Annotated in this window: 29 protein-coding genes and 1 pseudogene (2 of these 30 cut by a window edge); 13 read left to right on the forward strand and 17 right to left on the reverse strand. The window is 73.1% G+C overall.

Annotated features, from left to right (window positions below; genetic code table 11):
- The 4 genes from ACZ4D5_RS22445 to ACZ4D5_RS22460 all read left to right on the forward strand — a co-directional run.
- Positions 1-175 carry the 3' portion of a PHP domain-containing protein gene (locus ACZ4D5_RS22445; protein ID WP_467774149.1) on the forward strand. 854 nt of this gene lie to the left of the window's left edge, so the window shows 175 of its 1,029 coding nt (coding positions 855-1,029); its start codon lies beyond the left edge, outside the window; the stop codon is at positions 173-175.
- Positions 176-298: 123 nt separating this feature from the next.
- Positions 299-1,801 carry a hypothetical protein gene (locus ACZ4D5_RS22450; protein WP_467774150.1) on the forward strand — a complete coding sequence of 501 codons (1,503 nt, stop codon included), beginning with the start codon at positions 299-301 and terminating at the stop codon, positions 1,799-1,801.
- A 15-nt stretch (positions 1,802-1,816) separates the two neighbouring features.
- Positions 1,817-2,845 (forward strand): caspase family protein, encoded by a 1,029-nt coding sequence (locus tag ACZ4D5_RS22455; protein WP_467774151.1) that lies wholly within the window; start codon positions 1,817-1,819, stop codon positions 2,843-2,845.
- A 1,090-nt stretch (positions 2,846-3,935) separates the two neighbouring features.
- Entirely contained in the window at positions 3,936-4,985 is a 1,050-nt protein-coding gene (locus ACZ4D5_RS22460) for a M4 family metallopeptidase (RefSeq protein WP_467774471.1), read from the forward strand.
- A gap of 27 nt (positions 4,986-5,012) precedes the next feature.
- Here ACZ4D5_RS22460 and ACZ4D5_RS22465 read toward each other — a convergent pair whose 3' ends face one another.
- The 4 genes from ACZ4D5_RS22465 to ACZ4D5_RS22480 all read right to left on the reverse strand — a co-directional run bounded on the left by ACZ4D5_RS22465 (position 5,013) and on the right by ACZ4D5_RS22480 (position 9,348).
- The gene (locus ACZ4D5_RS22465; RefSeq protein ID WP_467774152.1) at positions 5,013-6,059 is read right to left on the reverse strand and encodes a methyltransferase; all 1,047 of its coding nucleotides are present in this window, start codon (positions 6,057-6,059) and stop codon (positions 5,013-5,015) included.
- Positions 6,060-6,407: 348 nt separating this feature from the next.
- Complete coding sequence (locus ACZ4D5_RS22470) at positions 6,408-6,542, reverse strand: hypothetical protein (protein ID WP_467774153.1); 135 nt, start codon at positions 6,540-6,542, stop codon at positions 6,408-6,410.
- Positions 6,543-6,875: 333 nt separating this feature from the next.
- Positions 6,876-8,105: a DegT/DnrJ/EryC1/StrS family aminotransferase gene (locus ACZ4D5_RS22475; protein ID WP_467774154.1), complete on the reverse strand. Its 1,230-nt coding sequence runs from the start codon at positions 8,103-8,105 to the stop codon at positions 6,876-6,878.
- Between the two features lie 142 nt (positions 8,106-8,247).
- Positions 8,248-9,348, reverse strand: coding sequence for a GNAT family N-acetyltransferase (locus tag ACZ4D5_RS22480; RefSeq protein WP_467774155.1), 1,101 nt, complete (start codon positions 9,346-9,348; stop codon positions 8,248-8,250).
- A gap of 941 nt (positions 9,349-10,289) precedes the next feature.
- Here ACZ4D5_RS22480 and ACZ4D5_RS22485 point away from each other — a divergent pair.
- From ACZ4D5_RS22485 to ACZ4D5_RS22495, 3 genes are read left to right on the forward strand one after another with little or no spacing between them, the layout of a single operon-like run.
- A complete protein-coding gene (locus ACZ4D5_RS22485; protein WP_467774156.1) occupies positions 10,290-11,060 on the forward strand; it encodes a HalD/BesD family halogenase in 771 nt (256 codons plus the stop codon).
- Positions 11,057-12,388: an APC family permease gene (locus ACZ4D5_RS22490; RefSeq protein WP_467774157.1), complete on the forward strand. Its 1,332-nt coding sequence runs from the start codon at positions 11,057-11,059 to the stop codon at positions 12,386-12,388. Before ACZ4D5_RS22485 ends, ACZ4D5_RS22490 begins: the two co-directional genes overlap by 4 nt.
- A gap of 2 nt (positions 12,389-12,390) precedes the next feature.
- A complete protein-coding gene (locus ACZ4D5_RS22495; RefSeq protein WP_467774158.1) occupies positions 12,391-13,371 on the forward strand; it encodes an ornithine carbamoyltransferase in 981 nt (326 codons plus the stop codon).
- Here the strand turns inward: ACZ4D5_RS22495 and ACZ4D5_RS22500 are convergent.
- From ACZ4D5_RS22500 to ACZ4D5_RS22510, 3 genes are all read right to left on the reverse strand, one after another.
- A complete protein-coding gene (locus tag ACZ4D5_RS22500; RefSeq protein WP_467774159.1) occupies positions 13,328-14,128 on the reverse strand; it encodes a 2-phosphosulfolactate phosphatase in 801 nt (266 codons plus the stop codon). The two genes, ACZ4D5_RS22495 and ACZ4D5_RS22500, sit on opposite strands and share 44 nt — an antisense overlap.
- 48 nt (positions 14,129-14,176) lie before the next feature.
- Positions 14,177-15,334, reverse strand: a complete 1,158-nt coding sequence (locus tag ACZ4D5_RS22505; RefSeq protein WP_467774160.1) for a serine hydrolase domain-containing protein — start codon at positions 15,332-15,334, stop codon at positions 14,177-14,179.
- A gap of 159 nt (positions 15,335-15,493) precedes the next feature.
- Complete coding sequence (locus ACZ4D5_RS22510) at positions 15,494-16,360, reverse strand: class I SAM-dependent methyltransferase (protein ID WP_467774161.1); 867 nt, start codon at positions 16,358-16,360, stop codon at positions 15,494-15,496.
- 132 nt (positions 16,361-16,492) lie between these two features.
- Here ACZ4D5_RS22510 and ACZ4D5_RS22515 point away from each other — a divergent pair, with 132 nt between their 5' ends.
- Positions 16,493-19,369: an AfsR/SARP family transcriptional regulator gene (locus tag ACZ4D5_RS22515; protein WP_467774162.1), complete on the forward strand. Its 2,877-nt coding sequence runs from the start codon at positions 16,493-16,495 to the stop codon at positions 19,367-19,369.
- Positions 19,370-19,551: 182 nt separating this feature from the next.
- Here the strand turns inward: ACZ4D5_RS22515 and ACZ4D5_RS22520 are convergent, their stop codons facing one another.
- From ACZ4D5_RS22520 to ACZ4D5_RS22530, 3 genes are all read right to left on the reverse strand, one after another.
- Positions 19,552-19,839 carry a hypothetical protein gene (locus tag ACZ4D5_RS22520; RefSeq protein WP_467774163.1) on the reverse strand — a complete coding sequence of 96 codons (288 nt, stop codon included), beginning with the start codon at positions 19,837-19,839 and terminating at the stop codon, positions 19,552-19,554.
- Between the two features lie 337 nt (positions 19,840-20,176).
- Complete coding sequence (locus tag ACZ4D5_RS22525) at positions 20,177-20,350, reverse strand: hypothetical protein (protein ID WP_362324575.1); 174 nt, start codon at positions 20,348-20,350, stop codon at positions 20,177-20,179.
- A gap of 379 nt (positions 20,351-20,729) precedes the next feature.
- On the reverse strand, positions 20,730-21,476 hold the full coding sequence (locus ACZ4D5_RS22530) for an FG-GAP repeat domain-containing protein (RefSeq protein WP_467774164.1): 747 nt from the start codon (positions 21,474-21,476) through the stop codon (positions 20,730-20,732).
- A gap of 350 nt (positions 21,477-21,826) precedes the next feature.
- On the opposite strand from ACZ4D5_RS22530, the gene ACZ4D5_RS22535 reads away from it, so the two are divergent.
- Together ACZ4D5_RS22535 and thrS are read left to right on the forward strand one after the other, a co-directional pair.
- On the forward strand, positions 21,827-22,033 hold the full coding sequence (locus ACZ4D5_RS22535; RefSeq protein ID WP_467774165.1) for a DUF4236 domain-containing protein: 207 nt from the start codon (positions 21,827-21,829) through the stop codon (positions 22,031-22,033).
- A gap of 231 nt (positions 22,034-22,264) precedes the next feature.
- Positions 22,265-23,557: pseudogene (gene thrS, locus ACZ4D5_RS22540) on the forward strand (threonine--tRNA ligase); the annotation flags it as partial.
- A 9-nt stretch (positions 23,558-23,566) separates the two neighbouring features.
- Here the strand turns inward: thrS and ACZ4D5_RS22545 are convergent.
- The gene (locus tag ACZ4D5_RS22545; protein ID WP_467774166.1) at positions 23,567-24,181 is read right to left on the reverse strand and encodes a LysE/ArgO family amino acid transporter; all 615 of its coding nucleotides are present in this window, start codon (positions 24,179-24,181) and stop codon (positions 23,567-23,569) included.
- A 108-nt stretch (positions 24,182-24,289) separates the two neighbouring features.
- Here ACZ4D5_RS22545 and ACZ4D5_RS22550 point away from each other — a divergent pair, with 108 nt between their 5' ends.
- From ACZ4D5_RS22550 to ACZ4D5_RS22560, 3 genes are all read left to right on the forward strand, one after another.
- Positions 24,290-25,213 (forward strand): LysR family transcriptional regulator ArgP, encoded by a 924-nt coding sequence (locus tag ACZ4D5_RS22550; protein ID WP_467774167.1) that lies wholly within the window; start codon positions 24,290-24,292, stop codon positions 25,211-25,213.
- 221 nt (positions 25,214-25,434) lie between these two features.
- Positions 25,435-26,334, forward strand: a complete 900-nt coding sequence (locus tag ACZ4D5_RS22555) for a 4Fe-4S domain-containing protein (RefSeq protein WP_467774168.1) — start codon at positions 25,435-25,437, stop codon at positions 26,332-26,334.
- A 128-nt stretch (positions 26,335-26,462) separates the two neighbouring features.
- Positions 26,463-26,732, forward strand: coding sequence for a hypothetical protein (locus tag ACZ4D5_RS22560; protein WP_467774169.1), 270 nt, complete (start codon positions 26,463-26,465; stop codon positions 26,730-26,732).
- A 64-nt stretch (positions 26,733-26,796) separates the two neighbouring features.
- On the opposite strand, the gene ACZ4D5_RS22565 is transcribed toward ACZ4D5_RS22560, so the two are convergent.
- The 6 genes in view from ACZ4D5_RS22565 to ACZ4D5_RS22590 are tightly spaced (at most 44 nt apart) and all read right to left on the reverse strand, a layout consistent with a single transcriptional unit that may run on beyond the window.
- Complete coding sequence (locus tag ACZ4D5_RS22565) at positions 26,797-29,364, reverse strand: type I polyketide synthase (protein WP_467774170.1); 2,568 nt, start codon at positions 29,362-29,364, stop codon at positions 26,797-26,799.
- Positions 29,365-29,373: 9 nt separating this feature from the next.
- Positions 29,374-30,522, reverse strand: a complete 1,149-nt coding sequence (locus tag ACZ4D5_RS22570; protein WP_467774171.1) for an adenine nucleotide alpha hydrolase family protein — start codon at positions 30,520-30,522, stop codon at positions 29,374-29,376.
- A 44-nt stretch (positions 30,523-30,566) separates the two neighbouring features.
- A complete protein-coding gene (locus tag ACZ4D5_RS22575; RefSeq protein ID WP_467774172.1) occupies positions 30,567-34,142 on the reverse strand; it encodes an amino acid adenylation domain-containing protein in 3,576 nt (1,191 codons plus the stop codon).
- A complete protein-coding gene (locus ACZ4D5_RS22580; protein WP_467774173.1) occupies positions 34,139-49,228 on the reverse strand; it encodes an SDR family NAD(P)-dependent oxidoreductase in 15,090 nt (5,029 codons plus the stop codon). Before ACZ4D5_RS22580 ends, ACZ4D5_RS22575 begins: the two co-directional genes overlap by 4 nt.
- Positions 49,229-49,257: 29 nt before the next feature.
- The gene (gene fabD, locus ACZ4D5_RS22585; protein ID WP_467774174.1) at positions 49,258-52,881 is read right to left on the reverse strand and encodes an ACP S-malonyltransferase; all 3,624 of its coding nucleotides are present in this window, start codon (positions 52,879-52,881) and stop codon (positions 49,258-49,260) included.
- Positions 52,878-57,671, reverse strand: partial view of a non-ribosomal peptide synthetase gene (locus ACZ4D5_RS22590; protein WP_467774175.1) — the 3' portion only. 1,200 nt of this gene lie beyond the right edge of the window; 4,794 of the gene's 5,994 nt are visible here — the last part of the coding sequence; its start codon lies beyond the right edge, outside the window; its stop codon occupies positions 52,878-52,880. Before ACZ4D5_RS22590 ends, fabD begins: the two co-directional genes overlap by 4 nt.

The following is a 57,671-nucleotide window of genomic DNA, read 5'->3' on the forward strand; positions in this document are numbered from 1 at the left end:
CGTGCTGTTCTCGGTCGACACCGACGCCCACGCGCCGGGCCAACTGGACTGGCAGGTGATCGGCTGCGCGCGGGCCGAGGAGTGCGGGGTTCCCGCCGAGCGCGTGGTGACGACCTGGACGGCCGAGCAGGTGCTGACCTGGACCCGGGAGAGCCGGGCGAGGACCGCTTCGTGACCTTCGGCGGCCGTGCCGGGCCGCCCGTGCGGAGAGCCACGGCAGCCTGGACGGGCCGCTCCCCCGGTGAGACACTCCCCGCCACGGAAGTGCCCTGGTGCCCGATGGGGGTGGTCACGGGACATGCCATCCTTCCCGCAGTTCCCGCACCTCTCCCTCACGGCATCGGGCGCGGCCGCTCCCTCGCCCGCCGTCGACCCGGTCGTCGAGGCGCTCCACCCGCACCAGCGCGTGGTGCTGCACTTCCACTGCGGGCTGCCCGACGGCGTCGCCGGCACCGAGACACTCGGCGATCTGGCCCGGGCCTACGGCGAGGCGGGCGCCCGCGCCGTCTTCCTCACACAGGGCGGCAGCCTCGGCCGGACGCTCGCACGGAAGCTGCCGCTCGTCCTCCGGGAGGCGGCCTTCGGGGTGGTGCTGCAGCGCGTGGTGCGACTGACGCTCGGCACGCGGGTCGCGTCGGGGCCGGGGGCCCGCGCCGCCGCAGGCGGGCGGCCGGCGCCGGGGCCGGCCGAGACCGACGTCGAGCTGGGGCGCAGGTTCGACGAAGACCGTCCCCGTGAACCCTTTGCGGAGCTCAACACCTCTTTGGTGCTGCGTCCGTTGACGGACGGCGAGGAAGCGGGGCTCGCGAGGCGCCTCACGGCCGACGACGAAGTGCGGTCCCTGGGCGATCGGTTCCGGCGCGAGCTGGACGGCGGCCGTCCGTCGCCGATGGCCTCCGCCGTCCTGGCCGAGGCCCCGGACGCCGCGAGGCGAGCAGGGCCGGACGACCGGGCGGCCCGCGGCCTCCTGACGACGGCCCTCACCCTCGCGCTGGCCCGCAAGGTGCTGCGGGTCGTCCACGCGGTCATCGAGCGCTTCAGGGCGGGCAGCCACCACGGGTTCTACCCCACCGCAGTCGAGGAGGTCCTCCGGGAGTTCTACCTCGCCGAGCTCGGGGCATCGGTCTGGGCGGACCTCAAGGAGGAGGCGGCCACCGCGTTCCTGCTCGGCGACCGGGCGAACGGGCACGCGGGCGTCGGGCACCGCTTCCTCGACCGGTTCGCCGCGCGGCTCCACGACGGCGGGCCCCGGGACGTCACCCTGGTCGCCCACGGCGCCGGGGTGCGGCTCCTCACCTGCTTCCTGGCCGGTCTGGACGCCCGGCGCTCCGTGACCGAGCGCCCTGTTCCGCCGGACTTCCGCTTCCGCAACGTCGTCCTGCTCGCGCCTGCCTGTACGTTCGCCGAGCTGGCGCCGACGCTGCACCGGCAGGGAGCGGTGTTCGACCGGTTCCGGATGTTCGCGCTGAGCGACGCGGCCGAGACGGCGGATCATCTGGCGGGCTTCGCTTATCCGCGCTCGTCCCTGTACTTCACCTCGGGTGTCCTGGAGCGGAACCCGCAGGGCAGGAGCGCCGCGGTCCCCCTCGTGGGACTGGCCCGCTGGCACTCAGGTGGGCGCGCTCCCGGCGGGCCGGAGGCCGACGACGTACGCGCGTTCCTCGGGGCCGAGGCCGCGCGGACCGTCTGGGCGCCCTCGTCGGGAGCGCCCGGACTCGCCTGCGGCGCACGCACGCAGTCCGCCTTCGTGTCGGACCCGGAGCTGCTCGTCAGCCTGCGGGAGGTGATCGCCCGTGGGTGACGGGGGCGGCCGCCGATGAACGAGCTGCATTTCGCGGTGATATCAGGGATCAACCGCTATCTGGAACTCGCGGACCTGCGCGGCCCGCGCAACGACGCCGAGGCGTTCCACCGGTGGCTGGTGGACCCGGACGGCGGCGGCGTGCCGCCGGAGAACGTCGTGGTCGTGCGGAGTTCCTCGGACGACGAGGAGGTCGACTGGGACACGGTGCGCCCCGGCACCGATCACTTCAACAGGGCCTTCTCCGAGGTCAATCAGCGTGTGCGCAGCGCGGTCAGGGCCGCGCCCGAGGCCCGTCGGGACACCCGCCTCTACGTGTTCCTGGCGGGACACGGCATGGCGCCGGTCGACGAGGGCTGCGCGGTGCTGATGCCCATCGCCGCCCCGGGCCGGGCCATGAGCCATGTGGAGATCTATCTGCTGGCCGGCTGGTACCACCGCAACAGGCCGTTCCGCGAGGTCGTCCTGCTGGCGGACTGCTGCCGGGAGTCGGTCGCGGTCAGGCCCTCGCCCCCGGCGTTGGAGGACGAGCCCTTTCCCGGCGACGCGGTGAGCGTGGCGATCGGCACGGCGACCGAGGTCCACGAACTCGCCTGGGAACCCGTGCAGAGCACGGACGAGCCGGTGCTCGGCCACTTCACCCGCGCCCTCATCGACGGCCTGCGGCACGCGGTCGACCCCAGCGGCCGCATCACCACCGCGCGCCTGGACGAGCACGTGGGGCGCCTCGTGCGCGCGTCGTCGAACGGGAGCCAGCACGCCTCCGTGCGCATGTACGAAGGGCGTCCGATCGTCCTGCGGAGTACGCCTCTCGGCAAGACGTACACGGTGCGCCTGCATTTTCCCGAAGGAGCCAAGGGCGTGGTGGCGTTGGAGGACATGCACGACACCGTCCTGGACCGGTTCGACGTCGACGACGACACCGTGCTGGAGCTGCGTCTGCCCAGCGGGGTGTACCGGGTGGCGCCCGAGGGGTTCCGCCTGCCGTGCGAACCCGACTGCCTCTTCCGTGTGGAAGCCAGGGACCGCGATGTCCACTGCTGACCCGGGCACGCTGCGCATCGACACGTCCGCCGTCGTGCAGACCACCGTGAAGGACGCCTACGGCGAGGTCGTGGCCCACGGCATGGGCGCCTTCGCCGTGCCGCTGCGCCCCGGCATCTACAGCCTCGAGGAACGTACGGCGAGCGTCTTCTCCGACCGTCTCATCCATGTGCCGGCCGGGGGCCGCGTGGAGCGGATCCCTCCCCGGCCGTTTCCCTGCGCCGCTCCTTTGGCGGGCACGCTGCCCGCCCACCCGGAGCATCAGGCCGCGGCGGCGCTCTGGAGCAGGCAGCAGACCTCCTCCCCCCGCAGCGGAACGGCTCCGAGCCTGGTGGTGCTGGTCCTCAGGCCGCAGCACCTCCCCGGTGGAGAGGGCGTGCCCACGGTCTTCTCCGACACCGCCGAGCTGTCACCGCGCCGGACGTGGCGGTCGGGCGGTGAGAGCGACGGAGCGTGGACGGCGTGGAGCCGGAACGTGCCGGCCGAGAGCTATCGGCTCCAGTGGCGCACCGCCGAGTCGGTCCTGTCCCTCGCGCTCTGGGTGGAGCCGGGGTGGACGACCGTCGTCTTCGTTCCGGCCGGGCCGCGAGGCCCTCAGGCCGCGTACACGTCCGTCCACATGATCCCGCGCGGCACCGGGTGGGATCCCGGCAGCCGGACGGGACTTGCCCTGGAGGTCGCTCTCTCGGGGCTGCGCCAGGGCCGCTGCCTGGTCGGCGCGGACGTGGTCCCCTCCCTGCTGGATCGCTCGCCGTTCGACCCGATGCTCGCCGTCGCCGTCGCGCACGCCCTGTCGATGCCGCCGCAGGCCCATGGCCCGGCGCGCGAGGGTGACCAATACGCCCTGCTCGTCGACGGGTTGGCCCACCGGATGCCCGGCCATCCGGACGTCGGGGCCCTGCTGGCCGGCTCGGGGAACACCTCCGTCTCGGTGGACGCTCCGCCCCTGCTCGCCGCCTCCTGCCGCCGACTCCTCGCAGCCGATGCCGTCGTGCGCGCGGGAACGGGCCCCGTACCCCCCGGCTCGCGCACCGAGGAAGCCCTGGCCCGCCTGGTCGACACCGGGGTCTGGACCACCTGGCTCGACGGCGTGCGGCGGGACCCGAAGCAGGGGCTGCGCAGGCCCGTCGAGGAGGTCCTCGACTTCCTGCGGGCCTCGGCGGACGTCAACGGAGTCTCCGTACAGGACATGGCCGACCGGATGGGCGAGACCGAGCTGTGCCGGCGGTCCCGCGCACCGCACCGGGTCGTCGCCCTGGCGCTCCACCGGCTGCGTGCGCCGCGGCGCTCCGTGCGCAGTGCCGCGCCGCCCTCGGCGCTCCCGGGCACCAAGGTCCGGGGCGAGAACGACCGGCCCGTCAAGGACGCGGCCGTGAACCGCGCCTATGCGGCGCTGGGTGCCACGTACGAGTTCTTCCTGCGCACATACGGCCGCGACTCCCTCGACGACAACGGCCTGCCGCTGGAGGCCAGCGTCCACTACGGCGAGGCGTACAACAACGCCTTCTGGGACGGCGAGCGGATGATCTACGGTGACGGCGACGGCGAGGTCTTCCTCGACTTCACCCTCCCCCTGGACATCACCGGCCACGAACTCACCCACGGAGTGGTCCAGTTCACCGCCGATCTGTCGCGCCACGGACAGACGGGCGCGCTGCACGAGTCCCTGTGCGACGTCTTCGGCTCCCTCGTCAAGCAGTACGCATTCGGGCAGACCGCCCAGGAAGCCGACTGGCTCATCGGCGAGGGCCTGTTCGGGCCGCGCGTGAACGGTGTGGCGCTGCGCTCCCTCAAGGCGCCCGGCACCGCGTACGACGACGAGCTCATCGGCAGGGACCCGCAGCCGGCGGCCATGGACGACTACGTGCACACGGGCCGCGACGACGGCGGCATCCACATCAACTCCGGCATCCCCAACCACGCCTTCTACCTGTACGCCGTCATGCTCGGCGGCCATGCGTGGGAGATCGCGGGCCAGGTCTGGTACGACACCCTCACCGGCGGCGCGCTCGCGCGGGACGCCTCCTTCCACGACTTCGCCCGTCTCACCCTCGCAGCGGCCCGCGAGCGCTACGGCGCAGGAGCGGAGGGCGAGGCGCTCCACAAGGCGTGGAGCCAGGTCGGCGTCCTGGCCCGCTAGCGGTGCGCCCCGCGGTCCGCGCCCGGGTCAGGCGTCCGTTCTGGTCGCCTCGATGACGCACATCGGGCCCGTCGTCTCCACGACACGGTCGAGGCGGAAGCCGGCTGCGGACAGCAGGGTCCGCCAGTCCTCGCGGCCGCGTTCGCGGCCGTCCAGCATGCCCATCATCGTCAGGTCCATCAGGGTCGCGACCTCGGGGGCCGTGCCCTCGCCGAGCACGGTCTCGACGAGGAGGAGACGGGCTCCCGGGGCGGCGGCGCGGTGGATGCGGTCCAGGATCGTGGCGCACTGCTCGTCGTTCCAGTCGTGGAGGATGAAGCAGGCCAGGTAGGCGTCGGCGCCGCCCGGCACGCTCTCGAAGAAGCTCCCGCCGCGCGTGCCGATCCGGTCGGCGACCCCGGCCTTGCGCAGCACCGGGTCGGCGCCCTCGACGACGTGCGGCAGGTCGAAGACGGTGCCGTGCAGATGCTCGTGGCGCCGGGCCAGGTCCGCCAGTGCGGTGCCGTCGGCGCCGCCGATGTCGACCAGGTGCCGCACCCCGCTCAGGTCCAGGCTGTCCAGGGCGTCCTGGCGCAGCGCGGTCATGAGGTCGCCCATCGCCGCGCTGAAGCCGGCGACCCGGTCCGGCTCCTCGGCGATCCAGTCGAAGAACGGCTTGCCCAACTCCCGCTCGGCGGCGGGCACTCCGTCGTGCAGGGTGGACCAGAGTCCGGCAAAGGGCCGGTAGTGGGTGTCCATCCACATCAGGGCCACATCGCGCAGCGAGTCCGCCGAGTCGCTGCGCAGGGTGTGCCCCAGGGGGCCGAGTCCGACGGTGTCGCGGTCCGCGTCGAAGTCGAAGACCCGCTCGGTGGCGAGGCTGCGCACCAGGCGCCGCAGCAAGTCGGTGCGCACGCCCGCGGCCTCCGCGGCCTCGGCCACCGGCCTGGGTCCGTCGGCCAGGTGGTCGGCCACGCCCGCGCGGGCGACGACGTACAGGGCCTGGGAGATCTGGAAGCCACCGAGCAGGCGCAGCATGGCGACGGCCGGAGCGCGCGTACCGGAGGCGGAAGAGGAGAGTCCGTTCTGCAGCATGATCGGAGACCTACCCGATTCATGATCGAGTGCACCGTCCCTCCCGCCTGTGGCCGAAAGATCCCCGCGGCCGGGTAGCGATCCGGACGCCGCCCGCTGGCCGATCAGGCCCGGGTCTCCGGCACCTCACAGGCGGCCCCGGCACCGGGGCTCCGGCCGGTTCGCGCTGCACGGCCGGGCGGACGGAGAAGGCGAGGCAAGGGCCGCGGCCACCGGGCCCATGCCACAGCCGATCCCCATGGCGACGCGGAAGGCGTTGTCGGAGGGCAGAGCGCAGCCGCCGCAGTCGGGGGTCATCTGAGCCAGCACCATGCCGATCACCGCGACCGATACCGAGCTGCCGATCGATCACATCAGGGTGTTGAAGCCGTTGGCCGACGCGGTCTCCGAGGGCGGGACCTCATGAGGGCGGGGCTCGCCCGTGACGAGGGCGGGCGTCACGCCGCAGGCGATGCCGACTCCCGTGGTGCAGACGATCGTCACGACCGGCAGGCGCCGCGGGGAGCCGAGCTGATCGGGGGTATCGGGGGTATCGGGGTAGGGCGAGGCGGTGGCCCGCGGCGATCACCGGACTGCCCACGGCGGGCGTGACCTCGGGACCGCGGGCGGCGGAGAGCCTGGCGCCCAGGGGCGACTGGCCGAGACGGCCGTACCCAGTGGATTCGGGAAGCTGCGGCAGCTGCGGGACGACCAGGAAGTGGGCGTACCCAGGACGACCAGCGGGTCGTTCCCGCGCAGTTCCCACCAGGCCCGGCGTGGCGGCGCTTCCCCTCTGACCTTCCGGGCCTTCAAGCCCTCTGTCGGTCCGCTGGGCCCCTACTGGGCCAGAGGGGTGGGCGGCGTGGATTCCGGGACCGGGGTGGCGAGCGGTGGATGGGCCGGGCCCGCCTTCTCCTTCGTCAGCGCCTTGGTGATCCTGCGCGCCAGCAGCGGATCGGCCGGAAGCACATGGGAGGCGAACCAGCGGGCGGCCGTCGGATCCGGCGAGGGTTCGACGAACTCCGCGCCCGCGTAGTCGTCGAGCGGCGGATCGTAGACGTACCCGGCGACCACGCCGTGCCGCACCAGGCGGTCCAGCAGGACGTCCCGGTCGTGGACCAGAAGCGGAACCCGAAACAGAGGGTGCGGGACGCCGCCCGTCGGCCGGTCGCGGAGCGCCGGGGACGCCCATGCGGTACCCGACAGCATCGTGACGCCGACCCTGCGCCGGGCCAGGTCCGCGTCGAGCCGGTCCGTGCGCAGCTTCAACTGGCCGCGCACCAGGGAACCGTGGCGGGAGCGGAAGCCGTGCAGGTCGACGCGGATCCATGGTTCGTACGCCGTCAGGCTCGGCGCCTGGGCGGCGCGGTCGGCGAGGCGGGGCGCGTGCAGGTCCATGCGGAACCCGTCGCGCTCCAGCAGGCCGAGGCGCTGCATCGTGCGCCACACCGGCCGCACCAGGTGCAGGGTGCGGACGCCCGAGCGTGCCAGCGGGCGCAGCGTGGTGGTTAGGTCGGCGCGCAGGCTGCGAGGGACCAGGAGTTCGTCGCGTGCCCGCTCCAGCTCGCGCCGGGTGCGGGCGTCCTCGACGGCGAGGAAGCCTCCGGCCATCGCCGCCACGTGCTTGGAGAGGCTGAAGGCGGCCGCCCTGCCGAAGGTGCCGACCGGCTGTCCGTCCACCCGGGTGCCGATCGCGTGGGCCGCGTCCTCGAACAGGGGGATTCCCAACTGGTCGCAGCGGCGGCGCAGTTCCACCACCCGGTCGGGCATCCCGTACAGATTGGTGGTCAGGACGGCGTCCACGTCGCGCCAGGTCGACTCCGGTACGGCGGCCGGGTCGATGTTGCCGTCCGTCGGGGACACCGGGGCCTGGACCGGGCGCAGTCCGGCCGCGAGGACCACGAAGAGGATCACGTCGTCGTTCACCGGTGACATCAGCACGCGTGCGCCCGGTCTGCACCAGTGCCGCAGGGCCAGGTACAGGGCGAGCCGCGCCGAGGGGGTGTAGACGCATTCGCGTCCCAGTCGCTCTGTCATCACCGCGGCGAGCCGCGATCCGTACGACATCCTCACCTCTTTCACCGAAGGGTCGTTGAGCCGAAGGGTCGTTGAGCCGAAGGGGTTTTGATGGGGTCGCCGAAGCCACGGCGGGATCACCTCAGGAGCAAGTGGCCTGTGCGGCCGAGGCGTTGAGGTGGAGAAGGCTCGCTCAGCGCTCCCCGGAGGTCGTCCGGCCGGACGTCCGCATCCCGCCGACCGCCTTCAGGATCTTGTCCGCGGGCTCCCGGAGGCGAGGATGGGCCAGCACCGTGTTGCGCAGGCCCCGCACGGGTCTGCGCCACAGCCGGTGCGCCGCGGCCACCGGGTGCGGGCGGCTCGCGAAGCCCTCGCCCACGCGCAGTTCACGGGTCTTGAGCCAGTCCTTGTACTCCTTCTCGCCCCGCCCCATGTCCATGATCCGCACACCCTCCCTGCCCGCGGACTCGGCCATCCGCAGGTGCATGAGCAGCCCGGGCGAGTAGTAGCGGAACTCGGGGTCGTACGCGGTGAACCAGGCCGCGAAGACCGTGCCGGAGGACGGCCCGAAGTGGGCGGCCACCGGCCGGTCTCCCGCGTACACGACGGACAGCACTCCGGTGAAGTGGCCCTCGCGGACCTGGAAGAGGTGCTCCACGAGGTGGACGATCCACGGCCGCGCGAACCGGTCCATGCGCCCCGTCCTGCGGTACTGGGCGGACTTCCAGCGCATGAGTGTGCGCAGGATCTCCGGGTCGCGCTCGTCGTAGACGAACCGCATCTCGCCTACGTCGCGGCTCAGCCGGCGCTCCTTCTTCAGCGTCGTCTTGGCCAGGCCCGGGTAGGCGCCGCGCAGCCACTCCGCGTAGCTCTCCTCCCCGACCTTCAGGTCAAGCACGGGGGAGGCGAAGGTGCCGGTGACATGGCTGCCGAAGGGACGCTGCTCCTCGACGAGGTGGTCGAACTCGAAGACCGAGAGGCCGCAGGCGCGCAGCAGTTCGCGGGTGTCCCAGGTGACCCCGGGGCGGTGCACGAGGGCCTGGCAGTCGGAGAGGCCGAGGCCGATGGCCCTGCCCACCCCGAAGGGGTTGCGCTCGTACGGGAAGAAGCCGACGGGCTCGCCGTTCTCACGCAGGACCGCGAGCCGCGCGCCGCCCCGGTGCCGGGCGATGCCGACCGCGAACTCCGGGGCCAGGAAGGGGTTGGCGTACTGGGGCGACTCGTCCATCGTGCGGTGCCAGGCCGCGCGCAGCGGGTCGCTCAGGTCGTCGAGTCCGTGGGTCGTGATGTCCATCTCAGGCCGACCGCCCTTCCGCGGCCGCCCGGAGCGACGTGCCTGCCGCGGCACCGGCCGACGAAGCGCGCGGTTCACTGCTCATGGATGTCGCGGAACTCCCGGATCTGACGGATCTGACGGATCTGGATCTAACGGACCTCATGGACGACCGCTCCCCCCGTTCCCCAGTCCTGCGAGGCTTAAAGGTCGCGAAACCGCACGCATGTGTCAAGGGTGCACACCGCAGCGGAACACCGCGTTTCGGACGCCCCGCCACCCCCTCGCCACCGGGCTCTTCACGCCGACATCACCTCGGCCAACATGGCCGCGGGGGCATTCTCCGTCGTACGAGATCATCGGGTCGGCCACCGGTCCCGCGCCGCCCACCTCGGCATCGGCCTCGCCCTCGCCCTCGCCCTCGGGACCGGGAAAGGCGATGATCCGGCACATCATCAACTCGCGTTCCCCCTCGGCAAGATGAGCGCCGGAGACATTCCGCCTCCCCCTTTTTCGTCGGGGAGTGTGGCCGGTGCCCGGCGGGGCCGTCTTGCAAGAAAGCGAAGCCGTGGCATGACTGGCTCAATGCGAAGCCGGTCCCCGCGGTCCGCGGCGCGTGTCCCTGTACCGCTCACGGGGGACCTTCGGCCCACGTGGCCGTTCACGGGCGGGAGTTCGACGGTCCGACGTTGTGGCCGGAACGCGCCGCTCCCCCGACAGCGTCCCACACCGCTGGACGAAAGGCGGGGGCACGCCCATTAGCGGAACATCGACGTCGGCGAATCATGTAAAACGGAGCACATTCTTCTGCACACAATGCCCATGACACGCAATCCGACTGGCTTGAACCATTCCCTGCCGAAACCCTCTCCCTTGGGCCCGCTCATCGCACCTTGTAGGGTTTCGTTCTCGAAAAGCGCGACAGTCCACCATTCCCCTGCACACGATGTTGGGAGTCGGCCATGCGACCGGACGAGCGGATCGGGGGCCTCGTTCAGTCCCTGTCGAAACACCTGATCCACGGGGTCGAAGAGAAGCAATGGGAGCGGGCGCGGCGGGACTTTCTCGATCTCGGGTTCGTCAAAGTCCCTTTCCTCGCCCCGGAGAGCGCCAAGACCGCACTCGCGGACGAAATCGAGATGCTCGTCGCGGAGCACGGCGTGCGCCGCGAAATGAGCTTCAAGGAGACGGGCCACACACCACGGCTGATGCGGAACGTCCGCCACCACGAAATTAGCCGACACGGTTCCTTCATCCCGGAGGTGTACGCGTCAGAGGAATTCCGCGAGGCGTTGGGGAAAGTGGCGGGCGAGCCCGTTCTCGAGTGCCCTTACGAACCGGAGCGCTATGTCATCACCGAGCTGGAACAGTCCGGTGACACCCACGGATGGCACTGGGACGACTACAGCTTCGCGCTCGTCTGGGTCGTCGCCTGCCCTCCCGTCGAGCACGGCGGATTCGTGCAGTGCGTGCCCCGCACCCGGTGGAACAAGGAGGACCCGCAGCTCCACCGGCAGTTCATCACCCGGCCCATCCACTCCTTCGAACTGCACCCGGGAGACCTGTACTTCCTGCGCACGGACACCACCTTGCACCGCGTCTATCCGCTGAGCGGCGGCCGTCGGCTGATCATCAACATGGGGTACGCGTCCCGGGCCGACCTGGACAAGAGGATCAGCCACGAGACCATGGACAGCCTCTGGAACGGATCGCGCGAAGGCCAGAACGCGTGACAGCGGTCGAGGGGGCTCCACCGGACTCGTCCAGACCTCCTCAACTGCGGCGCCAGCTGGGCACGTCGGGGCTCGTCATCCACTACGTCACCTCCGTGATGGGCGCGGGCGTCCTGCTCATCCCCGCCCTCGCCTGGCGCGTCGCGGGCCCGCTGTCCCTGCTCGCCTGGGGGCTGCTGATCCTCTACAGCTTCCCCTTCGCGCTGGTCTTCGCGAAGCTGTCCACGCTGCACCCCACGAGCAAGGGCGTCGCCCGGTTCGTGGAAGCGGCGTTCGGCCCGCGCGCGGGCCGGATCGCCGCCGTCTTCCTGCTCATCACGCTGCTCGCGGGCAACCCCGTCCTCGGGCTCGCGGCGGGACGCTATCTGCTGGCGGCGGTCGATCCCGCGGCGTCCAACCGGGCGGCCCTGCTCGCGGGGGCGGCGGTCATCGTGCTCTGCGTCCTGGTCAACCTCTTCGGGATCAAGGTGAGCACGGGCGCCCAGATGCTGGTCCTCGGCACCGTCGTGGCCCTCCTGGCCGTGGTGATCTGCCTGGCCCTGCCGAAGGGGGACTACGCGCGCCTCACGCCGCTCGCGCCGCACGGCTGGGGCGCGCTCGGCACCGCCCTGCTCATCTGCTTCTTCGGCTTCATCGGGTGGGAGAACGCCGCGCCCGTGGCCGAGGAGGTCCGCGATCCCGAACGCACCTTTCCCCGCGGCATCTTCTATGCCGTCAGCTGCGTCGGCCTGCTCTACTTCGCCATGGCGTTCACCGTCGCCGTGGCGCTCCCCGACACCGCCAAGGGCGAGTCGGACCTGACCGCCTTCGTGCGGCTCCTCCATGCGGCCACCGGGGCCGGTCTGGAGAGCGGCGGATACCTCGTGGCCGGCGTTCTGCTGCTCCTCACCACGAACGCCTGGTGTCTCGGCACATCCCGCGTCGTCTTCGCCCTCGCCCGGGACGGCATCCTGCCGACCCGGCTCAGCCGGCTCTCCCCGCACCGGCACATCCCCGTGCGCGCCGTCCTCGCACTGCTGCCCGGCTACGCCGTGTCGGTCGTCGCCCTCCTCGCCACCGACTCCAGCGAGGCGACCCTGATCAAGGCCTCGTCCGCCACCTACGTACTCATCTTCCTGATGGCGTTCGTCTCCGGCACCCGGCTGCTGCCCCGGGGGACGGTCGCCTGCCTGAACCTGGCGGTCATCGCGGCCACACTCGCGATGCTGCCGTTCTTCGGCCTCAGCGTCGTCATCGCCCTCGCGATGCTCCTCGTCTCCGTCGCCGCCGAACGGTGGCCGCGCCGACGCGCCACACCACCGAACCAGAAGAGAGGCACACTCACGTGACCGTGCGACACCTCCTCCGGATCCAGGACCTCTCCGCCAAGGAGCTGAGCTCGCTGCTCGACCTCGCCGAGGCGATGAAGCGGGGCGACGACCGCGGCCCTCATCTCGCCGGACGCTGTCTCGGCCTGCTCTTCGACGTCCCCTCGACCCGGACCAGGGTCTCCTTCCAGGTCGCCGCGTCCCAGCTCGGCGCCGACAGTTTCCCCTACGGAGTGGACGAACTCCGCCTGGCCAACCGGGAGTCGATCGAGGACACCATCGGCGTACTCAACCGCTACCTCGACGCGCTCGTCGTGCGCTGGTACGACATGCGGGACCCCGGCGCGGGACACCGCCGGCTGCGCACGATGGCCGACCTCGCGACCATTCCCGTCATCAACGCCCTGGACGACGAGGAGCACCCCTGCCAGGTCCTTGCCGACCTCCTCACGCTGCGCGAGCTGTACGGCGGTGACGTCCCCGCCCGGCGGATCGTGTACGCGTGGTCCTACTCGCCGCGGCAGAAGACGCCCGGCGTGCTGCACTCCTCCATGATGGCCGCGGCCCTGCTCGGCCACCGCGTCACCGTCGCGCACCCGCCCGGCTTCGCCCCGGAGGCGCGGGTGACCCGGGCCGCCCGTGACGTCGCGGCGCGCACCGGGGCGAGCGTCGAGCTCACCGAGGACCTGGAGGAGGCGGTCCGCGACTGCGCGGCCGTGTACACCCTGAGCTGGAAGTCCCCGACGCTCGCCGGGCAGGAGGAGATCCAGGCCAGGACGCGCCTCGCGGACCGCTGGCGGATCACCGAGCCGCTGATGCGGCTGGCCGGTGACGACGCGGTGTTCCTCGACTGCATGCCCACCAACCGGGGCGAGGAGGTCGACGCCGAGGTCAAGGACGGCCCCCGGTCGAGGATCTTCCAGCAGGCCGAGAACCGCCTGCACGTCCAGAAGGCCCTGCTCACCCAGCTGTTCGACGGAACGCTCGCGGGAGTGCCTCGCTGAGCCGCGGCGCGGCGGTGAACGCGCCGTCCACGAGGACGGGCACCGCGGCGCACGCGTCCTGTTCGACGGCGATGGCCACGTCATCGGCGAAGCCGCCGTCGATCAGCTCCCGCCCTGAGGACCCTGCGGTCACCGCCGCACGCACGTCCGCCGTCGCCCCGAACCCGGCCTCCGCCACGGCGGCTTCGGGCGACAGCGTGTCACCGAGCCGTTCGCGCAGGACGCGGAGGACGGCCCCCGCGCCGAGCAGGTCCTCCACGGCGGGCCGCAGGCTTCCGTCGGGCCACCGCTCCCCCGCGGCGATCAGCGCCACGGGGTGCTCAGCGGTCCCGTAGCCCTGCCGGACGAGCCAGTGCCCCACGGCCGTCGCGTTGCGCAGCGCCCCGGCCACCACCAGGGAGGCACCGGCCGACGCGGCGATGGCCGAGCCGTTGGGCGAGGGGAGCACCAGGCGCGGGACGACGGGGGCGGCGCGCAGGGCCGCGGGCGACAGCGACCAGGGCGACGACGGCGTGGCCATCCGCCGCCCGACCGCGAGCCGGGCGTCCTTCTCGGCGGCGTACGCGGATGCGGTCCCGTCGCGCCACCGGTAGGGGAAGACGCGCGTCCCCGCCTCCACCGCGACCGTCACCGAGGTCGTGAACGACAGCACGTCGACGATGACGACGCACTCCACGTCCGCCGCCAGCCGCTCGGCTCCCGTCGGCCCCCACTCGAAGCGGACGCCGTGCCCTGCCTGCCGATACCGGTCACCCATGGCGAGAGCATGCCGGAAGAGGCAGGGCCGTGTCCTGACGCCTCGGGATCAGGACCCGCAGTACTCGGCTTCCTTGATGGTGGCCATGGTCTGCGGGGTCCAGTCCCCGTTGTAGTTGTAGGCGAGTTGGTGGCGGCCGTCGCCGGTCGTGACGGCCATGGAGAGCCAGCCCACCATTCCTCCGCCGTGGCCCCAGAGCTCGGTGCCGCAGCTCGTCGTGTAGCGGGTGAGCCCCAGGCCGTACGCCATGCCCGGTGCGTCGGGGACCGCGACGGTGGTCTTCATCGCCTTCAGCTGCTTCTTCGGCAGCAACGTGCCGCGCATCAGGGCCTTGTAGAAGCGGTTCAGGTCGCCCGCGGTGGAGATGATGTCGCCGTCGCCCCAGCCCTGCGAGCCGTTCATCTCCGTGATGTCGTCGATCCGGCCGGGCTCGGACGGGAACAACTTGGCGTAGCCGCGGCTGCTCGGCTTCGGCAGGTGGATGCCGTTGCCGGGCTGGGACGTGGACTTCAGCCCCAGCGGCTTGATGATGCGGTCGCGGACCTCGGCCTCGTACGTCCGTCCGCCCACTTTCTCGATGATCAGGCCGGCCAGGATGTAGTTGGTGTTGGAGTAGGAGAAGCTCTCGCCGGGCTCGAACAGCGGCTTGTGCGCGAGCGCCACCTTCACGTGCTTCTCGGGCGGCAGGGTGTCGTAGCGGTTCTTGAGGTAGCCGTCGCCCCGCATGTACGTCTTCGCGTACTCCTCGTCGGCCAGGTAGTTGAACAGGCCGCTCGTGTGGTTGAGGAGCTGGCGCACGGTGATCCTGCCGCCGTCGTTGCCGTTGCCCCGCACCAGGCCGGGAAGGTGATCATCGACGGTGTCGCCGAGGCTGAGTCTTCCTTCCGCCTCCATCTGCAGCAGGACGGTCGCCACGAACGTCTTGGTGATGCTGCCGACGCGGAACCGGTCGTTCTTGCCGCGCGGTTCACCCGTCTTCAGATTGCCGACGCCCGACGCCGCCGACCACACGCCCTTCCTGTCCCGCGCCTGGGCCGTGACACCGGGGGTACCGGCCTTCACGGCGGCTTCCATCGCGCGCTGCGTGGCCCGGTGGTCCCGCGCCGAGCGATCCGCACCGGACGCGGGGCCCGCGAAAGCCGTGGCCGCGAGCGCCGCCGCCACGACGCCCACCACACCGGCCGTCGTCCTCTTCCGTAACGCCATACCGCTTCTCCTCGGTGTCGCCCGTCACTTCATGTGCCACCTCACGTGCCACTCGAGCAGCAAGACCGCGAACAGGGGCGTAGGGGTTGAGCGGGATGTTCGACGACAGGGCGCGCGCCGTGACCTTCTTCCGGCTCGTCACAGCCCGCTTCAGGCGCGTCACGGCCCATGAGCACCTGCGGGAGCGGCGGCCCCGTTCCGCCAGACGAAGACCTCCGTGCTCGGGCAGCGTTCCGAGAAAAGGCCCGACGGGGACGCCTCCCGCAGCAACGCGCGCAGGTCCCTCTCGAAGTCGGGGCGACGGGCGCCGAACAGGTGCGGGGCCGAGAACGACATCGAGAAGACTCCGGCCACGACGTCGTCGACGGTGCGTTCCAGGGGCTGTCCGCCGGGGACCACATGGCGCTGCGGGCCCGCGTATCCCGCCCTGGCCAGCACCTCCGCCTCGCCGCCTGGCGTGCCCTGCGGGAGGGCGCCGCGGCCCGCTCGCCGGACCGGGCCCAGGTAGTGCTTCACCAGGTCGTCCATCGCGGCGTAGGGCGCCGGCGGGTGCGGGAGGCCGTCCACGGACCGTGTCTCCGTCTTCAGGTCCGAGACGTGCACCCATGCCCCGCCGGGCACCAGCATGTCCTTCATGGCCGCCGCCACCAGGTCGCGGTCCATCCAGTGGAAGGACTGGGCGAAGGTCGCGACCGTGAACGTGCCGAGGCCCGCGGGCAGGTCCTCCGCCCTGCTCTGCACCCAGTGCGTCGTGTCGGTCAGGCCCTGACCGGCGGCCTCGCGGCGCGCTTCGGCGATCATTCCGGCGTCCGGGTCCACCCCCACGGCCTCCTCGAACAGGTGGGCCAGCGTCAGAGTGAGGACTCCCGGTCCGCACCCCACGTCGAGGAGGCGTCCTCGGCTGTCGAGTGCCAGGGCGTCGGCGAGCACGTCCGCGAGTCCCGGTGCGTACGGCAGCCGGCCGCGCCGGTAGTGGGCGGCGGTGCCCGCGAACAGCGTGTCGTCCCACTCCCAGCCGGCCACCATGCCCGCTCACCGCCCTCACCCGGTTCCGCTTCCGGCTCTCCGCACGGCCGCCGGTTTCTGTACGACCGCCGGTGATTTCACCACTTTCCGCTCCGGTAATGTGGCTCTTTTCCCGCAGGAGGAGTTGCATCAGTGGAGTTCCGGCTGCTCGGAGCGGTTTCCGTGGCCACTGAGGTCGGCGTGCTGCCCCTCGGTCCCGCCAAGCGGCGCAGCCTGCTCGCCGCGCTGTTGCTGAGGCCCAACCATCCCGTTCCGGTCGACCAGTTGACGGACGCTCTGTGGGACCACGAGCCGCCGCCGCGGGCCCGCGGTGTCATCCAGGGCCATGTGTCGCGCCTGCGGGTGCTGCTCACGGGCGCGGACGCCGAGATGTTCGGCGTCGAACTGGTCACCCAGGGCACGGCGTACGTCCTGCGGATGCCGGAGTCGCTCCTCGACGCCCACCGCTTCGAGGAGTTGGTGACGCTGGCCCGCAGTCAGCGTGCGCCCGCCGATGCCGTGGCCATGTACCAGGAGGCGCTGTCGCTGTGGCAGGGGCCCGCGCTGACCGGTGCGTCGCCGAGCCAGCCCCTGCAGGCCGCGGCCCAGGCGCTGGAGGAACTCCGTCTCGCCTCCGTGGAGTCGCTGGCCGACGCCTACGCGCGCATGGGCGAGCACCCGCGGGCGGCCGCCGTGCTGCGCGCGGAGGCCAGTGTCCATCCGCTGCGCGAATCTCTGTCCGCCGCGCTCGTGCGGTCGCTTCAGCGGGCGGGGCGGCGCTCGGAGGCGCTCGACTGGTTCCACCGGACGCGGCGGCTGCTCGCCGACGAGCTGGGCGTCGACCCGGGCCGGGAGCTGGCCGACGCGTACGCGCTCGTGCTGCGCGGCGAGGACGAGGCGGACGTCGCGCTGCGGGTGGCCGCCGCCGGTCCCCCGGCCGTGGCGCCGCGTCAGGAGCGGGCGCCGGTCACGGCATCCTCGGACACGTCGGTCACGGCATCCCCCGACGCCTCGGTCGCGGCTTCGCCGTCCGCTCCGGTTCCCGCTTCCCCGTCCGCTCCGGTCGCCGTGCCCCCGCCCGTACAGGTACCGGGGGCTCCCGCTGCCCCGCTCCCCGGCACCATCGACCTCCTGCCCCGCATGCCGCGCGGTTTCCACGGGCGCGCCGGTGAACTCACCGCGCTGTCCCGGGCCGCCGCGGGCGAGGCGCCGGTCTGCCTGGTGACGGGGCCCGCGGGCGTGGGCAAGACCGCGCTCGTGACGCACTGGGCGCACCGCAGCCGCGACCAGTTCCCCGGCGGGCTCCTCTACGCCGACCTGCGCGGGTTCAGCGACACCGGCGAGCCGTCCCTTCTGGAGGTGCTGCGCGAGTTCCTGCTGGCCCTGGGGGTCGCGCCGCGCCGGATACCGGAGTCGGACAGCGCCGCGGCCGCGCTGTTCAGGTCCCTGAGCGCCCAGCGTCAACTCCTCGTCGTACTCGACAACGCGCGCGCCTCCGAACAGGTCAGGGACCTGCTGCCGGGCGGCGCCCGGTGCGTCACCGTGGTCACCAGCCGGTACCGGCTGCGCGGTCTCATCGCCTCCGACGCCGCCCGGCCCGTCCCCGTCGACGTACTCGAACCGGAGGACAGCACCGCCCTGCTCGCCGCGGTGCTCGGCCAGGAGCGGGTGCTCGCGGAGGAGGTGGCCGCGCGGCGCCTCGCCGAGCTGTGCGGCGGGCTGCCGCTCGCGCTGCGGGTGGCGGCGGCCAGGCTGGCCGACCAGCCGGACTGGTCGCTGGGCGCGATGGCCGCCGAACTGTCCGACGAATCCCGCCGGTTGAGCCTCCTGGACGTGGAGGACACGGGCGTACGGGCGGCGCTTCGGCTCACCGCGGGGCGGCTGCCCGCGAGCGCCGCGCACCACTTCGCCCACCTCGGGCGCCATCCCGGCACGCACGTCGACCGGTACACGGCGGCGGCCCTCGCCGGCTCGGATCCGGTCACGGCCGAGGCCGCGCTGGACACGCTCACCGCGGCTCATCTCGTCGTGCGGACCGGTCCCGACCGCTGGACGCTGCACGATCTCGTCCGGCTGTACGCGCGCGACCTGGGCGCCGGGCCGGAGGCGCTGGTGCGGGTGCTCGACCACGGCATGGCCACCGCGCTGGCCGCGGCGGACGCGGCCGAGCCGGGCGACGAGTCGTGCTTCACGCTGCCCGTCGACTTCCGTCCGCCGCCGGCGACGAGGGAGTTCACCGGCCGCGAGCAGGCCATGGAGTGGTACGCGGCCGAGCGCGACGACCTGGCGCTGGCGGCGGCGGCCGCACACGCGGCAGGGCTGCACGGCAGGACGTGGCGGATCGTGCTCGCGCTGTGGCCGCAGATCGTGTGGCGGGTGCGGGACGGGTGGACTCCCCTGCTGCACACGGCACTTGAGGCGGCGCGGGCCGACGGTGACGTGCGGGCCGAGTCGCGGGTGCTCGCGCTGCTCGGGTGGGTCCTCACGGAGGAGGGCCGCACCGCGGAGGCGCTGGTCCATCTGGAGGCCGCGCCCGCGCTCGCATCGCGCTCCGGCGACACGCGCGGCGAGGCGACCGCGCTGATCAACCTGTCGCTGGCGCAGGCCGAGCTCGGCAGCCCCGAGGAGGCCGCCGAGGGGTGCGCGCTCGCGGCGGAGCTGGCGCACAGCGTCGGTGACCGGCACACCGAGCGCCTCGCCCTCTACCACCTCGCCCGGCACCGCCTCGACGCAAGGGAGTGGCAGGCGGCCTTCGAGACGGCCGTCGCCGCGCTGGACCTGGACGCCCCCTCGGAGTCCTCGACGGCGGCCCGCGTACTGCTGCGCACCGTGCTCGGAGAGGCGCTCCTGGGAATGGGCGACGAGAGCGAGGGCATCCGCCGCCTGGAGGCCGCGGCGCACGAGGCGGAGTCGTGCGGCTTCGACGACGGCGCGGTGCGCGCCCTCGGGGCGCTCCTGCGGGTGTCGCCGGACGCGGGGCTGCAGGCGCGGTACGAGACGGCGACGGTGCGGCTGATGGCACGGTCGTGAGGGGGCGGTTGTGTGTGGAGGGGGGCGGTCATGGGGAGCGGTCGTGTGTGGGAGGAGCGGTCGTGAGTCGTGTGTGGGAGGAGCGGTCGTGAGAGGGCGGTCCTCTACGTGGCTCCCTCGCCCGGCATGACCTCGCCCCGCGCCGTCTCGCCCCGCCTGGTCTCGCTCCGCCTGGCCTCACCTCACGTGGCGGAGCCCTCCGGTGCCGCTTCGCCTGTCGTTCGTGTGGCGTGGTCCGTGAGCTGTCGGTTCACCTCGCGGGCCTGTTCGGCCAGTTCGCGGGCGCGGGTCTCGGCCTGGTCGGCGCGGGCGTTGATGCGGGCGATGTCCTCCTCGATGACCTGCAGGGCCAGCTCGGTCGCGGCGCCCGCGGCCTCCGGGGACAGGTCCTCGGGGAGGGCTTCGAGGGCGCTCTTGACCGCCGGGATGCCGCCGCGTTCGTGGGTTTCTTTCCAGAACTCGTAGTCCATCGCGCCATCTTGACCGATCGGCCGCCTCAGGCGCGAGGCGGGGCAGCCGGGGCCGGTCACGGGCCCCACGGGGTGTCCAAGGCGTCCAACAGAGCCTGCGCGCACGCCCTTGACAGGGGCGGCGACGGCTCCACCGTCGCCTTCTCAAGGCACGCGCCGCCCGACCTGTCGTGGGAGAGCGGCTCACCCTTCGCGGAAGTCACGGCGACGTCCTGGTCGGGGTCGCGGAACGCCCGGCCGACCCCCGGTCCAGGGCGGCCACGACGCCCTCGGCCCAGGCCCCTCACGGCCCGCGCCCTCCCGCCCTCCATGCCGCGCCGCTCCCGCAGGGAACCCGCTAGGAGGCGGGTCCGGCAGGCGTGCCCACCCGGGTGGGGGTGCTGAAGTCAAGCACGTCCTCTGCCGTCTGCCGGGTCTCCTCGGCGGCCTTGCGGGCCGTGGCGAGGACGTCGCCCTGCTCCTGGACGAGGGTGTGGTAGATCGGCGCCTGGGTGGCGTCATTGGCCGGCATGACCTGCGGCTCCTTGTTCGGTGACTGCATGACTCGGGTCGGCCGTCCGTATGCGGCCGACCCGCGACCTTACGCGAATTCGGTGCCATGGTGGCACCCGATTCCGATCATGAGACCACCGCTTGTGACGACCTTCACACGTAAGAGGTCCCTCACGGACAGAAGGTGTCCTTGTTCGGCCGCTCCACCGCGGCCGGACCGTGGGAGACCCTGCGGTCCCCGCATTCGTTCCCGTGCGCGAGGCGGGCATCGTGACCGGTTGCGTTGACGCTCACCACGACGGCCCGGCGGCGCGGCGGCCGAGGGCCTCCCGCGCCTTCAGGGCGCCGCCGGTCTCCCCTCCCATGGACCGGCGACGCCCCGCACTGCCCGGTACAGGTCAGGAGCAGGCCTTGTAGAAGTGCTTCCAGCCGTCGACCGGCATGGACGGCGGCTCGGCCGGGGTGCCCCAGTCGCCGTACTTCTGCTCGTCGTCCTGGTTGTAGTCGCCCGGCCCCTTGCCCGGCTTCGACAGGCGCACGCCGCGCTCCCACACGCCGTCCCCGGCGTTGCTGAGCATCGCGAGGTCGGGGTGGGCGTCGCCGCCGTAGTTGGCGACGCGGAGCTCCTTGACCTCGCTGGCCCTGCCGATGTCGAGGCGACGGGGGTGCGCGGAGGTGAGGTCGGCGCGCTTGAGCGGTCCGGGGCGGAAGTCCGCGACACGGGCCGTGTTGGGGTCGTCCACGCCGGACGGCTCGACGATGTTGACGACCAGGTCCAGGGTGCCGTCGTTCTGGAAGTCGGCGACCGCGGCGGTGCCGACCTCGCCCCGCTTGGTGCCGATCAGCTTGCTGACGGTCTGCTTCGCGCCGAAGGAGCCGTCCGCGGCGCCCCACTGAACCGTCATCCTGGTGCCGGTGTACCCGGGGTTGATGATCTTGTCCGCGACGCCGTCGCCGTCGAGGTCGCCGAGCAGCGTCGTGGCGCCGGCCAGACACGGGCCCGCCGCCCGGGCGGCCTTGTCCGGCTGTCCCGCGCCGCCCGAGGCCGCCGAACCGGCCGCGTTGGCCTGGTGGCCGGCGACCGTCAGGGTCAGGGCGACGGCCGCGACGGGTGCGGCGATCAGACGTGAACGCTTACGAACCATCTGTGCGAACTCCTCATGTCGTTCCTGCTGAGCCGTGCGTCGGAACCGGGCCTGCCGCCCTGCCCGACGAGCACGTGTCGAGCCTGTGGGGTGATCGGTCGCACAGGCAACGAAATCCGGGCAGTTGGGGACGCTGGAACGCGAAAGCGCGTCCTGAGCAGGCCGGACGTGGCCGGCCTGGAACGCGGGAATGGGACGCGGAATCGTTCACGGCCCGTTCATTGCCCCCTCGGGACTCATCCGTGGACACCTTCGCCGCGGCGGCGGAAGCAGCACCAAGGCCCCTCCGGCGGGTACTCGCGGACGTACGCGAGCAGGCGGCCCGCACGGCCGCACGCAAGGAGGAGTCGATGCCACTCACATTCCGCAAGAGCATCCGGATACTTCCCGGGGTGCGTCTGAACATCAACAAGCGCTCCTGGTCGATCACCACCGGCGGCCCGCACGGCCCCCGGCGCACGCGCAGCAGCACCGGTCGGCGCACCACGTCGATGGATCTGCCCGGCCCCTTCGGATGGCGGCGCACGACGCGGGCGCGCCGCGGTCGGCGGCGGTGAGGCGGTCCGCGTCCGACAGCCCGCGCTCGACGATCCGCGTCCGACAGCCCGCACGCGACGGCCGGATTCAATTCGGTCGCCCGGTCGGCAGCGAACTTGCTACGGTCACCCGCATGAAGCGCGCTGCGATGAACACGACGACGCCGGAGAGTGTCCCGGCGCGCTGACCGATGTTCGAGTCCGAAGCCCCGGGGCGAGTGCCCCGGGGCTTCGGCTTGTGGTCACTCGCCCTCTGTCCGCGAGGAGACCGCCATGCACCAGCACAAGACCCGCCAGGACCAACGGCAGGACGTCCGGCACGACCACCGCAGACTCGGCCGCGAGCTGGGCCTGTTCGGCACCGACCCGCTGATCGGCGCGGGACTGCCGTACTGGCTGCCGGACGGCGCGGCCGTGCGGCACGCCCTTGAGGAGTACGTCCGCGACGCCGAACGCCGCGCGGGCTACCGCCACGTGTACTCGCCGGTGCTCGGCAAGCGGGAGCTGTACGAGATCTCCGGGCACTGGTCGCACTACAGCGAGGACATGTTCCCGCCGATGGACCTGGGCGGAGAGCAGGTCGTGCTGCGCCCGAGCCTGTGTCCGCACCACGCGGTGATCTACCGTTCGCGTTCCCGCAGTTACCGCGAGCTCCCGCTACGCCTGGCCGAACTCGGCGGCATGTACCGCGCCGAACTCTCCGGCGTCCTGGGCGGGTTGAGCAGGGTGCGGGCCATCCACCTCAACGACGCCCACATCTTCTGCACCCTGGATCAGGTCGCCGACGAGGCGCGGGACGCGCTGGAGATGATCCGACGCGCGTACGAGGCGCTGGGCATCCGCCCGGCCCGCTACCGCCTTTCGCTTCCCGGCGCCGGCGGCAAGTACGTCGCCGATCCCGCGAAGTGGCGGCGTTCCACCGCTCTGCTGACCGAGGTCCTCGACCGGTCGGGGATCGCGTACGAGGCGGAGGAGGGCGAGGCCGCGTTCTACGGGCCCAAGATCGACGTGCAGGTCGCCGACGGGGCGGGCCGCGAGTCCACCCTCTCCACCGTGCAGGTCGACTTCCACCAGCCCGAGCGGTTCGACCTGCACTACATCGGGCCGGACGGCGCCAGGCACCGTCCGGTGATGGTGCACCGCAGCATCATCGGCAGCGTGGAGCGGGCCGTCGCACACCTCGTCGAGCGGCATGGCGGCGCCTTTCCCGCCTGGCTCTCCCCCACCCAGGTCGCGGTCCTCCCGGTCTCGGAGGCCCAACTGCCCGGTGCCGAGCGCCTCTTGCGGCGGTGCGCCGAGCGGGGGCTGCGGGCCGAACTCGCCGGTCCCGGGCTCGGGAGTCTGGGCGCCCGCGTCCGGGCCGCGCGCCTGGTGCCGTATCAGGCGGTCGTCGGAGCCGAGGAGGACGCCGACGGCCTCGTGGCGCTGCGGCTCCGCGACGGGCGGCGCATCGCCCCGCTGCCCGCCGACGAGGCCCTGGCCCGCATCGGCGCGCTGGTCGACGCGCACCGCACCGAACTGTGGGACTCCGGGCCCCGCGGGTAGCCGCGGGGCTCAGAAGGCGCCGACGAGCAGGGTCACGCCCATGACCCCCATCGTCGCGGCGATCAGCCCGTCGAGGGCCCGCCAGGACCCGGGGCGCGCGAAGAAGCCGCTGAGGAGGCGGGCGCCGTAGCCGAGCGCGGTGAACCAGCACACGCTGCCGAGCACGGCACCGATCCCGAAGGCCCAGCGCTGCCCGTCGTGACCGGCGGCGACGGAGCCGAGGAGGAGCACCGTGTCGAGGTAGACGTGCGGGTTGAGCCAGGTCATGGCCAGACAGGCGAGGAGGGCGCCGCGGCGTGACCCGGCCGTCGCGCCGGTGGCCGTCATCGCGCTCGGACGCAGGGCCCTGCGCGCGGCGAGCACGGCGTACGAGAGCAGGAATCCGCCGCCTATGAGGCCGACGAGGGTCAGCGCCGGGGGCCACGCGGTCACCACGGCGCCGACCCCGGCGACACCCGCCGCGATGAGCACGGCGTCGGACAGGGCGCAGACGGCCACCACGGTGAACACCGCCTGCCGGCGGATGCCCTGGCGCAGGACGAAGGCGTTCTGCGCCCCGATGGCGACGATGAGTGAGAGTCCGGTGCCGAATCCGGCGGCTGCGGTGGTCAGTGCTGTTCCCATGGCCCCGACGTTAAGGATCATTGACGCCATGAGTACAGGTAAAGATTCTCAGGTAGCTTAAGCAATTGTGATGACAGGGGCCGCTACGGCAGGAACCGGGGAGCCGGGATGACAGGGACCGGGTCGATGGCCGAGCTGCCGCTCGACCATGTGCGCACGCTCCTCGCCGTCGTCGACGAGGGCACCTTCGACGCCGCCGCGGCCGCCCTCCACGTGACGCCGTCCGCGGTCAGCCAGCGCGTCAAGGCACTGGAGCGCAGGACCGGGCGCGTACTCCTGCTGCGTACGAAGCCGGTGCGGCCCACCGAGTCGGGGCAGGTCGTCGTGCGGTTCGCGCGCCAGATGGCGCGCCTGGAGCGGGACGCCCGCGCCGATCTCGGCATCAGCGAGTCGGGCGAGCCCGCCGTGCTGCCGGTCGCGGTGAACGCCGACTCGCTGGCGACCTGGTTCCTCTCCGCGCTGGCCCGGGTCCCCGACGAGCTGCGGATCTGCTTCGAGCTGCGCCGCGAGGACGAGTTCCACACCACGTCGCTGCTGCGGGAGGGCGCGGTGATGGCGGCGGTCACGTCGTCACCGGACGCGGTGGCGGGCTGTACGGTGCGCCGCCTGGGGCGGATGCGGTATCTGCCGGTCGCGGCGCCGGGGTTCGCGGGGCGTTGGCTCGGCGACTGGCCGCGGGCACCGCTGGGTCCCGGCCTCGCCCAGGCGCCCGTGATCTGTTTCGACCGCCGCGACACCCTGCAGGACCAGTTCGCGCGGGAGGTGACGGGCGGGCGCGGGGCGAGCAGGCTGCGGCACCACATCCCTTCGTCGCGGGGTTTCGTCGAGGCGATCGAGGCGGGGCTCGGGTGGGGCGTGGTGCCGCGCGCGCAGGCGAGGCCGCTGCTGCGCTCCGGCGCGCTGGTCCTGCTCGATCCCGAACGCGTCGTGGACGTACCGCTGTTCTGGCAGCAGTGGAAGCTCGACTCGCCCGCGCTCGCGGCGCTGGCGGACGCGGTGGCGGCCGCGGCGGCGGAGGCGCTGGACCGGTGACGGGGGCCGCCCCGGCGGGTGCGGCGCGGCGCGGAAACGAAGGGACCGAGGGGCCCGAACGCCCTCTTTGATTTGACATGCCCGCTACATATCTGGGGACCTGCTGAGATGCGCCACGCCCCGCAGAAACAAGAGCCGGACCCCCTTCCGATCTTCTCCTCCGCCGGGAAACCCTGGTGGCACAAGAGATCGCCCCCTGTTCTCAGGAAGTGAGTCCCCTCGTGAACGACGCCCCCACCGTCCACCCCGTGGAGACCGGTTGGTCCGTGGACGAACGCTGCACCAACTGCGACGTGGCACGGCAGCTCGCCCCTGACCTGATCGGCGAGGTCGACGGCCGCTCCGAGATCACGCGCCAGCCGCGCGACGCGGCCGAGGAACGGCTCCTGTACGCCGCCGCGTTCGCCTGCCCCACCCGCTCCATCCGCCCCGCTTCCGGCCGGTTGGACGCCGGGCGCGACGTCTACCCCCTGCCCCTCGACGACGCCGTCCTGTTCTGCGGGCACAACTCCCAGCAGACCGCGGGCGCCAACTCCTATCTCCTGCGCCGCCCTTCGGGAAACCTGATGATGGTGGACACCCCGCGCTGGAGCGAGGTGCTCGCCACGCGCTTCGAGACGATCGGGCCGGTCACCGACGTCCTGCTCACCCACCGGGACCACGCGGCGCACGGCCGCAGGTACGCCGACCGGTTCAAGGCCCGGCTCTGGATCCACGAGGGCGACCTGGACTCGTCGCCCGAGGCCGACTGCGTCCTGCGCGGCACCGGGAGCGTCGAGATCGCCGACGGCGTCGTCGCCCAGCCCCTGCCCGGCCACACCCTGGGCAGCGTGCTCTACCTCGCCGACGAGCGGTACTGCTTCAGCGGGGACAGCTTCTACTGGTCGCGCTCGACGGGCGACATCGAGGTGGCCGAGAGCGTCACCTGGTACTCCATCGAGGAACTGGCGGCCTCCCTTGCCCGCACGGCCGAACGGCTCCGCTTCGAGTGGCTGCTGCCGGGGCACGGCGACCGCATGCGCCTGCCCGCCGCCGAAATGGCCGACCGCATGCGGGCGTTGACCGAGAGGACGCGGGCGCTGCGGCCGCGCCCCATCGACTTCGCCGCCGTGCGCTGGTGAGCGCGGCGGCGGCGAAGCACCGTACGACAGCCCATGCCGTGGAAGCACCGTACGAAAGCTCATGCCGTGACGGTGAGAACCGCGGTGAGAACATGCGGGGCGCGCCACTCCTGTCTAGCGTCGCTCGCATGAAGAATCATCCGCAGAGGTACGAGATCCTGCTGGTGCCCCAGTTCTCCGAGAGCGGTGCGGGCACGACCGACACCCGCGGCGCCCTGCGCTCCGCCGTGGTGGTCGCCACCGGGGAGACCGGCGCCTCCGGCTACCCCCGGTACGCCGGGGACGGCATGGAGGCCGACATCGACCCCGAGACGCGTTCCGTCGAGGCGCTGCTCGTCGACGGGGCCGAGCTGGACTACGGCCTTTCGGTGCGGGTCGCCGATCACGAGGGCGGCTGAGCCCCCGCGCGGCCGGGCGTCCTGCCGTCCACGCGGGGACCCGTTCACCGGGTGACGCCGCCCCTCACGACCCCGAGGGGCGGCGGGCCGCGGCCCGCTGGGCGCGGCGCGACATGCGCCCTTCGGAGCCCGCGGCGGGAGCGGAGGGCGCGGAAGGCGCGCTGGTGTCCGGGGCGATGCCCAGCTCGCCGCTCAGGTCCTCCACGAACGAGCGGACCGTGGGGTACTCCACGAACGCCGACGAACGCACCGAGTGCGCGAGTTCGTCGCTGAGCTTGGCGATGACCTCGATGAGGATCAGCGAGTCCAGGCCCATGTCGAAGAGGTTGGTGTCCAGGTCCACGGTGCGCGGGTCCGGTGCGCCGAGGACCGCGGCGATCTCCTGCCGGATGAAGTCCGTGAGCAGGGTGACCTTCTCGGTGTCCGACACGCCGTCGAAGCGGTCCCGCAGCGTCTCGCTCGCGGCCGCACCCGCCGGTGCGGCGGCGCCGTGCGGCTCGATCCAGTGCCGCTTCCGGTCGAAGGGGTAGCTGGGCAGCGGCACCCGGCGCACGCTCTCGCCCTCGTGGTACGCGGCCCAGTCGACCTCCTCCCCCGCGGTCCACAGCCTGCCGAGCAGGTCCAGGAGGAAGGCCGCGCCGACCGTGTCCGGGGTCCCCGGCAGCAGGCCGAGAGCCGGGCGCCCGGACGCGGCGGCGTGCTGGGCGCCGATCCGCTCCAGGAGGCGCAGGGCCGCGTCCGGCAGGTCCGTGCGGTCCGCCGCGACGGCCGGCGCCCGCACGCCCCAGCCGGTCAGCGTGCGCAGCGTGGCGTACTGGACGGCGAAGGCCGCCAAGGAGCCCTCCGCGCGCAGGAGTTCGGCGGCGCCGCCCGGGGGGCCGAGCTCGGTGGCGCACTGGTCGAAGTGCTCGCGGAAGGCCGGGATCTCCTCGTACAGCGCTGCGGCGTGTCCGGCGGGAACGGCCGTCGCGTCACCGACGAGTTCGATGACCGGCTTCTCGGCGGTGGGGTCGCCGTTCAGGACGCGGTTCTCGTCGCCGAGCGCCAGGGCCAGCGCCGCGTCCCGCACGTCGGTGGCGACGAGCGCGCGCCGGTAGGTGTGGACGCGCCGCCCCACCGCCAGGGTGTGGGAGACCGCCGCCAGGTCGAGGCCGCGTTCCTTGCGCAGATGGCGGGCGAGGTCGGCGGTCGTCGTGTCGAGCGCTTCGGGGGTGCGGGCGGAGAACACGAGCAGGCGGGGCCCGCTCGCGCCGGTGGCGGGCTCGGCCGCGGGGGCCTCCTCCACGATCACGTGGGCGTTGGTGCCACCGATGCCGAAGGAGCTCACGCCGGCCCGGCGCGGGGTCGTGCCCGCGGGCCACTCCTTGGTCTCGGTGCCGACGTAGAACGGCCCGGCCGCGAAGTCGATCTCGGGGTTGGGCGCGTCGAAGTAGAGGCTCGGGACCAGGGTGCGGTGGCGCAGCATCAGGACGGTCTTGATCAGGCCCGCCATGCCCGCGGCGGTGTCCAGGTGCCCGACGTTGGTCTTGACCGAGCCGATCGCGCAGGACTCCGGGGCGAGTTCGGTGCCGTCGCGGCCGAACGCCTGGTTGAGCGCGGCGATCTCGATGGGGTCGCCCAGCGGCGTCGCGGTGCCGTGCGCCTCCACGTACGAGATGGTCTCCGGGCCGCAGTCGGCGAGTTGCTGCGCCTCCGCGACCACGGCGGCCTGCCCCTGGACGCCGGGGGCGGTGTAACCGGTCTTGTCCGAGCCGTCGTTGTTCACGGCGGTGCCCTTGATGACGGCGTGGACGGTGTCGCCGTCGGCCAGGGCGTCGCTCAGCCGCTTGAGGGCGATCACGCCGACGCCGTTGCCGATGACGGTGCCCTGTGCCTTGGCGTCGAAGGCCCGGCAGTGGCCGTCGGGCGAGAAGATCATGCCGTCGTGGTGGAGGTAGCCCTCCCACTGGTCGGCCTGGATGTGGGCGGCGCCCGCGAGCGCCATCGAGCAGTCGCCGGAGAGCAGGCTGAGGCAGGCCAGGTGCACGGCGACCAGGGAGGTGGAACAGGCCGTGTTGGTGCTGATGCTCGGCCCCTGCAGGTTCAGCTTGTAGGAGGTGCGGGTGGCCGCGAAGTCCTTGTCGTTCGTGATCATCATGCGGTAGCGGTCCACGGACGACGCGGTGCGGTAGCGCTCGCCGAGGTTGTGCAGGAGGTAGGTGTTCATGCCGACACCGGCGAACACCCCGATCCGCTGCTCGCCGCGCTGCGGGTCGTACCCGGCCCCTTCCAGGGCCTCCAGCGCGCACTCCAGGAGCTGGCGCTGCTGCGGGTCGATGAGCTCCGCCTCGTCCTGGGTGATGCCGAAGAACGCGGCGTCGAACGTGTCGGCGCCCTCGACGATCTGACCGGCCTTCACATAGCGCTCGTCGGCGATGAGCTGCTCGCTCACCCCGGCCGCGCGCAGCTGGTCGTCGGAGAAGTAGGTGAGGGTCTCACGGCCCTCGGTCAGCACACGCCAGAACTTGTCGGGGGTGTCGGCGCCGGGGAAGCGGCAGGCGAGGCCGACGATCGCGATGTCCGAGTCCCTGACCTCCGCGCCGCCGTCCGGCTGCTCCTGGCGGGCGTCCTGCTGTATTCGCTGGTCGTTCATGTCTTCTCCTCAACCCACCTTGATACCGAGGTCCGCTGCGACGGCGCGCATGTCCAGGAACGTCTCCGCGATGAACCTGGCGCCGTCGTCGGTGGTGTCCATCTGCTTGAACAGCTCCACCAGCGCCTCCCGGTGCCGGTCGCGCTCGCCTTCACCCGCGGCGATCTCCAGCACCACGGCCTTGAGGCGCTCCTCGACCTCGGGCAGGTCGAGGGAGCGCGGGAACTTGATGCTGAACGTGGAGCGGTCGTAGTCCTTGTTGCGGCGCACCGCCCGGGTGTAGCTCGACGCGTTCAGCTTGTAGAACATGCAGTCCCAGTTCTTGAACGAGTAGTAATTCAGGAGCGGGAACAGCGTGCAGTGCGTCTCCATCGGCGAAGAGGCGTACAGGCCCTTCTCCTTGAGCTCGGCGACCATGCGGTCGGGGTCGTAGTCGTGCCGCATCGCGATGAACGGGAAGACGATTTTGGGGAGTTCGTCGTCCTCGGCGAACAGGACCTCCTCGATCTCGCCGTCGAAGAGCTCGCTCGCGAGCTCGGGACCAAAGGACTTGTAGAAGCCGCGCACGACCTCGCGGACGTTCGACTCCATCGTGAGGATCTGCTGCGGGTCGGCGCACAGGGCGATGTAGGGGATGCGCTCGCGGTACGCGTGCAGGATGGCCCGGATCACGAAGAAGGTGCGGCACGAGACGCAGGGCAGCTTCTCGTCGAGGTACTGTCCCGGCTTCTTGGGGCGGGGCCGGTTGAAGACGTCCCGCATCATCTTCTTGATGTTGTCGTCGTCCGAGTCCACCACGAACGTGGCGGGCAGCTTCTCCTGCGCCAGCTTGATGTTCTGAGCCGCGTGCGTGCTCTCGAACGGCACGTCGAAGGTGTACGCGAGCGTCCGCTTGCCGTAGTCGTTGACGAACTTGTCCAGCATGTACGTGCTGTCCTTGCCGCCGCTGTACATGAAGAGGCAGTCGAAGTCCCCGCGCGGATTGGGCGGCGCCGCCTGGAACTCGGCGAACACCTCATTGGTGTACTTGTAGTTGACGATCAGGTCGCCCGCGAAGTCCAGGTTGCACAGATTGCAGACCTGCTCGTCGTCGAGAACGATCCCCGGGTGCCCGTCCTTGAGCGAACAGATCTTGCAGCGAACGGTGGTCGGTTCCACGATGCCTCCTTGAAAGGGTGTCGACTGCCCGGTCGGCGGCGGTCTCAGCGTTGCGTCCCGGACCTTCGACGGCGTGCTCCGAGCAGGGAGCGGCCGCGGGCGGGGGCCTGCCTCCCGCGCGGCGGTGACGCCGCCGCAGCAGCGTCGTCGGCGAGATGACGGGCCATGGACCCGACCGTCGGGTGGCGGAACATGTCGAGCCGGCTCAGCGAGGGGCTCAGCTCCGCCCGCAGCCGCGCCACGACCTGGGTCAGCCGCAGCGAATCCCCGCCGGCGTCGAAGAAGTTGACGTCGACGGCGACCGCGTCGAGGCCGAGCGCGCTCTGCCAGATCCCGGCGATCCGCCGCTCGAGGGCGCTCTCGGGCGCCGCGTCGCCGCTCTGTCCGGCGAGGGCGGCGCGGGCGGCGGGGGCGGGCAGGGCCTTGCGGTCGAGCTTGCCGTTCGGCGTCAGCGGAAGGTCGGGCAGGACGACGACCGCGCCGGGGACCATGTACGCGGGCAGCCGCACCCGCACGTGGTCCCGCAGCCCCTCGACCGGGAGCGGCTCGCTCCCCGCGGCGACGACGTAGGCCACCAGACGGCCGGCGCCCCGCTCGTCCTCGCGCACGACCACGGCCGCCGCCGCGACGGCCGGGTGGTCGCGCAGCACCGTCTCCACCTCGCCGGGCTCGATGCGGTAGCCGTGCAGTTTGACCTGGTTGTCGGCCCTGCGCAGATACTCGATGCGCCCGTCGGGCAGATGCCGCACCAGGTCGCCGGTGCGGTAGACGCGGCCGGGGGCGAAGGGGTCGTCGAGGAACTTCTCCGCGGTGAGTTCGGGACGCCGGTGGTAGCCGTCGGCCACCCCGTCGCCGCCGATGTACAGCTCTCCCGGGGTGCCGGGCGGGACGGGCCGCTGCCGCGCGTCGAGGACGTACATCCGCGTGTTGGCCAAGGGGCGCCCGATGGTGACCGGCCGCCCGGCCTCGACCCGGTCCACGGAGGACCAGATGGTGGTCTCGGTCGGTCCGTACATGTTCCAGACCCGGCCCGCGCGCCGCACGAGAGCGTCGGCCAGGTCGGCGGGCAGCGCCTCGCCGCCGCACAGGACGGTCAGTCCTTCGTCGCCCCGCCAGCCCGCTTCGATCAGCATGCGCCAGGTGACGGGGGTCGCCTGGACGACGGTCGGGCCGCACTTCTCCATCAGTTCGCGCAGTGCGAATCCGTCGGCGGCGGCATGCGCCGGGGCGACCCGCACCTGGCCGCCGGTCATCAGCGGCAGATAGAGCTCAAGGCCCGCGATGTCGAAGCAGGCGGTGGTCACGGCGAGCAGGGTGTCCGTGCGGTCGAAGCCGGGCTCCTCGGCCATGGAGCACAGGAAGTTGGTCAGCGCCCGATGGCCCACGCGCACGCCCTTGGGCAGGCCGGTGGAGCCGGAGGTGTAGATGACGTACGCGGGGTCCTTGGCCGAAGCCCGGTCCTCGAAGGGACCCGTGAACTCGTGGTCCCGTGCGTCGAGTTCGACCACGCGTGACGGGCAGTCCGGGGGCAGGGACGGGGTCAGCGCGGTCTGGGTGAGGACGAGGAGAGCGCCGGAGTCGTCGAGCATGTGCCGGAGCCGCTCGGGCGGATAGACCGGGTCCAGCGGTACGTACGCCGCTCCCGTCTTCAGCACCGCGAGCAGCCCGGTGAGCAGGTCGGCGGAGCGGTGCAGGAACACCCCGACCAGGGTGCCGGGGCCCGCGCCGAGCCGGGCGAGGCGGTGCGCGAGCCGGTCGGAGCGGCGCGCCAGTTCGCCGTACGTCACGACCTCGTCCCCGAACCGGACGGCGGGCGCGTCCGGTTGACGGCGGCTCCAGTCCGTGAAGAGCTGGTGCACGCAGCGGTCGCTCGGGTAGTCGGCCGCCGTGTCGTTCCAGGTGTCGAGCACGCGACGGCTCTCGTCCGCGGTGAGCAGCGGGATCAGGCCCGCGTCCGCGTCGGGCAGCGCGGCCGCGGTGCGCAGGAACCGGGTGAACCGGTCGGCGAGTTGGCGCGCGGGACCGGTCGTCCCGGGGGCGGCGGGATCGAAGGCGACGCCGCCGGAGGGGCCGATGCGGACGGTGAGGGCGGGGCCGCCCGGCTTGGGCTCGCCGCCTGCGGTGGCGCCGCCCGTCAGCTCCACCGCGATCGGCAGGGCGGTGCCCGACAGGGCCGACCGCTCGCGCAGCCGGGGGTCGCGCAGCCGCACGTCACGCAGCGGGGCGCCGCGCCGTGACACGTCGGCGAGCTGCCGGGCGACCGCGTCCTTGAGCTCGGTGAGCGATCGGCCCTCTGTCATCTCCGGGGCGCGGAAGGGGACTTCGGGCAGGAGCGGGGCGGGGGCCCCGTCGGCTCGCGGTCCGCCGGGCAGGCGCAGGCCCACGTCGAAGCCGCCTGTGTGCTCTCCGGCCATGCGGCCGAGGAACAGCAGCAGGGCGGCGAGCAGCCAGGCCTCCCGGTCCGTGCCGTCCGTGCCGAGGAGGTGGTCGGGGACCTCGGCGTGCGCCGCCGTCCCGGTCGCGGGGGCGGCGGTGTGCGCCGGCTCCCGTGCGGGCCAGGGCACTTCGAGGGGTTCCTGCCCGGTGAGCCGCTTGAGCCAGTACCCCTCGTGGCGACGCGCGGCGCGCGCCGCGGACTCCCACCGCTCGGCCGCGGCGTCGTCGAGCTCGGTGAAGCGGTCACCGGGGCGGAGCCCGAGCGGGCCGCCGTCCAGATCGACGAGGTCGGTGAGCCGCACGTCGAGGTCGGCCGTGGCCACGACGACCGCGGTGTCCTCGACGGCCAGCACGGTCCCGGCGGGACGCGTCGACGCCTGGGCCGTGACGTCCGCGCCGCGCACCGCGAACAGCCGCTCGCCCAGGGCGAGGAGGGCGAGGCCGAACGTGTTGCGGTGCGGTCCGAGCGTGGCGGCCCGCACCAGCGCGTCCAGCTCCCGCGCCGGCCGCCGCCAGGAGAAGAGCCCGGCGCGCGGTGGCCCGTCGTGCGCCCCGTGGTAGGTGCGCAGGGCCAGGTCCTGCGGGGTGCGCGTCTCGGTTCCCGCGGCCAGTTCGTCGACCAGCTCGCCGAAGGCGGCGGCCGCGGCCTCGTAGCAGGCGAGGTTGAGCGTGTACGCGGTGTCGTCGGGGGCGACCGGCACCGCCCGCTGCTTGAGCAGATCGCCGGTGTCCGCCTCGCGCTCCATCACGTGCCAGCTCACGCCGTGCTCGGTGGCGCCCTCCAGGACGGCCCAGCTCGTCGCGTGCAGACCGGCGTGCCGGGGCAGCGGCCCGTCGTGGAAGTTGACGGGCATGCGCTCGGGCAGCGCAAGCACATCGTCGGACAGCATCCGCAGGTTGGTGATGCTGAAGAGGTACGCGAACCGCAGCGGGCGCAGCCGTTCCGCGAGGCCCCGGCCCGGCTCGACCACGGTGAGGCCGTGCCCGGCCGCCCAGCGGCGCAGACCGGGATCGGCGGCGACCACGGCGGTCACCCGGTGGCCGCGCGTCAGGAGGTGTTCGCCGCATTCGGCGAGGAGCGGCTCCTCGCCGATCAGGACGGCGCTGAAGGGGCTCGCAGGCATGAGGGAGCCGGAGGGGTTGGAGGGGCCGGAGGGACTGGAGGGGCCGGAAGGTGGGGTCATCGCTGCTTCTCCTGGTCCTGCAGAACGGTGCTGAGCTGGTGGAGCAGGTCGTCCACCTCCGTGTCGGAGAGGCCGTCGACGAGCTGTTCGAGGCCGGGCTCCGCCGAGGGCTCCGGGACCGTGGCGGTTCCGGTCGTCGCGGGAGCCGCCCCGTCGACGTGCCGTCCCGCGAGGTGGCGCGCGAGGCGCTCGATGGTGATGTGCTCGAAGAGCAGGGTCGACGGCAGGGGCCCGTACTCCCGCTCCAGTTCCTTGGTGAGGCTCAGGACGACGAGCGAGTCGATGCCGTAGTTCTCGAAGGTGGCCTTGGGGTCGAGGAGGTTCTCGGGCATCTCCAGGACGCGGGCGAAGACCGCCGTGACCTTGTCCTCCGTGGCGCGCACCTGGTCGCCTCCGGTGGCCCGCGCGGGGGCCTCGGGCCGCACCTCGCCGAGCGGCTCGGGCCGCACGAGCGGCGCGGGGGCCTGCCCTGCCGCGGGCACCAGCCCGTCGCTCTCGGCCACCAGCACGCACTGGTAGGTGCCGCCGCCCGGCCGTGCGTGGGCCGCGGCCTTGCGGAAGCCGTTCTGGGCCAGGACGTCGCGCCAGGCGGTCAGGCCGAGCAGCGGGGAGTTGGGCAGCCGGTACTCCGCGTCCTCGAAGAGCCACCAGCCGGTGGCCAGACCGAAGATCAGGGACATCTGGTCGCGCAGCTCGACGCCTTCGTTGACGACCAACACGCCGTTCGTGCGCAGCAGTTGTTTGGTGTGCGCCAGCGTGCGGTCGATCCTGCGGGTCGCGTGGAACACGTTGGTGCCGAGCACCAGGTCGTAACCTCCGCTCTCGAAGTCCTGCTCGCGCGGGTCGCGTTCGATGTCCAGGGCGCGGAACTCGGCGAACGGGTGGTCGGCGCCGAAGCGCTTGCGTCCGTGCCGCACGAATCCTTCGGAGACGTCGGTGTACACGTACTCGACCCGGTCGCCGTGGCCCGCGGCGGAGATGCCGCGCAACACGCGCTCGCTGGTCCCGCCGGTGCCCGCGCCCACTTCGAGGATCCTGATCCGGTCGCCGGGCCGGCTGCGCAGGCGTTCCTCCACGTAGCGGAGCACGGTGTCGGCGACCTGGTCGTTGCACCGGTCAGTGACCGGGTCCCCGGCGTAGACCGCCTCCACGAGCGCGAAGGAGCCGCCCGGGAAGAGGACGTCCATGTGGCCGCGCCGTCCGGTCAGGACGTCGGGCAGCGCCTCGACGCAGCGCCGCAGCAAGGTGGTCACCGCACCGGTCTCGGGGTGACGCCGGGCCAGTTCCCGTACGGCGTCCCCGGGTCGGGCGACGCAGCGGCGCAGCTCCTCGTCCTCGATCCGGTCGGTGGTGACCAGCCGCCCGTGCCCTTCTCCGTACGCCCCTTCGCCCTCGGCCCGCAGGTAGCCGCCGCGCAGCAGGACGTCGACGAGCAGGTCGAGCAGCCGTTCCTGCCCGGCGGCGACGCCGAGGCGGGAGCGGAGCCCCTCGCGGGTGTGCCGCTCGCCGGGGCTCCGCAGGACTCCCATGGTCCGCAGGGCGCCGACCAGCAGGCCGCGGGCGAGCCGTTCGGTCTCGGCCGACGCGTCCCCCGCGTCCCCCGCGTCCCCCGCTCCCGCCGGACGGGCGGTGAGCGCGGCCCGTGCGGGCTCCTGGTACGGCTGCGGCCTCAGCACGGTGTCGGGGGCGACGCCGAGACCGGCGAGGATGCCCGGCTCGGCCTTGACCACCAGGGCCTGCGGCAGGTCGCCCGCCAGGATGCGTTCGACGGCGGCCAGGCCCTCGTCGGCGCCGATCGGCTGGATGCCGGCGGCGGCGAAGCGGCGCAGGACGCGTTCGCGGTGGGCGTCGCCCGCGGCGTGCCAGTAGCCCCAGTTGACGGTCCGGACGGGGTAGGACGCGGTGCGCGCCGCGGCCTGCGCCCAGGCGTCGGCGACGTGGCAGCCCGCGGCGTACCCGGCCTGCCCGTGGTTGCCCTCCAGCGTGACCGCGGAGGAGTAGAGCAGCGCGAAGTCGAGGTCCTCTCCGCGCAGTGCGTGGAACATGCTCCACACCGTGTCCGCCTTGGCGTCCAGGGCGCTGCGCAGCTCGGCCTCGCCGAGGTCCCTGATCGGCTTGTCCACCAGGACCATCGCGGAGTGGATCACGCCGTGCAGCGCGCCGAAGCGGTCCTTGGCCTCGTCGACCACCCTGCGCAGCGCCACCGGGTCGGCGGCGTCGCACGGGGCGTACAGCACCTCGGCGCCCAGGCCTTCGAGGGCCGCGATGTCGGTGCGGCGCCGTTCGTCCGGCGCGCCGCGCCCGACCAGGACGAGGCGGGCCCGGTAGGTGCGGGCCAGGTGGCGGGCGGTGTCGCGGCCGAGCACGCCCAGGCCCCCGATGACGAGGTACACCCCGCCCTCGCGGAAGCGTGTCGGGGCGGCGGGCAGGTCGACCCGCTCCAGGGTGCGCACCCGTCGCACGCCGCCGCGCAGGGAGACCGGGGTGACCTTGCCCTGGACGGGCTCGCGCACCAACTGGCGTACGCCGTCGGCGACTTCGCCGCCGCGCACGTCGAGGCACGCCGCGCTCAGGCGCGGGTACTCCTTGGCCGCGACCTCGCAGAAGCCGACGAGTCCGGCGGCGGCGGGACGTACGGGGTCGCCCTCGCCGAGCGGCAGGGCGTCGGCGGTGAGCACCTTCAGGCCCAGGGGCCGGTCCAGTGTTCCCGCGCGGTCCAGGGCCCGCGTCAGGCGGTACAGCGAGACGGTGTTCCGGTCCTGCTCCTCGCGCAACGCCCCGCTGGTGTCGGGGAGTTCGCCGGGTCCGCCGGTGCCGAGGAAGTACACCAGGTCGGTCCGCGGGGCGCGGGCGAGGAGCTGGTCCGCCTCCCGCTCGTCGAGGCCGCCCGTTCCGATGGTCAGCCGTACGTGCTCCGCGTCCGGGTGGGCCTTCTCCAGCGTCGCCGCCAGGTGCGCGGCGTCCGCCGACGCGACGGTCAGGACCGTCCTGGGGGCGGGAGCGTCGTCGTGGTCGCGGGCGGGCGGAGCCACCGACCAGCGGGGGCGGTGGTCGATGCCGGGTGCCGCCGCCTTCAGTTCGCGCAGGGCCAGACCGACGACGCGTACGCAGACACGGCCCGCCTCGTCGGCGATGGTCACGTCGTAGCGGTGCGAGCCCAGGTCACGGATGTGGGACCAGCCGTCGCCGGGCACCGGGGCGTGGAGTTCGACCTGGTCGGCGGCGAAGGGCAGCAGCGGCCGGGCGTCCGCGTCTGCACGGTCGGCGAGCAGCAGGGCCAGCGGGTGCAGGGCCGCGTCGAGCGTGCCCGGGTCGAGGGGGCCGGAGCGGGCTCCTCCCCGGTGCCGCTCCTCCGGTCGGCTCAGTCGGGCGAGTGCGGTCCCCTCTCCGGTCCACGCCTCCTGGACGCGCCGGAAGTAGGGGCCGTAGGGCAGCCCGCGTCGCCGCAGCGCCGCGTAGAGCTCTTCGTGTGTCACCCGGGCGGGGCACGCCGCCTTCAGCCGGTCGAGGTCCAGGGCCTCGGGGAGGTCGGGGGCCGCGGCGAGCACCTGGCCGAGCGAGTGCACGGTCTCGGCTCCGCCTGCGGCGGTCAGCCGGTAGTCGTGACCGTCCGAGGCCTGTGCGGGGGTGAGCGCGAGGGTCAGGCCGAGGTCGTCGCCGTCCGGCACCTGGACCGGGGAGAGCCAGCGGACGTCTTGGAACACACGCGCCGCCCCCTCCCCCAGGGCGCGGGCGATCAGGTCGAGGTGGCCCACGCCGGGCAGCACCCTTAGGCCGCCGACGACGTGGTCGCGTACGACGGGATCGGCGGGGGCCAGAGCGAGGGGAACGCGCCGCTCCCGCTGGGCCTGTGGTGCCTGCCGGGCCTCAGGGCGGGACGCGTTACCGGCCGGTCCTGCGACCGGCAGCCAGTGGCGGGCACGCTCGAACGGGTAGCCCGGCAGCGGCACGGTCCGGCACTCCCCCGGGGCCGCCGGATCCAGCTCCGCCCAGTCGGCGAAGGCACCGCAGACCCAGAGCCTGGCGAGCCGGGCGCGGTCGCCGGTGGCGGAGAGGGTCCGCAGGAAGCCGGGGCCCGCGCCCTCGGTGAACACGTCGGCGAGCGCGCTGTGCTGTTCGGCGTTGCCGAGGATCGCCCAGGGTCCCGCGTCGCCCTCGGCGAAGGCCGCGAACTTGTCGGCGGCGTCGGCGGGGTCGGATGCCAGAAACGCGAGCCGCTCGGGCAGCGCCTCCCTGCCGGCCCTCAAGGTGTGTGCGACATCGGCGAGTTCGGGCCGCTCGCGGCGCAGATGGGCGGCGAGTCCCGCGGCGTACTCCCGCAGCCGCTCGGGATCGCGGGCGGAGAGAACCAGCAGTTCGGGGCCGCCCGCAGGGGTGGCGCGACGCCGGGGCGCCGGGGCCAGGTACTCCTCGAGCACCACGTGCGCGTTGGTGCCGCCCGCGCCGAACGAACTGACGCTCGCCCGCCGCGGCAGCTCCACCCGCAGGCCGTCCCGCTCCTCCACGGGGCGCTGCCAGTGGGCCAGTTCGCGCTGCACCCGGAACGGGGACCGGGTGAAGTCGATGATCGGGTTGGTCTCGTCGCAGTGCAGCGACGGCACCAACTCGCCGTGGGCGAGCTGCAGTACGGCCTTGGTGACGCCCGCGATGCCCGCGGCGCCCTCCAGGTGGCCGATGTTCGACTTCACCGAGCCGAGCGCGATGCTTCCCGTCGGGAGACCGGCTCCGGCGAAGGCCTGCTCCAGGGCGGTGTGCTCGATCGGGTCACCCAGGGACGTGCCCGTACCGTGCGCCTCGACGTAGCCGATGGTGGCCGGGTCGACGCCCGCCTTCTCCAGGGCCTCCTCGACGAGCGCCTGCTGCGCCTGCGGGTTGGGCACGGTGAAGCCGCCGGTGCGGCCGCCGTGGTTCACCGCGGTCGCCTTGATCACGGCATGGATGTGGTCGCCGTCGGCCACCGCCTCCGAGAGCCGCTTGAGCAGTACCGCGCCGACGCCCTCGCCCGGCACGTAGCCGCTGCCGCCCGCGCCGAAGGACCGGCAGCGCCCGTCGGTGGAGAGCATGCGCATGCGGCTGAGGTGCTCGTACTTCAGGGGGTGCGCGCAGACGTTGACGCCGCCCGCCAGGGCGTAGCGGCACTCGCCCCTGCGGATGCTCTCGCAGGCCTGGTGGAGGGCGACGAGGGATGCCGAGCAGGCCGTGTCCACGACGACGCTCGGACCGCGGAAGTCGCCGAAGTACGAGACCTGGTTGGCGATCGCGGAGCGGTTGGCGAGGACGGTGTGGTGGTTGCCCCTGGCCGCCTCGTCGGCGGCGAGCTGGGCGTAGTCGCCCCACATGACGCCGGCGAAGACCCCGACGTCGTGCCCCTGGCCGCCGTGGCGCGGGCGCGGGAGGCGGGACGGCGGGTAGCCGGCGTTCTCCAGCGCCGCCCAGGTGGCCTCCAGGAACAGCCGCTCCTGAGGGTCCATCAACTTGGCCTGGGAGGGCGGGATCCGGAAGAACAGCGAGTCGAAGGCGGCCACGTCCGAGAGGAAGCCGCCCCACTTGCCGTAGCTGGTGCCGGGGTTCGACCGGTCGCTGTCGAAGTGGGCGTCGGCGTCCCAGCGTTCACGGGGCACCTCGGTGACGGCGTCGCGGCCTTGGCGGAGGTTCTCCCAGAACTCCGTGAGGTCACGGGCCTGCGGGTAGCGGCCGCTGATGCCGATGACGGCGATGTCGTCGTCGGCGTTGCTGCCGCCGACGCCGTTGCCGCGGTCGCCGAGCGCCGCGTTTCCGTGCGCGGGCGCGGTGGCCGCGGCGGCCCGCCCCCCGCGCTCCTCGACGGCAGGGGGCACCGATGCCGCCGACGACTCCTCGGGGAACAGCTTCCTTGCCGCATCGGGGTGTTCGGCCAGCAGGTGCTCCGCGAGGTCGTGCACGGTGCGGTACTCGAACAGCAGGGTGCCGCGGGCGCCGGGGAAGTCCCGGTCGAGGTGCTCGTTCGTCTCCATGACCAGCACGGAGTCCAGGCCGTAGGTCTCCAGCGTGGTGTGGTCGTCGATCCGCCCCTGGGCGAGGCCGAGCACTTCGGAGAGCAGGGTTCGCACGTGGTCCTTCATGCGGGCCAGCAGGGCCGGGGAAGGCCCGGCCTGAGAGGCCCGAGCGGACGTGACGGGTGCCGTGCCGCCGGTGCGCGGCGCCAGGGCCAGGTCCACGGCCCCGCGGTCGCCGATCGCCGGGACCAGCCGGACTCCTCCGGCACGCCACGCGAGGTCGAGCGCCCGCATGCCCTCGGCCCCGGTGAACTCCCGCATCGCGGTGCGGCGTTGGTATCCGGCGCGCTCCTCCTCGCTCATCAGGGCGTCCACGCCGCCGACCCGCCACAGCGGCCAGGCGAGCGACAGGGTGCGGCCGTGGGCACGCCCCGCCCGCACCCGGGCGTCGCGCCCTTCCGCGTACGCGTCGAGGAACCGGTTGGCCGCGGCATAGGCGCAGGCCCCGAAGTCTCCGACGACCGAGGCGATGGAGGAGAACACCACGAACAGGTCCAGCGGTTCGTCGGCGGTGAGCGCGTCCAGGAGCCGGACGCCGTGCGCCTTCGCCGCGAGGAGCCCGGTGAAGCGGGCGAGGTCCGATGCGAGCAGAGTGCCCTGGTCGGCGGCGCCCGCCAGGTGGAAGACGCCGTCGAGGTGGCCGAAACGGTCCTTGGCCCGGGTCACGGCGGTACGCAGGGCCGCCGGGTCCGCGATGTCGGCGGCCACGAGCAGCACCTCGCCGCCCAGCGCGGTGAGTTCGTCCGCCGCCGCGCGTGCCTGGGGCCGCTCGGCCGAGCGGCTCACCAGCACGAGCCGGGCCCGGTACGCCGACGCCAGGTGGCGGGCCAGCTCCAGGCCGATGCCGCCCGTGCCGCCGGTGACGAGGTAAGTGCCGTGCCGCTTCAGGGGGTTGCCTGCATCGGAGGCCGGGGCGGCCGTCTCCGCCCGGCGCAGGGAGCGGACCTGGCGGCCCGCCGCCGAGTGGCGGATCTCGGTCCCGGCGAGGCGGCCGTCCCCCGCCAGTTCGGCGGCCAGCAGGCCCGGCAGTTCCTTCTCGTCGGCCAGTCCGTCCGCGCAGGTCACGGTGAACAGTTCGAAGCGCGGCAGCACGCCGCTGGTGGAGAGCGCGAAGCCGGCCGCGGCCTCCTGGTCGGGGCGCGGTCCGGACTCCGTCTCGGCCAGGACGTAGGCGCAGCGCACACGCCCCGCCGGACGGACCGCGTCGACGGCGTGCACCAGCGAGCGCAGGGAGCCGAGGCCGTGCGCGAAGGCCGTGTCGAGCGCCTCCCCGGCCTCGTCGGTCGCGCCTTCGGCCCCTTGAGGGACGGGCGCGGCGCTCAGGCCCCACAGGTGGACGACGTCCAGGGAGCGGACGCCGTCGCCCTCCAGGTCCCGCAGGATCCTTTCGAAGTCCGCGGGCCGGGTGGGCTCGACCGTGTACTGGTCGACTCCCGTCCTCGCGAAGGCCGTTCCCTTGCGTACGTCGATGACGCGACGCCCGCCGGGCAGCGCGGCCAGGCTGCGGGCGGTGGCGTCGTTGTCCGCGAGGACGAGGACGACGTCGGCCCGTGCGCCCGCGCCGTCGCCCGTCGCGCCGTCCTGCGCGAGGGGGCGCCCCTCCCATTCCTGTCGGTAGAAGAACGGATCGTCCGTCGGTGCGGGGTCCTGCGGCTGTGCCGGCGCGGCGTCGAGGCGACGGCCGCCGAAGTTCTCGATGCGGACCAGTTCGGCCCCCGACTCGTCGAGGATCCGTACGTCGAAGCTGCGCAAGCCGGACACCGTGTCGGCGGTGCGGGCGGGCAGGGCGTGGGCGTAGCACGTGCGGGGCAGTCGCACGCCGGGGGTACGCATCTCCAGCATGCCGAGGTTGAACGGCACGGCGAGGTGCTCGCTCCGCTCGGGTGAGGCGTGGTCCGCCCAGTGACAGGCGCGCAGGGCTCCGTCGAGCAGCGCAGGGGGCAGCAGCTCCTGCCCACCGGCGCCGTTCGGCCGCGGTGAGGCGCCCGTCTCCGTCTCCGGCAGGGCGAGGCCGACGAGTGCGCTGCCGTCCCCGAAGTGGACCTCTTCGATGACGTCGAAGGCCGGGCCGTAAGCGAAGTGGGCGGTGCGGTAGGCGCGTTGGACATCCGCTCCGTCCCGGTGCCGTGGGTGGCTCGCACGAAGGGCGTCGAGGTCGACGGCTTCGACAGCGGGCAGACGCCGTCCCGCGGGCGGTGCGGACACCGTGCCCCGCACGTGGACGGTGCGTTCCGCACCGCTCGACGTCCAGACGGTGAAGGACAGTTCGGCGGCCTCGCCGGTGCGGACGAGGCTGACGTGGACGTCGCGCGGCGCGTCCCCGATGACCACCGGTCGTCCCCACAGCACGTCCCGCAGAGCGTGCGCACCGGGGAGCCCGCCCAGTTGGGCCGCCGCCCGTGCCATCTCCAGACAGGCGGCGCCCGCAAGGAGACCGCGCCCCTCGATGGTGTGGTCGCGCACCAGCGGCTCGTCGGGCAGGAAGGTCCTGCGGAAGCGGATCTCGTCGACGGTGGATTCGTTGGCGTCCAGGAGCGGGTGCGGCCGGTGGGCCGCCGTGGCCGTGGGGCGTTCGGCGTCCCGGTCCGCCGCGGGCACCCAGTAGCGCTCGCGGGCGAACGGGTAGAGCGGGGCGGGGACGCGGCGCGGCGGCGCGCCCTCGGCCGGGGCGAGCGTGTCCCAGTCGGCCGTGCCCTCCAACGTCCACCGGGCGGCGAGCGCGAACGCCGGCTGCTCGGCTCCCGGCCGCGCGGTCCCGGTGAGCCGGGCGTCGGGCTCGCTGGACAGGAGCAGTCCCGGACTCGGCGCCCCGCTCTGGTACGCGCGCAGGGCCCGCACGAGCGCGGCTCCGTCCTCGGCCACCACCGCGAGCCGCTCCTCCATCACCTCCCGGCCGCGCTGCAGCGTATGGGCGAGATCGACGGCGCGTACGCGGTCGCGTTCGGCGAAGTCGGCGAGACGGCCCGCGTAGGCCCTCAGCCGTTCCGTGTCGCGCGCGGAGAGCGGGAAGACCAGCGGTCCCGCGAAGCGCTGCTCCGCGACGGGCTCCGTCGTGCGCGCGGGTCCGCCCCGGTACTCCTCCAGGACGAGGTGGGCGTTGGAGCCGCCCGCGCCGAAGGAGCTGAGGCCCGCGCGGCGGGGCAAGGGGCCGTCGGCACCGGCCGGTTCGGGCCAGTCGGCGGCCTCGCGCTGCACCCGGAACGGGGCGCGCCCGAAGTCGATGTTCGGGTTGAGCTCGTCGGAGTGCAGCGAGGGGACGAGACGCCGGTGCTTGAACTGCAGCAGCACCTTGGTGAGTCCCGCGATGCCCGCGGCCGATTCGAGGTGTCCGACGTTCGACTTCACCGAGCCGACGGGCCACCGCTGTCCGTCCCGGGCGGCGGGGCCGAAGGCCTTGGCGAGTCCCGTGATCTCGATGGGGTCGCCCAGGGAGGTGCCGGTGCCGTGCGCCTCCACGTAGCCGATGTCGGCGGGTTCGAGACCTGCCCCCTTCAGCGCGCGGCGCACCGCGTCGGCCTGCGCGTGCGGGCTGGGCACGGTGTAGCCGTTCGTACGGCCGCCGTGGTTGACGGCGTGCCCCCGGATCACACCGTAGATGTGATCGCCGTCGCGCACGGCGGCGGCCAGCGGCTTGAGGAGCACGGCGCCGACGCCCTCCCCGGGGACGTAGCCGGTGCCCCCGGCGCCGAAGGCGCGGCACCTGCCGTCGGCGGAGACGAACCTGCCCTGGCTGAGGAAGACGTACTTGTACGGGTGCAGGGAGAGGTTCACGCCGCCCGCGACGGCCAGCTCGCTCTCCGCGGTGCGCAGGCTCTCGCAGGCCAGGTGGATCGCGGTCAGCGACGACGAGCACATGGTGTCGAGCGCGATGCTCGGGCCGTTCAGGCCCAGGGTGTAGGAGACGCGGTTGGCGATCGAGGCGAACGAGGAGCCGGTGACGCGGATGCCGCCGCGCTCGGCGTCGGCCGCGCCGTAGAGCTGGTACTCCCCGTACATCACGCCGACGAAGACGCCGACGCTGCGCCCGGACAGCTCGTCCCTGCGGTATCCCGCGTCCTCGAGGACGTGCCAGGCGTTCTGCAGGAACAGGCGCTCCTGCGGGTCCATCAGCTCCGCCTCGCGGGGCGAGATGCCGAAGAACAGCGGGTCGAAGCGGTCGACGTCGCGCAGGAAGCCGCCCCACTTGGAGGAGGCGCGGCCGCGGGCGGCCGGGTCCGGGTCGAAGTAGCGGTCGTGGTCCCAGCGGTCGGCGGGGATCTCGGTGACGCAGTCGCGGCCCTCGGCGAGGTTCTGCCAGAACTCCTCGACGTCGTCGGCCATGGGGTAGCGGCCGGTGAGTCCGATGACGGCGACGGCGCCTGCGTCGTCATCGCCGGGGCGCAGGGCGGCGGGATCGGCTTGGGGTCCTGGTCCGGCTTCGGATTCGAGTCCTGGTCCGGCTTCGGGTTCGGCGACCGTGACCGCGGCCGTGGCCGTCGCCTGCGGGGCCTTCGGGGTCCGGGCGCCCGCCAGTTCGGCGAGGCGGGCGGCGTGCTCCGTCACGAAGTGGCCCGCCAGCTCCTCCAGCGTCGCGTACTCGAAGAACAGCGTCTTGGGCAGGTCGTCGAAGTGCCGGTCCAGCTCGGCGTTGAGCTGGGTGATGACGAGCGAGTCGATGCCGTACCGGTCGAACGGCACCCTCGGGTCGAGCTCCGCGGCGTCGAGTTTGGTGCGCTCGGCGAGCAGTCCGCGCAGGAAGGTGCACGCCCACTCGGTGAGGTCGGCGTCGGACAGCCCCGCGCGATCCTCGCCCACGGCGTCGGGGTGCCGCGTCCCGGTGCGCACAGGGGCGGGTCGGAGCGCGGCCTCGATGCGGTCGGGGGCGCCGTGGCCGACGAGGATCGCGCCGCCGTCCCGGCCGCCCAGCGCCGCGTCGAAGGCGGCGATGCCCGCGGCCGTGGGCATCGGGACCAGGCCGAGGCGGTGCTTCATGGCGCGGACGGCGTCGGCGTCCTGGCGCATCCCGCCGTCCAGCCAGAGCGGCCAGGCGAGCGACAGGGTGCGGCCGGAGCGCAGGCCCGCCGCGGCCAGGGCGGTGCGGCGCTCGGCGAAGGCGTCGAGGAACGCGTTGGCGTACGCGTAGTCGCTCTGCCCGGCGTTGCCGAAGACCCCCGCGATCGACGAGAAGCAGACGAAGAGGTCCAGCGGGTCGTCGGCGGTGAGCCGGTCGAGGTGGGCGGCGCCGTGCGCCTTGGCGCGGACGACGTCGGTGAACTCCTGCCAGCTCTTGTTCAGGAGGTAGGAGTCGTTCAGCGTGCCCGCCGCGTGGATCACCGCGCGGATCGTCCCGTGGTCGGTCCGGACGGCGTCGAGCAGGGTGCGCAGGGCCTCCTCGTCGGCGATGTCCCCGCGCAGGAAGGTCACGTCGTGTCCGGCCGCGCGGAGCGCCTCGATGCGGCGTTCGGCGTCCGGTCCCGGTGCGGACCTGCCGACGAGGACGAGCGGGGCCCCGGACCCGCTCGCGAGGTGCTCGGCCAGGGTCAGGCCGAGCCGGCCCGCGCCCCCGGTGATCAGGCAGGCACCGTCCTCGCCCACGGCCGCACCGCTCCCGGCGTCGGGCGGGGACGCGAGGCGTCGGTGGCGCCGTACGCTGCGTACGCCGTCGACGTACCGCGTCTCGGTCTCGCCGTCGCCGAGGGAGGCCAGTTCGGCCACGAGCGTGCGGGCTGCCGGGGTGTCGGCGTCCAGGCCGACCAGGCGGTGGGTGAGGCGCGGGTTCTCCAGTGCGGTGGTGCGGGCGAGGCCCGCGAGTGCGGCCGCCGTGGGGCTCGCTCCGTGCTCGTCGGTGCGGTGGGCGACCAGCAGGGCGGTGCGGTGGCCGCCGCGGCGTGCGACGAGGGCCTTGGTCAGCGCGAAGACGGTGTGCGGGCCCTGGTCGAGCAGGGCGGGTGCGAGCGGCTCCGCGGGGTCGATCGCGTCGCACCACGTGTGCAGGACGGCGGTGGGCGTGCGGTCCGACTCCGCGAGGCGGTCGAGCAGCGCGGCGAAGTCGGCCCGGCTGCCCGGGGCCACGGTGAAGTGCCCGCTGTCCACGGCGGCGTACCGCTCACCGGGGGTGACCAGGACGACGTCGGGGTCGGTGGCTCCGGTGGCGCGCAGGGCGCCGGTCAGCTCGGTGCGGCGTACCGGGTCGTGTGCCAGCAGGAGCAGCGGGCCCGTGGTGGGGTGCGCCGCCGCTTCCGCGGGCTCCCACGAGCTGCCGAAGAGCACGGTCTCGGGCTGTGCGCGCTCGCCCCGCAGGGTGCGGACGGACAGGTCGCGCAGCCGGGCGAGCGGCCTGCCCTCGGTGTCGAGGACGGCGACGTCCACCTTGGTCTGCTTCTCCCCCGCGCCGTGCTCGGGCAGCGTGACATGGGCGAGGCAGCGGCGCGGCAGCGGCGCGAACACCTCCAACTGGCCGAGCGCCAGCGGGAGATACGTGGTGTCGTCGTCCTCACGGGCCGCGAGCAGGGCCACCACGGCGTGCAGGGCACCGTCGAGCAGCGAGGGGTGCAGGACGAAACCGTGCGCGCTGCCGGGCGTCGGCTCCGCGGCCGCGCCCTCGGGCAGTTCCAGGACGCCGAGGGCCTCCGCTCCGCCGCGGCGCAGCTCGCGCAGGGGCCGCATGGCCGGGCCGTAGTCGAGTCCGCGCGCCCGCAGCAGGTCGTAGAGCTCGGGTGCGGCGAGCAGGTCGGGGCAGCGCTCGGCGAGGGCGGTCGGGTCGAGGGGGGCGGGGGCGTCGGCCGGACCGCCGGGGTGGAGTTCACCTGTGGCGAAGACCTCAGGGGCACCACGCGCGTCGTCGCTGATCGCGAACCGCGCGCCGCCGCCGTGCGGTGTGAGCCGGACATGCACCGTACGTGGCCCCTGTGCGAAGGACAGCGGGCGCTCGAAGGCGACCCTGGCCAGGGACACGCCGCCCAACATTCCTTCCGGCAGGGAGAGTTCACCGGCGGCACGCGCCATCTCCAGGTAGCCGACGCCGGGCATGATCGCCTCGCCGTCGACGCGGTGGTCGGCTATGTAGAACTCGTCGCCGGTCAGCGTGGTCGCGTAGCGGTGCTCGGCGAGGGTGGAGACGTTGGCGCCGAGCAGCGGGTGCAGGTCCCGCGACGGGTGGTCGTCGGCCGTGCGCGAGGCGTCGGGGCTCTCCGGGGCCTCGGGATCCAGCCAGATCCGTCGGCCCTCGAAGGGATAGGTGGGCAGAGGGATGCGGCGGCGGCGCTCGTCGCCGTAGAAGGCGGCCCAGTCCACGTCCTCCCCGCGCAGCCAGGCGGCGCGGACGGCGTCGAGGAGCGCGCGCCCCGAAAGGCCCGCGTCCGGCGTGAACGTCCGCTGGTCACGGGGGACTTCGCCGTCGCCCGTGGTGCAGCCGGGCTCGGCCCGCTCCCGCAGGGCGCGCACGGCTCCGGCGCGGTCGGCGCAGACGACGGCCCGGCGGTGGCGATGGGCCTGGCGGCCCAGGGCGAGGGTGTACGCGGTGTCGGCGAGGTCCGTGTCGGGGTGGCGGTCGAGGTGGTCGGCGAGGTCGTCGGTGAGGGTCTCCAGGGCCGTGCGGGTCTTGGCGGACAGCACGAGCAGCTGCTCGTCGCGCGGGGACACGTCGGTGGGCTCCGGGCGGGGGGCCTCTTCGAGGATCGCGTGCGCGTTGGTGCCGCCGATGCCGAACGAGCTCACGCCGGCCCGCAGCGGCCCCTGTCCGGAGCCTGTCCAGGGCCTGGTCTCGGTGTTGACGTAGAACGGGGTGGCGGCGAAGTCGATGGCGGGGTTGGGCCGTTCGAAGTTGAGGGTCGGCACCAGGGAGCGGTGGCGCAGCATCAGCGCGGTCTTGATCACCCCGGCCACGCCGGCGGCGGCGTCGAGGTGGCCGACGTTGGACTTGAGCGAGCCGATCGCGCAGAACCCGGTGTCGCGCGTGCCGCGGCGGAAGGCGTCGGTGAGCGCCGAGACCTCCACCGGGTCGCCGAGCCGGGTGGCGGTGCCGTGCGCCTCGACGTAGGAGACGCTGCCCGGTTCGGTGCCGGAGACGGCGTGCGCCTCCGCGATGACGGCCGCCTGGCCCTCCTTGCCGGGGGCGGCGTAACTCACCTTCAGGGAGCCGTCGTTGTTGGTCGCGGTGCCCTTGATCACGGCGTGGACGGTGTCCCCCGCGTCGAGGGCGTCCGCCAGGAGCTTGAGGACGACGATGCCGACGCCGTTGCCGAGGACGGTGCCACTGGCCTCCGCGTCGAAGGTGCGGACGCGGCCGTCGGCGGAGAGGATCGCGCCTTCCTCGTACAGGTAGCCGCGCGTCTGCGGGAACTTGACGGTGACGCCGCCCGCGAGCGCCATGTCGCACTCGCCGTTGATGAGCCCCTGGCAGGCGAGGTGGATGGCCACCAGGGAGGTCGAGCAGGCCGTCTGGACGCTGTAGCTCGGGCCGCGCAGGTCGAGTTTGTAGCTGACCCGGGTGGCCAGGAAGTCCTTGTCGTTGCCGACCATGACCTTGAAGTGGTCGGAGGTCGCGGTCTGGTCGATGCGGGGCAGGACGTTCTGCTGCAGATAGGTGTTGATCGCGGCGCCGCCGTAGACGCTGATGAGGCCGTCGTAGCGGCGCGGGTCGTACCCGGCGTCCTCCAGGGCCGTGTGGCAGCTCTGCAGGAAGAGCCGCTGCTGGGGGTCGATGACCTCCGCCTCGGCGGGCGTGAGTTCGAAGAACCCGGTGTCGAAGAGCTCGACGTCGGGCAGCACGCCGTGCGCCCTGACGTACGAGGGATCGGAGCTCAGCGCCGCCGGGACGCCGGCCGCGGCGAGCTCGTCGTCGTCGAACCGGGAGATGCCCTCGCGGCCCGCGCTCAGGAGCTCCCAGAACTCCGCCACGCTGTCGGCGCCCGGGAAGCGCCCGGCCATGCCGACGATGGCGATGTCGGTCCCGGAGACTTCGGTGCCGGGGGCGTCGGTGCCAGGCGCGTCGGATCCGGGCGCGTCGGTCCTGGCCGCTTCGGTCCCGGACACTTCGGTGCCGTCCGCTTCGGTGCCGTCGTGCGAACTCACGGTCGTTCCCTCTTCCCTTGCCACTCGGCTCACAGTGCGGCGAACCGGGCCGCGCGCTCGCGCAGCAGTACGGCCGTCTCGGACATCAGCTGCTCGGCGATCGCGTCGACGTGGCGCGACTGCCAGGACTCCAGGACGGTGCCGCGCACCCAGGAGTTGAAGGCGCCCATGGCGGGCCCGCAGTAGATCAAGTAGTCGACGGTCCTGCCCGGTTCGCCCCGTAGCGCGAGCCGGAAGCCGCGGTCGAGGTAGGTCCGGAAGGCGTCGGCCATGCTCCGCTTGGGGTCGCCGCCCCCGGTGGCGTCCACGTCGGGGAGCGGTCCGCGCAGGAACTTCTCCTCGATCTGCCGACGCGTCGGCGCGTCCAGCCCGTCCAGGGAGTCGTGGCGGCGCCACAGCTCGTGCAGCTTTCCTGCGCGCGCGGGCAGGAACACGCCGCGCTTGACGACCTGTGCGCGTACGCCGAGTTCGAACATCTCGGGGGCGGGCGCGAGAGCCACGTCGTGGACGTCGAGTTCCTGGAGCAGGTCCTTGACGGCGGTGCTGGTGTCCGCCTCGGGGGTGCACTGGTTGATGGACCCGGTGACCAGGAAGTCCGCGCCGAGCAGGAACGCGGCGGCCGCGGCCTCCGGGGTGCCGATGCCGCCGGCCGCGCCGACGTGCACCCGCGGGCCCGTGCCTGCAGCCGCGTCGCGCAGCCGGATCACGGCGGGCAGCAGCGTGGCGAGGCTGCCGACGGCGTCGTACCAGCCGGAGCCGACCTCGACGCACAGGTCGTCGGCGAGCGGCAGTTCCGCGTACCGCGCGGCGTCGCGCTCGGTGACCTGCCCCGACTCGATCAGGCCCTGGACGACGGGGCGCGGGGCGGGGGCGAGGAAGGCCGCCGCCATGTCCGTGCCGGAGACCTTGGCGATGATCCTGCCGCCGCCGAGCCGGTACTTGACGAGGGCGGGGGTGATCCGCAGGAAGCCGGAGGCCTCCACGGTGCGGACGCCCTTGCGCAGGAGGAGGTCGACGAGCGCGGACTCGCGCCGCGGGTCCGCGTGCTGGTGCAGGAGGTTCGCGCCGTAGACACCGTCGGCGCCCAGCTCCCCGCGGACCGCGTCGAGGCCCGCCTCGACCTCGGACAGGGGCAGCCCACCGGTCCCGAGAAAGCCCATGCCGCCGACCTTGGCGAGACGCACGAGGAGGTCGGGGCCCGAGACCCCGCCGTACATGGCCCCCGCGAGGTAGGCGTAGCGCAGGCCGTAGCGCTCGCGGAAGGCGGGGGCGCCGAGGGCGCTGGCAGGGGTGGCGTCGGCGGTGGCGGCGGGCTCATGGGGATGGGGAGCGGCCGCCTGGGCGAAAGGCTCCCGGGGGGCAGCCACAGGCTCGACGACAGGTTCCTGGCGAACGGCCACCGACTCGGCAGCAGGATCCCGGAGAGCAGCCACAGGCTCGGTGCCAGGCTCCCGGAGAGGAGCCACCGGCCCGGTGACAGGCCCCCGGGCAGACTCCGGCCCGGTGGCAGGCGTCTGCCCAACCACCGGCGAGGCGAAAGACTCCCGGCGAGCCACAGCCTCATCAACAGACCCCCGGGCAGCCACCGCCCCGGGGACCGGCTCCCGGAAAGCCACCGGCGCAGCGAAAGACTCCCTGGCAACCACCGGCTCCACGACAGACTCGCCGGCAGCCGCCAGCCCCGCGTCAGCCTCCCGGGCAACCACCGGCCCCGCGTCAGCCTCCCGGGCAACCACCGGCCCCGCGTCAGACCCCCGGACAGTCATCGGCTCCGTCGCGGCCCTCGCGTGCTCCGCGTCCAGTGGCTCCGCCTCTGCCCTGATCTTCGTGACCAGCTTGCGCAGCACCGCGCCCGGGCCGAGTTCCTGGAAGTCGAAGTCGCCCTGGCCCATGAGATAGCGGACGGTCTCCGTCCACCGCACCGGAGAGGCGATCTGGCGGGCGAGGAGTTCCTTCGCCTCGCCGGGGCCGTACGGCCTGGCGTGCACGTTGGCGATCACGGGGATCGCCGGGTCCCGGAGCGTGAAGCCGTCGAGGAAGCGGCGGAACTCCTCGGCCGTGTCGCGCAGATAGCGCGAGTGGAAGGGGGCGCTGACGTTCAGCGTGACGTAGTGCGCGCCGAGTGCCTCGAACACCGGCTTGCCCCGGTCGATCTGGTCGGTGGGCCCGGCGAGGACGAACTGGGCGGGCGCGTTGTGGTTCGCGATGTCCAGGCCCGTCAGGCCGTGCTCGGCCAGCGCCTGTTCCACCGTGGCGAGGTCGCGGCCGAGGACGGCCGCCATCTTGCCGCCGTCGGCGCGGCTCATCAGCTCGCCCCGGCGCGCCACGAGCCGCAGCCCGGTCTCGAAGTCGAAGGCCCCGGCGGCGAACAGCGCGACGTACTCGCCGAGGCTGTGGCCGACGAGGAAGGCGGGCGGCTCCGGGTTCTCGCGCCGGGTACGCAGCCACGTCAACGCGCCGACGGTGTAGAGCGCGGGCTGGGTGAACTGGGTGAACTTGAGCTCGCGCCGGGGGTCTTCGACGCACAGCTCGCGGATCGAGTACCCGAGGACGGCGTCCGCGACGGCGCTCTCCTCGGGGAACTCGTCGAAGAGGTCCTTGCCCATCCCCTTGGCCTGGCTGCCCTGGCCCGGGAATCCGTACACCTTCATGACGCCGTCCTTGGGCTCGGGGATAGCGGAGTGGGCGGCCCGCCGCGCGCGCGGAGCCACCGCGTCGCGCACCGCGGCCAGTGACCGGGTGTCGTCGCCCAGCGGGCTCAGCAGCCGCAGCGACGTGGAACGCGAGCCCGAGGGCAGGCCGTTCTTCACGAAGTTGTGCAGCGTGCCGGACGGGCCGAGGTCCAGGTACCAGAAGGGGCCGCGCCGTTCGAGTCCGGCCAGGGTGTCGGCGAACTCGATGGGCTGCCGGGTCGCCCGCCACAGGTGGTCGGCGGTGATCCGGTCGGCCTCGCCCGCGGTGGCACAGGACACGACGGGGATCCGTGGCGCCTTCAGGTCGGCCCCTGCCATGGCGGCCCTGAACAGCGGCTCGGCCGCGTCCATGTGGCGCGAGTGGAAGGCGTACGCGACCGGAACGCGATGGCACACCGTCTTGCGGGCCCGCAGCAGTTCCTCGGCCGCGACCAGGTCGTCGTGCGAGCCCGAGACCACGAAGTGCCCCGGGTAGTTGCGGGCGGCGACCTCGGTGCGTTCGCGCAGCAGCGGTACGTCCTGGTGGAGCCGTACGTCGTCGAGTACGGCGAGCATGCCGCCGCGCGGCGCGTCGCGCAGCCCGGCGGCCTGGCGGACCAGGAGGCGCAGGCACTCCTCGGCGCCGAGGACGCCCGCGAGGACGGCCGCGGTGAACTCGCCGAGGCTCGCGCCGAGCAGCAGGTCGGGGTGGATGCCGTGGTCGGCGAGGGTGCCCGCGAGGGCGAGTTCGACCATGACGATCGCGGGATGGGTGAGGACCAGCTCGTCGAACGGCTCGGCGGGCCCGTGGTCGGGTGCGTACATGCTGGCCAGTACGGACCTGCCGAGTTCCGCCTCGACGACGGCGTCGAGGCGGTCGAGCGTCTCCCGGAACACGGGCTCGGACCGGTACAGGTCCTGGCCCATCCAGTGGTACTGCGAGCCCTGCCCGGAGAACATGAAGACGGTGGGAGGCGTCACCGCGCCTCGCCCACTTCCGCTCCTGCTCCTGCTCCTGCTCCTGCTCCTGCAACGGCCCCGGATTCGTCGAGCAGCGCGCAGACGTCCTTGACCACGAACTCGCCCTCGCGGAAGGACAGAAGACCCTCGGGCGCGGGATGTTCACCGCGCGCCGCATCCATCATGTCCCCGGCGCTCCGCGGCCGTTCGTCCGCGATCGCCTCGAGCACGGCGGTGAAGGAGCCGAGCAGACGCGTGATGGTGGCGTCGGTGAACCGGTCCCGGTAGTACGACATGTGCAGCTTGATCGTCTCGGTCGGGAACACGTCCAGGCGCAGCGGGAAGCCCATGCGCGAGATGTAGTACGCCGCGCTGAACCGCTCGGAGTTGTCGAGGCCGACGTTCTGGAAGACCAGGTAACTCTCGGTGGGCAGGGCGTCCTCAGGCTGTCCCGCCCAGGCGAGCGCCCGGTGCAGCGGGGTGTTCTCGTGGCCGCTCATCGCGACGAGTTCGTCCCTGACCCGGGCGAGGAGGTCCGGCAGGCGCTCGGCGGCGTCGACGCGGGTGCGCAGCGGCAGGATGTTGAGGGTGGGGGCGACCATGTCGTTCACGCCCTGGGGTCCCGCGGAGCGCCCGGTGAACAGCACGCCGTGGGTGAGGTCGGCGCGCCGTCCGCCCTCGTCGGCGACGAAGGCCGCGACGGTGGCCGCCCAGCCGGCCTGGAACAGCACGTTCAGGGTCAGCCGGTGCTCGCGGGCGACCTCGCGCAGCCGGGCGGCGAGCCGGTCGGGCAGCGCGATCCACTGGCGGCCGAATCCGCTCTCGGTGCCGGGGGCGTTGCCGGGCACCCGCTCGGAGAGGCGGGTGGGGCCGGGGAGCCCGCCGAGCGCGCGCTGCCAGTAGCGTTCGGCGGCCCGCTGGTCGGCGCCGCGCACCGTCGCCACGAACTCCTTGAAGGGCAGGCCCTCGGCGAGGTCGAGGGGCCGGCCCTCGGCGAGCGCGGGCAGGCCGCGGTCGACCTGGTTGGCGATGATGTCGAAGCTCCAGCCGTCCAGGCACAGATAGCTCAGGCTGACCACGATGACGCAGGTGCGGTCGTCGACGTCGGCCACGAAGTAGCGGATGGCGCCCGGCTCCTCGGGTTCGATGCCGCGCTCGCGGTCGTCCTTGAGGTGGCGTTCGAGGGCCGCGTCCTGCTCGGCGGGCGTCAGGCCGCGCCAGTCCACGAAGTCCAGCTCGACCCGCGGCTCGCGGTGGACGATCTGCACGGCCCGGTCGGGACCGATCCAGCGGAAGGAGGTCCGCATCGTGGGGTAGGTGCGGGCCTGGATCTCCAGGAAGCGGCGGAAGTCGTCCTTGTCCGCCATGCCGAGCGGCACCGCGGTGAGCCGGTGGACCTGGAACATCCCCGGCTCCGGGGCGCGCAGCTTGCGCAGGGCCCACTCCTGGAAGGGGGCCACCGGATACACGTCCTCGACGTCCGGGTCCTCGCGGAGCTCCGCGAGGAGCGCGGCGGCGTCCCGGTCGCCGGGCTCCTCGCCGGCATCGGGCCGGGTGCCCGTCGCGCCGCCCGCCTCGGCGGCCGCGGCGAGCTCGGCGAGCGTGTCGTACTGGAAGATCATTTGCGGGGTCAGCTCCAGGCCGCGGTCACGGGCCTTGGACACCACGTGGATGCTGTGGATGGAGTCGCCGCCGAGGCGGAAGAAGTTGCTGGCCGCGCCGATCGGCTCCACGCCGAGCACCTCGGTCCAGACCTCGGCGATGATCCGCTCGGCCGGTGTCCGCGGCTCGGTGGTGTCGTCGGACTCGTCGAGCGTCTCGGCCTGCGGCTCCGGCAGCGCGGCCCGGTCCAGCTTCCCGTTCACGTTGACCGGGTACTTCTTCAGCGGGACGTAGGCGGCAGGGAGCATGTAGTCGGGCAGCAACTCCTTGAGGTGGCCGCGGAGTTCGGGCACCACGGCGCGCGCCCACTGGTTGAACACGGGGTCGCTGGCGTACTCCTGCCAGCGGCCTGTCGGCACGGGCGTCCGGACCGCGACGCGGTCCCGGTCGTCGTCCGCGGGGCTCAGGACCACCGCGTAGCTGCCGTCGGTGCGGTCGGGCATCCAGTCGACGCCCACGACGCAGCCGAGGCGCTCGCCCAGCTCCCACCACTGCTCCGGCTGGACGCCCGGCACGTCCGTCGTCGCGGCCAGGCGCGCGTTGGGCACGTCCAGGACCGCGAGCGCCCGGTCCGGCTCGGCGCGCAGCCGCTTCTCGGCCGCGGCGAGCACGTCCTCGGTGTCCGACCAGACGATGGTCCCTTCGGGGACGTCAGGGTCCTGCGCGGCGTCGCCGACGTACAGGAAGGCGTCGTACCGGTAGCGGGTCATCTCGTTCTCGTGCCACCCGCGCCGCAGTTGGGTCCGTACGCGCGCCAGGCGGGGCTCCTCCTGCTGCACGGCCCGGAAGAAGTCGGGGTGCAGCACCAGCTCCTGGTCCTGGGCGACGCGCCGGCGCACCCGGGCGCGCAGCCGCTCGTCGCTCGGCGCGGGGCCCGCCTGGTGGAGTTCGACGTCGGTGTGAAAGGCCTCCAGGAGGGCGAGGTTGCGGACGTCCCCCACGAAGACGGTGCCGCCGTCGGCCACGCGGCACAGGGCCTGGCCCAGCGCGTCGCGGAGGTATCCGGCGCTCGGGAAGTACTGGACCACGGAGTTGATGACCACGAGGTCGAACTGCTGGTCCCCGACGACGGAGAGGTCGTCGGCGCCGCCGTTGTGCAGCACCACGTGGCTCAACTCGTCGCGCTGCTCGACGAGTTGACCGCGTACGTGGTCCAGTGCGGTCCGGGAGATGTCGGTGGCGTGGTAGACCTCGCAGTGCGGGGCGACGCGGGAGAGCAGCAGGCCGGTGCCGCAGCCGACCTCGAGGACGCGCCGGGGCCGCAGGGCAAGGATGCGCTCGACCGTGGTGTCCACCCACTCGCGCATGTCCCGCTGCGGCAGGGGCGCGCCGTCGTAACTGCTGTCCCAGCCGGTGATCTTGAAGTCGGCGGGGCCTTCGTCACCCTCTCCGTAGACGCGGTCGAAGACGGCCTCCCACGCGGTGCCCGGGGGTGCCGTCGTCTCGGTGACGCCATCGGTCGCGGTCGCCCCCGCGGTGTCGCCGGCCTGCTCGTCGTCGCGCGCCTGCGGCACGACGTACGCGATCAGCCGCCCGCCGCCCGCTCCCGCGGCGTCGCGGCGGGCGAGCACGACGGCCTCGCCGACGTCGGGGTGCCCGGCGAGGGCGGCCTCGATCTCGCCCAGTTCGATGCGGTGGCCGCGGATCTTCACCTGGTCGTCGGCGCGCCCCAGGTACTCCAGCTCCCCGTCGGCGGTCCAGCGGACGAGGTCGCCGCTCCGGTACCAGCGGGAGCCGTCGGGATCGCGCAGGAAGCGCTGCTCGGTCAGTTCCGGACGGTTCAGATAGCCGAGGGTCACGCCGGCCCCGCCGACGTACAGCTCGCCGCGCACGCCGACCGGCGTCGGCTGGCCGTAGCCGTCGAGGACGCGGACCCTCAGGTCGGGGATGGGCCGTCCGATGGGGCTGTGCACCACGGCGGCGTCCACGTCGGCGCGGGTCACCTCGCGGTAGGTGACGTGGACGGTCGTCTCGGTGATCCCGTACATGTTGATCAGGCGGGGCGACCGGTCCCCGTGGCGGTCGAACCACGGCCCCAGGCTGCGTACGTCGAGCTCCTCGCCGCCGAAGACGACCACGCGCAGGCACAGGGCGCCGCGCTCCACCTCGGACAGGTGGCGGAAGGCCAGCGGGGTCTGGTTGAGCACGGTGACCCGCTCGTCGCGCAGCAGTTCGTAGAAGTGCTCGGGGGAACGGCTCACCCAGTGCGGCACCACGACGAGCCGTCCGCCGTGCGCGAGCGCGCCCCACAGCTCCCACACCGAGAAGTCGAAGGTGAAGGCGTGGAAGAGGGTCCAGGTGTCCGCGCGCCCGAAGCCGAACCACTCCTTGGTCGCGGAGAAGAGCCGCGTCACGTTGGCGTGACTGACCAGGACGCCCTTGGGCAGGCCGGTGGAGCCGGAGGTGTAGATGACGTAGGCGGGGTCGTCGGGTCCGGCGCCGGGCGCGCGCCCGGGGGCGCGCTCGTCCGTCGCCCCGTCCATGACCACCAGATCGGCCGTGTGCTCGGGCAGGCCGTCGACCAGGTGCGGCTGGGCGACCAGGATCGGCGCGGAGCTGTCCGACAGCAGGTAGGAGACGCGCTCCGGGGGGTAGTTGGCGTCGATCGGCAGATAGGCGGCGCCCGACTTCAGGATGCCGAGGATGCCGACCACCAGGTCGACGGAGCGCTCGGCGCACAGGCCGACCAGGGTGCCGGGGCCCGCGCCCAGGCGGCGCAGCCGGTGCGCGAGCGCGTTGGCCCGGCCGTCGAGCTCGCGGTAGGAGACGTGCCGCCCGTCGTGGCTGACGGCGATGGCGCCGGGTGCTTCCGCCGTCCGGCGCTCCACCAACTCATGGATCAGCAGGGACTGTTCGGGGGCGGGATTTCGCGCCTTCGCGCCGCTCCACTCCAGCTCGGCGCGCTCGCGGTCGGCCGCGGGCATGACCGGCAGCTCCCCGACGCCGAGGCCCGGATCGGCCACGACCGCCTCGAGGACGACCCGATAGCCGTCGAGCAGCCGCTGCACGGTGTCCTCGTCGAAGACCGCGGAGTTGTACTCCACCTCGACCAGGAAGTCCCGGTCGCGGTCCACGACGCTGATCCACAGGTCGAACTTCGACGTGTCGTTGCGGATGCCCTCGATCGCCTCGACCGTCAGCTCGTCGCC

It is taken from the genome of Streptomyces sp. NPDC025651, assembly GCF_055558735.1.

Coding starts and splice junctions, on each gene's coding strand:
- ACZ4D5_RS22450 (WP_467774150.1), top strand. CDS start 299: ATGCCATCCTTCCCGCAGTTCCCGCACCTCTCCCTCACGGCATCGGGC.
- ACZ4D5_RS22455 (WP_467774151.1), top strand. CDS start 1,817: ATGAACGAGCTGCATTTCGCGGTGATATCAGGGATCAACCGCTATCTG.
- ACZ4D5_RS22465 (WP_467774152.1), bottom strand. CDS start 6,059: ATGCTGCAGAACGGACTCTCCTCTTCCGCCTCCGGTACGCGCGCTCCG.
- ACZ4D5_RS22475 (WP_467774154.1), bottom strand. CDS start 8,105: ATGTCGTACGGATCGCGGCTCGCCGCGGTGATGACAGAGCGACTGGGA.
- ACZ4D5_RS22480 (WP_467774155.1), bottom strand. CDS start 9,348: ATGGACATCACGACCCACGGACTCGACGACCTGAGCGACCCGCTGCGC.
- ACZ4D5_RS22485 (WP_467774156.1), top strand. CDS start 10,290: ATGCGACCGGACGAGCGGATCGGGGGCCTCGTTCAGTCCCTGTCGAAA.
- ACZ4D5_RS22500 (WP_467774159.1), bottom strand. CDS start 14,128: ATGGGTGACCGGTATCGGCAGGCAGGGCACGGCGTCCGCTTCGAGTGG.
- ACZ4D5_RS22505 (WP_467774160.1), bottom strand. CDS start 15,334: ATGGCGTTACGGAAGAGGACGACGGCCGGTGTGGTGGGCGTCGTGGCG.
- ACZ4D5_RS22510 (WP_467774161.1), bottom strand. CDS start 16,360: ATGGTGGCCGGCTGGGAGTGGGACGACACGCTGTTCGCGGGCACCGCC.
- ACZ4D5_RS22520 (WP_467774163.1), bottom strand. CDS start 19,839: ATGGACTACGAGTTCTGGAAAGAAACCCACGAACGCGGCGGCATCCCG.
- ACZ4D5_RS22525 (WP_362324575.1), bottom strand. CDS start 20,350: ATGCCGGCCAATGACGCCACCCAGGCGCCGATCTACCACACCCTCGTC.
- ACZ4D5_RS22530 (WP_467774164.1), bottom strand. CDS start 21,476: ATGGTTCGTAAGCGTTCACGTCTGATCGCCGCACCCGTCGCGGCCGTC.
- ACZ4D5_RS22535 (WP_467774165.1), top strand. CDS start 21,827: ATGCCACTCACATTCCGCAAGAGCATCCGGATACTTCCCGGGGTGCGT.
- ACZ4D5_RS22545 (WP_467774166.1), bottom strand. CDS start 24,181: ATGGGAACAGCACTGACCACCGCAGCCGCCGGATTCGGCACCGGACTC.
- ACZ4D5_RS22550 (WP_467774167.1), top strand. CDS start 24,290: ATGACAGGGACCGGGTCGATGGCCGAGCTGCCGCTCGACCATGTGCGC.
- ACZ4D5_RS22560 (WP_467774169.1), top strand. CDS start 26,463: ATGAAGAATCATCCGCAGAGGTACGAGATCCTGCTGGTGCCCCAGTTC.
- ACZ4D5_RS22565 (WP_467774170.1), bottom strand. CDS start 29,364: ATGAACGACCAGCGAATACAGCAGGACGCCCGCCAGGAGCAGCCGGAC.
- ACZ4D5_RS22575 (WP_467774172.1), bottom strand. CDS start 34,142: ATGACCCCACCTTCCGGCCCCTCCAGTCCCTCCGGCCCCTCCAACCCC.